The 47,301-nt window shown below is 69.8% G+C and carries 39 protein-coding genes and 1 pseudogene; 22 read left to right on the forward strand and 18 right to left on the reverse strand.

The annotated features are described in order from the left end of the window. Positions 1-99 precede the first annotated feature (99 nt). From SPR02S_RS36910 to SPR02S_RS36925, 4 genes are all read left to right on the forward strand, one after another. Positions 100-645, forward strand: coding sequence for a DUF309 domain-containing protein (locus SPR02S_RS36910; protein ID WP_019062044.1), 546 nt, complete (start codon positions 100-102; stop codon positions 643-645). A gap of 88 nt (positions 646-733) precedes the next feature. Beyond that, entirely contained in the window at positions 734-1,507 is a 774-nt protein-coding gene (cobF, locus tag SPR02S_RS36915) for a precorrin-6A synthase (deacetylating) (protein ID WP_026151195.1), read from the forward strand. A 109-nt stretch (positions 1,508-1,616) separates the two neighbouring features. Continuing rightward, the gene (locus SPR02S_RS36920) at positions 1,617-3,695 is read left to right on the forward strand and encodes an MDR family MFS transporter (protein ID WP_026151196.1); all 2,079 of its coding nucleotides are present in this window, start codon (positions 1,617-1,619) and stop codon (positions 3,693-3,695) included. 43 nt (positions 3,696-3,738) lie between these two features. Then, positions 3,739-4,242 carry a hypothetical protein gene (locus tag SPR02S_RS36925; protein WP_019062047.1) on the forward strand — a complete coding sequence of 168 codons (504 nt, stop codon included), beginning with the start codon at positions 3,739-3,741 and terminating at the stop codon, positions 4,240-4,242. Here the strand turns inward: SPR02S_RS36925 and SPR02S_RS36930 are convergent. Further along, positions 4,226-4,978, reverse strand: a complete 753-nt coding sequence (locus SPR02S_RS36930; protein WP_019062048.1) for a cobalt-precorrin-6A reductase — start codon at positions 4,976-4,978, stop codon at positions 4,226-4,228. The genes SPR02S_RS36925 and SPR02S_RS36930 overlap by 17 nt on opposite strands. A gap of 33 nt (positions 4,979-5,011) precedes the next feature. Next, positions 5,012-5,791 (reverse strand): sulfite exporter TauE/SafE family protein, encoded by a 780-nt coding sequence (locus SPR02S_RS36935; RefSeq protein ID WP_019062049.1) that lies wholly within the window; start codon positions 5,789-5,791, stop codon positions 5,012-5,014. 115 nt (positions 5,792-5,906) lie between these two features. Here SPR02S_RS36935 and SPR02S_RS36940 point away from each other — a divergent pair, with 115 nt between their 5' ends. Continuing rightward, on the forward strand, positions 5,907-6,746 hold the full coding sequence (locus tag SPR02S_RS36940) for an alpha/beta hydrolase (RefSeq protein WP_019062050.1): 840 nt from the start codon (positions 5,907-5,909) through the stop codon (positions 6,744-6,746). Positions 6,747-6,833: 87 nt separating this feature from the next. Then, positions 6,834-7,646: an SAM-dependent methyltransferase gene (locus SPR02S_RS36945; protein ID WP_019062051.1), complete on the forward strand. Its 813-nt coding sequence runs from the start codon at positions 6,834-6,836 to the stop codon at positions 7,644-7,646. Positions 7,647-7,851: 205 nt separating this feature from the next. On the opposite strand, the gene SPR02S_RS36950 is transcribed toward SPR02S_RS36945, so the two are convergent. Further along, positions 7,852-8,355, reverse strand: a complete 504-nt coding sequence (locus SPR02S_RS36950) for a MarR family winged helix-turn-helix transcriptional regulator (RefSeq protein WP_019062052.1) — start codon at positions 8,353-8,355, stop codon at positions 7,852-7,854. A 251-nt stretch (positions 8,356-8,606) separates the two neighbouring features. Between SPR02S_RS36950 and SPR02S_RS36955 the strand changes: the two genes are divergently transcribed. The 4 genes from SPR02S_RS36955 to SPR02S_RS36970 all read left to right on the forward strand — a co-directional run bounded on the left by SPR02S_RS36955 (position 8,607) and on the right by SPR02S_RS36970 (position 14,227). Beyond that, positions 8,607-9,644 carry a zinc-dependent alcohol dehydrogenase gene (locus SPR02S_RS36955; RefSeq protein ID WP_019062053.1) on the forward strand — a complete coding sequence of 346 codons (1,038 nt, stop codon included), beginning with the start codon at positions 8,607-8,609 and terminating at the stop codon, positions 9,642-9,644. A gap of 104 nt (positions 9,645-9,748) precedes the next feature. After that, positions 9,749-10,981 carry a sensor histidine kinase gene (locus SPR02S_RS57235; protein WP_019062054.1) on the forward strand — a complete coding sequence of 411 codons (1,233 nt, stop codon included), beginning with the start codon at positions 9,749-9,751 and terminating at the stop codon, positions 10,979-10,981. A gap of 85 nt (positions 10,982-11,066) precedes the next feature. Next, on the forward strand, positions 11,067-12,557 hold the full coding sequence (locus SPR02S_RS36965; RefSeq protein WP_019062055.1) for an MFS transporter: 1,491 nt from the start codon (positions 11,067-11,069) through the stop codon (positions 12,555-12,557). 116 nt (positions 12,558-12,673) lie between these two features. Next, positions 12,674-14,227 carry a carboxylesterase/lipase family protein gene (locus SPR02S_RS36970; RefSeq protein WP_019062056.1) on the forward strand — a complete coding sequence of 518 codons (1,554 nt, stop codon included), beginning with the start codon at positions 12,674-12,676 and terminating at the stop codon, positions 14,225-14,227. An 85-nt stretch (positions 14,228-14,312) separates the two neighbouring features. On the opposite strand, the gene SPR02S_RS36975 is transcribed toward SPR02S_RS36970, so the two are convergent. Then, entirely contained in the window at positions 14,313-14,789 is a 477-nt protein-coding gene (locus SPR02S_RS36975; RefSeq protein WP_019062057.1) for a potassium channel family protein, read from the reverse strand. Between the two features lie 168 nt (positions 14,790-14,957). On the opposite strand from SPR02S_RS36975, the gene SPR02S_RS36980 reads away from it, so the two are divergent. The 6 genes from SPR02S_RS36980 (at position 14,958) to SPR02S_RS37005 (ending at position 20,382) form a co-directional block, all read left to right on the forward strand. Next, positions 14,958-15,305, forward strand: a complete 348-nt coding sequence (locus tag SPR02S_RS36980; RefSeq protein ID WP_019062058.1) for a hypothetical protein — start codon at positions 14,958-14,960, stop codon at positions 15,303-15,305. Positions 15,306-15,436: 131 nt separating this feature from the next. Further along, positions 15,437-16,315 carry a hypothetical protein gene (locus SPR02S_RS36985; RefSeq protein WP_019062059.1) on the forward strand — a complete coding sequence of 293 codons (879 nt, stop codon included), beginning with the start codon at positions 15,437-15,439 and terminating at the stop codon, positions 16,313-16,315. Between the two features lie 114 nt (positions 16,316-16,429). After that, positions 16,430-17,242 carry an SAM-dependent methyltransferase gene (locus SPR02S_RS36990; RefSeq protein ID WP_019062060.1) on the forward strand — a complete coding sequence of 271 codons (813 nt, stop codon included), beginning with the start codon at positions 16,430-16,432 and terminating at the stop codon, positions 17,240-17,242. A gap of 42 nt (positions 17,243-17,284) precedes the next feature. Further along, positions 17,285-18,688 (forward strand): glutamine synthetase family protein, encoded by a 1,404-nt coding sequence (locus SPR02S_RS36995; RefSeq protein WP_019062061.1) that lies wholly within the window; start codon positions 17,285-17,287, stop codon positions 18,686-18,688. 2 nt (positions 18,689-18,690) lie between these two features. Then, entirely contained in the window at positions 18,691-19,830 is a 1,140-nt protein-coding gene (locus tag SPR02S_RS37000) for an amidohydrolase family protein (RefSeq protein ID WP_019062062.1), read from the forward strand. Positions 19,831-19,854: 24 nt separating this feature from the next. After that, positions 19,855-20,382, forward strand: a complete 528-nt coding sequence (locus tag SPR02S_RS37005; protein WP_026151198.1) for an NUDIX hydrolase family protein — start codon at positions 19,855-19,857, stop codon at positions 20,380-20,382. 86 nt (positions 20,383-20,468) lie between these two features. On the opposite strand, the pseudogene SPR02S_RS65990 reads toward SPR02S_RS37005, so the two are convergent. Beyond that, positions 20,469-21,446 (reverse strand): annotated as a pseudogene (locus SPR02S_RS65990) (carbohydrate ABC transporter permease); the annotation flags it as partial. Here SPR02S_RS65990 and SPR02S_RS63860 point away from each other — a divergent pair. Next, on the forward strand, positions 21,387-21,530 hold the full coding sequence (locus tag SPR02S_RS63860) for a hypothetical protein (protein WP_019062064.1): 144 nt from the start codon (positions 21,387-21,389) through the stop codon (positions 21,528-21,530). The pseudogene SPR02S_RS65990 and the gene SPR02S_RS63860 sit on opposite strands and share 60 nt — an antisense overlap. A gap of 217 nt (positions 21,531-21,747) precedes the next feature. Further along, complete coding sequence (locus tag SPR02S_RS63515; RefSeq protein WP_158697950.1) at positions 21,748-21,927, forward strand: hypothetical protein; 180 nt, start codon at positions 21,748-21,750, stop codon at positions 21,925-21,927. A gap of 87 nt (positions 21,928-22,014) precedes the next feature. On the opposite strand, the gene SPR02S_RS37025 is transcribed toward SPR02S_RS63515, so the two are convergent. Next, on the reverse strand, positions 22,015-22,923 hold the full coding sequence (locus tag SPR02S_RS37025) for a class I SAM-dependent methyltransferase (RefSeq protein ID WP_078623110.1): 909 nt from the start codon (positions 22,921-22,923) through the stop codon (positions 22,015-22,017). Between the two features lie 92 nt (positions 22,924-23,015). Between SPR02S_RS37025 and SPR02S_RS37030 the strand changes: the two genes are divergently transcribed. Then, on the forward strand, positions 23,016-23,615 hold the full coding sequence (locus SPR02S_RS37030) for a TetR/AcrR family transcriptional regulator (protein ID WP_019062067.1): 600 nt from the start codon (positions 23,016-23,018) through the stop codon (positions 23,613-23,615). Positions 23,616-23,678: 63 nt separating this feature from the next. Here SPR02S_RS37030 and SPR02S_RS37035 read toward each other — a convergent pair whose 3' ends face one another. The 10 genes from SPR02S_RS37035 to SPR02S_RS37080 form a co-directional block, all read right to left on the reverse strand. After that, positions 23,679-25,454: a tannase/feruloyl esterase family alpha/beta hydrolase gene (locus SPR02S_RS37035; protein ID WP_020684248.1), complete on the reverse strand. Its 1,776-nt coding sequence runs from the start codon at positions 25,452-25,454 to the stop codon at positions 23,679-23,681. Positions 25,455-25,660: 206 nt separating this feature from the next. Continuing rightward, positions 25,661-26,272 (reverse strand): sarcosine oxidase subunit gamma, encoded by a 612-nt coding sequence (locus SPR02S_RS37040; RefSeq protein ID WP_019062069.1) that lies wholly within the window; start codon positions 26,270-26,272, stop codon positions 25,661-25,663. After that, complete coding sequence (locus SPR02S_RS37045) at positions 26,265-29,636, reverse strand: sarcosine oxidase subunit delta family protein (RefSeq protein WP_019062070.1); 3,372 nt, start codon at positions 29,634-29,636, stop codon at positions 26,265-26,267. Before SPR02S_RS37045 ends, SPR02S_RS37040 begins: the two co-directional genes overlap by 8 nt. An 11-nt stretch (positions 29,637-29,647) precedes the next feature. Then, positions 29,648-30,880, reverse strand: coding sequence for a sarcosine oxidase subunit beta family protein (locus SPR02S_RS37050; RefSeq protein WP_019062071.1), 1,233 nt, complete (start codon positions 30,878-30,880; stop codon positions 29,648-29,650). Then, a complete protein-coding gene (gene glyA / locus SPR02S_RS37055; protein WP_019062072.1) occupies positions 30,877-32,160 on the reverse strand; it encodes a serine hydroxymethyltransferase in 1,284 nt (427 codons plus the stop codon). Before glyA ends, SPR02S_RS37050 begins: the two co-directional genes overlap by 4 nt. 21 nt (positions 32,161-32,181) lie before the next feature. Then, on the reverse strand, positions 32,182-34,620 hold the full coding sequence (locus SPR02S_RS37060) for a GcvT family protein (RefSeq protein WP_043258751.1): 2,439 nt from the start codon (positions 34,618-34,620) through the stop codon (positions 32,182-32,184). Between the two features lie 216 nt (positions 34,621-34,836). Further along, on the reverse strand, positions 34,837-35,808 hold the full coding sequence (locus SPR02S_RS37065; protein ID WP_019062074.1) for an ABC transporter substrate-binding protein: 972 nt from the start codon (positions 35,806-35,808) through the stop codon (positions 34,837-34,839). Between the two features lie 14 nt (positions 35,809-35,822). Next, positions 35,823-37,829: an ABC transporter permease gene (locus tag SPR02S_RS37070; protein WP_019062075.1), complete on the reverse strand. Its 2,007-nt coding sequence runs from the start codon at positions 37,827-37,829 to the stop codon at positions 35,823-35,825. Continuing rightward, positions 37,829-38,917: a quaternary amine ABC transporter ATP-binding protein gene (locus tag SPR02S_RS37075; protein ID WP_019062076.1), complete on the reverse strand. Its 1,089-nt coding sequence runs from the start codon at positions 38,915-38,917 to the stop codon at positions 37,829-37,831. The genes SPR02S_RS37070 and SPR02S_RS37075 overlap by 1 nt, the downstream gene beginning before the upstream one ends. 20 nt (positions 38,918-38,937) lie before the next feature. Next, the gene (locus SPR02S_RS37080; protein WP_019062077.1) at positions 38,938-40,407 is read right to left on the reverse strand and encodes an aldehyde dehydrogenase family protein; all 1,470 of its coding nucleotides are present in this window, start codon (positions 40,405-40,407) and stop codon (positions 38,938-38,940) included. Positions 40,408-40,640: 233 nt separating this feature from the next. Here SPR02S_RS37080 and purU point away from each other — a divergent pair, with 233 nt between their 5' ends. Further along, complete coding sequence (purU, locus tag SPR02S_RS37085; protein ID WP_019062078.1) at positions 40,641-41,513, forward strand: formyltetrahydrofolate deformylase; 873 nt, start codon at positions 40,641-40,643, stop codon at positions 41,511-41,513. Between the two features lie 1,098 nt (positions 41,514-42,611). On the opposite strand, the gene betA is transcribed toward purU, so the two are convergent. Together betA and SPR02S_RS37095 are read right to left on the reverse strand one after the other, a co-directional pair. Further along, the gene (betA, locus tag SPR02S_RS37090; protein ID WP_019062079.1) at positions 42,612-44,282 is read right to left on the reverse strand and encodes a choline dehydrogenase; all 1,671 of its coding nucleotides are present in this window, start codon (positions 44,280-44,282) and stop codon (positions 42,612-42,614) included. 145 nt (positions 44,283-44,427) lie between these two features. Further along, positions 44,428-45,513 (reverse strand): ArsR/SmtB family transcription factor, encoded by a 1,086-nt coding sequence (locus SPR02S_RS37095; RefSeq protein WP_026151199.1) that lies wholly within the window; start codon positions 45,511-45,513, stop codon positions 44,428-44,430. A gap of 149 nt (positions 45,514-45,662) precedes the next feature. Between SPR02S_RS37095 and SPR02S_RS64110 the strand changes: the two genes are divergently transcribed. Further along, positions 45,663-46,442: an amino acid ABC transporter permease gene (locus SPR02S_RS64110; protein ID WP_019062081.1), complete on the forward strand. Its 780-nt coding sequence runs from the start codon at positions 45,663-45,665 to the stop codon at positions 46,440-46,442. Between the two features lie 3 nt (positions 46,443-46,445). After that, the gene (locus tag SPR02S_RS64115; protein WP_019062082.1) at positions 46,446-47,231 is read left to right on the forward strand and encodes an amino acid ABC transporter ATP-binding protein; all 786 of its coding nucleotides are present in this window, start codon (positions 46,446-46,448) and stop codon (positions 47,229-47,231) included. The last annotated feature ends 70 nt before the right edge of the window (positions 47,232-47,301 follow it).

The following is a 47,301-nucleotide window of genomic DNA, read 5'->3' on the forward strand; positions in this document are numbered from 1 at the left end:
GATGCGGTTCCCACGGAGAACCGTGTGATCGCGCGAACAGCACTTTACCCCACGCCGGGGGTGCGCCGAAGCCGGCGCCGGGCGCGGGACAATCGTCGTATGGGCGACACAACCTCAGATGCGACCTCGGGTACCACCTCAGGCGATACGGCCGGAGCGCGCGACCGGGACGGCGAGGGGCGGGCGCGCAACGCCCGGCCTCGGGACGGGCTCGGGCGGCCGTTGCCGTACGACGCTGACGGTGTGGCGCGGCAACCCGAGGGGGTCGTGCGGGCGCCGGAGGACACCGTCGTCGAGGCGCAGGCGCTGCTCGACGAGGGGAAACCGTTCCACGCGCACGAGGTCTTCGAGGACGCCTGGAAGTCGGGGCCGGACGAGGAGCGTGCCCTGTGGCGCGGGCTCGCCCAACTCGCCGTGGGCCTCACGCACGCGGCCCGGGGGAACGTCACCGGCGGTGCCCGGCTGTTGCGGCGCGGCGCCGGGGGTGTCGAGGAGTGGGCGGCCCTGACGGGGCGGGAGCAGCCGTACGGCATGGATCTCGCGGGGGTCGCCGCCTGGGCGCGGGGGCTCGGGGACGACGTGGAGCGGGGCGGCGGGAGTGTCGACGCGGGGGCGCGGGCGCCTCGGCTGCGCGGGACGTCGTAGCCGGAATAATCCCAATCTGTACAGGTGCGTACTGATGCGTGCCGGTGCGGTGTACGGACTGTCAGTGGCGTGGGGCAGACTCGGGGGCGTGCGAAAGATTCATGTCATCGGTATCGGCGCGGGCGACCCCGAGCAGCTGACCCTCCAGGCGGTCAGGGTGCTGCGGGGCACCGACGTGTTCTTCCTCCTCGACAAGGGCGAGGTGAAGTCCGACCTCACGCAGCTCCGCCGGGACATGCTCGACGCGCACATACCGGAGGGGACGTACCGCCTGGTCGAGGCGCGGGACCCGGAGCGGGACCGGAAGGCGGGGGGTGCCGCGTACTCCCCGGCGGTCGGGGACTGGCGCAGCGCCCGTGCGGAGATCTACGAGCGGCTGATCGCCGAGGAGTTGGGCGAGGACGAGAGCGGCGCGTTCCTGGTGTGGGGCGATCCCTCGCTGTACGACAGCACGCTCGGCATCCTGGAGGAGATCCTGGAGCGGGGCGCGGTCGCGTTCGAGTACGACGTCGTGCCCGGCATCAGCAGTGTCTCGGCGCTCGTGGCCCGGCACCGCACGGGACTGAACCGGGTGGCCGGGCCGGTGCAGATCACCACGGGCCGGCGGCTGTCCGAGGGGTTCCCGGACGGGGTGGACGACGTGGTCGTGATGCTGGACGCGCACCAGGCGTTCCGGCGGTACGCCGACCAGGACATCGACATCTACTGGGGCGCCTATCTGGGCACTCCGGACGAGATCCTCGCCTCCGGTCCGATAGCCGAGGCCGCCCCGCGCATCGAGCGGCTGCGCGCGGAGGCCCGGGAGCGCAAGGGCTGGATCATGGACACGTATCTGCTGCGCAGGCACCCGAAGGGCGAGTAGCGGGCAGGGACCAGGGCTGGAGGTTGGGGCAGCGGTTGGGGCTGGGGCTGGGGCACCCGAGTGGACCGCCCCATATGCATCAGGGGGCCGACGGTGTGACAGTGACCTCGTGACAGTCGCCGAGGAAACCTCGCTGCCTTCCGCGCAGCAGCCCCCCGTGCTGGATTCCCGCCGCCGCAACGTCGTCTTCGTGACGATCATGCTGGGCATGCTGCTGGCGGCCCTCGACCAGACCATCGTCGGTACGGCGCTGCCGACGATCGTGTCGGACCTGGGAGGCGCCGAACACATGTCATGGGTGGTCACCGCCTATCTGCTGGCGGAGACTGTGGCGACCGTGCTGGTCGGCAAGTTCGGTGACCTGTTCGGCCGCAAGGTGGTCTTCCAGGTCTCGGCGATCGTGTTCATCACGGGCTCGTTCCTGTGCGGTTTCTCCACCAACATGACGCTGCTGATCGCCTGGCGGGCCGTGCAGGGCATCGGCGCGGGCGGTCTGATGGTGACGGCGATGGCGCTGATCGCCGACGTCATCCCGCTGCGGGAACGCGGCAAGTACCAGGGCGCGATCGGCGCGGTGTTCGGCGTGGCCACGGTCATCGGACCGCTGCTGGGCGGCCTGTTCACCGACCACCTCACCTGGCGCTGGGCGTTCTACGTCAACGTGCCCATCGCGATCGTCGTCGTCATCGCGGCGGCCCGCACCATCCCCGTGGTCAAGTCGGCGATGCGGCCCGTGATCGACTACCTGGGCATCGCGCTGGTCGCGGTCGGTGCGAGCTCGCTGATCCTGGCGACGAGTTGGGGCGGCAACGAGTACGCGTGGGGTTCGGCAACGATCATCGGCCTGTTCGTGGGCGGTGTGATCGCGCTGGGCCTGTTCTGCTGGGTGGAGACCCGGGCCGAGCAACCCATGCTGCCCATGCGGCTGTTCACCAACCCGGTGTTCGCGGTCTGTTCGATCCTCAGCTTCATCGTCGGTTTCGCGATGCTCGGCGCGCTGACGTATCTGCCGACCTATTTGCAGTACGTCGACGGTGACTCGGCCACGATCTCCGGTGTGCGGACTCTGCCCATGGTGATGGGGCTGCTGATCGCTTCCGTCTTCAGCGGCAACGTGGTCAGCAAGACCGGCCAGTACCGCATCTTCCCGATCATCGGCTCCGCGGTGATGGGCGTCGGCCTGTATCTGATGTCCCTCATGGGCCCGGGCACCGGCGCGTTCCTGGAGTCGGTGTACATGTTCGTGCTCGGCACCGGCATCGGGCTGTGCATGCAGGTGCTGACGATCGCCGTGCAGAACACCGTCGAGTACACCGACCTCGGCACCGCGACCTCCGGCGTCACCTTCTTCCGTACGCTGGGCAGTTCGTTCGGCACCGCCGTCTTCGGCACGATCTACGCCAACAGCCTGGCCCCGAACCTCAAGGACGGGATCGCCGAGGCCGCGAGGGCCAGCGCGTTGAACCCGGCCGTGATCACCAAGGCGGCGACCAGCCCCGAGGGCCTGCACAAGCTGCCGCACGCCGCCGCCGCGCCGATCATCAACGCGTACGCCGACACCATCCACACGGTGTTCCGGTGGACGGTCCCGGTCGCCGTGATCGGTTTCGTCGTCGCCCTGTTCCTCAAGCAGGTGCAGCTGCGCGACAGCGCGCGCAAGGGCTCCACCGACATGGGCGAGGGCTTCGCGTCACCGCGCGGCGCGGACTCGCAACGGCTCCTCGAAGCGGCCGTCGGCAAGGTCATCGGCAGCACGGACCTGGACACCGCCCGGCGGATCATCACGAACTCCGACACCCGGCTGGACGTCGCCGGTGCCTGGGCCGTGATGCAGGTCGAACTGTTCGGCAGGATGGTCGGCCATGCCAGCCTCGGCCTGATCGCCGCCCGCCGCCACATGCCCCCGGAGGTGCTCCTCCCGGTCTTCGACCGCATGGTCGAGGAGGGCTATCTGACCCGCGACGGCTACCTTCTCTCCCACACCGCGGCCGGCGAACGCGAGGCCGAGGTCATCGGCAAGGCGTGGGGCACCTGGCTGGAGGAGAGGGTGCAGCAGGACATCGGCCGCCCGTCGGGCACGGACCTGCGCGCCGCGGTCGACTCCATCGCCAAGCGCCTCCTGGTGGAGGACCTGACCTCCGGACTGCCGCAGCGCGCGGCGGAGTTGGAGTCGAGCTCGGCACCGTGAAAACCGGGTGACGCGCGGGGCGGACAGGGGCGAAACTCACGGTATGTCCTCCGCGCCCGTCCGCTTCCGTGATCCGCGCAGCACCGAGTACGACTTCCTCGACTCGATGCTGGTGCGGTGCCCGCGCTGCGAGCGGATCGCCCATGTTGTACGGCCGCCGGGCCCACGCCCGGAGCCGGGTCGGGCGTTGTTCGCGCCGAGACACCTCGTCTGCCGGAGCTGTGGCCAGTCCCGGACCTGGGCCGAGCGCAGCATCTGCTTCCCACGCGGTTCGGTGGGCCTGGCCTGGGATCCCTACTTCCGCCTCCCCCTGTGGCTGCAGACGCAGACCCGGCACGGCGGACTCTGGGCCTACGGCCTCCCCCACCTGGACCTGATCAGGCGATTCGTCGCCGCCGACCTGCGTGAACGGGCGCCCTGGTACGACACCGGGCAGAAGATGACACTGGTCGCCCGCCTCCCGGCCTGGATCAAGAGCGCCAAGAACCGGGACGAGATCCTGCGCGCGGTGGACCGTCTCCGGGCCACGGTCATCGCCCCGCACTGAACCCCAGCCCCGCCAGCACCCCGGCGACATCGGGCACCGCGCTCACCCCGTCCGGCAACGGCGGTCGTCGTACGACCACGACCGGGACGCCCGCCTCCCGCGCGGCCGTGAGTTTGGCCGCCGTCGCCGCTCCCCCGCTGTCCTTCGTCACGACCACGTCGATCCGGTGCTCGCGGAGCAGTGCCGTCTCGTCGGCCAGGGTGAAGGGCCCGCGTGCCAGCAGCACGTCGATGTCCGGTGGCGTCGGAGGCTCGGGCGGCTCCACCGACCGTACGACGAAGTGCAGTTGGGTGAGGTGGGCGAAGGCGGCGAGGCCGAGGCGGCCGGTGGTGAGGAGGATGTGGTGCCCGAGTCCGGGGAGCGCCTCGGCGGCCTCGCCCAGGGAGGCGACCGGGTGCCAGCGGTCTCCGGGAACCGGCCGCCAACCGGGCCTGCGCAGCACGACGACGGGCAGTCCGGTGTCCGTCGCGGCCCGCACCGCGTTCGCGGTGATCGACTCCGCGAAGGGGTGGGTGGCGTCGACGACGGCGTCCACGCGGTGCTCCCGCAGCCACTCGGCCAGCCCCTCGGCTCCGCCGAACCCGCCGATCCGTACGTCTCCCGACAGCGCCCCCGGCTTCGCCACCCGCCCGGCGAGGGACGTGGTGACCCGGGCCTCGGGCCGCTGTACCGCCAGTTCGGCGGCGAGTTCACGTGCCTCGGTGGTGCCGCCGAGGATCAGGATGTGCGGGGACATGCGGCGAGCGTACGAGGTCACGGGGGCGAGGGGTCAGCGGAGGAGCAGTTGCAGGCCGCCGATGATCGTCGCCGCGATCACAAGTTGCTCGAACAATCGCTGGTTGATTCGGTTCACAGCCCATTTGCCGATCAACGCACCGGGCACGACGAACGCCGCGAGCGCCGCGTCAAGGAGGAGCGAGTGGCCGTCGATCAGGCCGAGGCCCACGCTGAAGGGCACCTTGGTCACGTTGACGATCAGGAAGAAGAACGCCGACGTGCCGAGAAAGCCCAGCTTCCGGAAGCCCGCCGAGAGCAGATACATCGACATCACCGGGCCGCCGGCATTGGCGACCATCGTGGTGAAGCCGCCGAGCACACCGTACGAGCGCGCCTTCGCCCGGCCGGACCGGGTGGCGACGGCATCGGGCTCGTCCTCCGCACCCGCCTCCGCCTTGCGCCTGCGCCACACCGTGACCCCGGCCATCAGCAGCAGGATCGCCCCGATCGACGTCCGTACGACCGCGTCGTCGGCCCACACCAGGAACAGCGTCCCGATCACGACGCCCGCAGCGACCGCCGGGAACAGCCGCCACAGCGTGGGCCAGTGGGCGTGCCGCCGGTAGGTGAGGACGGCGAGGACGTCGCCGACGATCAGAATCGGGAGCAGGACGCCGGTGGAGGCGCGGGCGGGCAGGACGGCCGCGAAGATCGCGAGGCTGACCGTGTTGGCCCCGCTCACGGCGGTCTTCGAGAAGCCGACGAGCAGGGCCGCGGCGGCCAGCGCGGCGAATTCCCAGCCGGAAATGTGCCAGAGAGTCATCGTGTTCATGCGAGGACCGATGCTATGTCCTTACATCCGTCCGCGTAAGGAGTGTCTCGGCAGATGGCCCCTGCCACACCGCAGCGGACCGGGGTCGCCCGATGAGCGATGCTAGTTTTCGGGGGTGGACGACACCCGCGAGCATGTCCTCTTCGGCACCCGGAACCCGATCACCGCACACGAGTGGCCGCACGAGCACCCGCGGTACATCGCCCTCGTCGCGCACGGATACGGCGAACACATGGGCCGGTACGCCGAGTTGGCGACCGTACTCGTGGCGCACGGCGCGGCAGTCCTCGGCCCCGACCACCAGGGCCACGGCACCTCGGCCGGTGAGCGGGTGCTGATCGAGGACTTCGAGGACGTGGTCACGGACCTGCACGCCGTCGCCGACCTGGCCCGCGCCACCTACCCGGGCGTCCCCCTCGTCCTGATCGGCCACTCCATGGGCGGCCTGATCGCATCCCGCTTCGCACAGCGCCACGGCGACGAGCTGTCCGCCCTCGTCCTGTCCGGACCGGTGATCGGCACCTGGGAACTGCCGGGCCGACTGCTCTCCCTCCCCGAGATCCCCGACGTCCCGATCAGCCCGGCCTCGCTCTCCCGCGACCCCGGCGTCGGTACGGCGTACGCGGCGGATCCGCTGGTCTGGCACGGTCCGATGAAGCGGCCGACACTGGAGGCCTTCGCCCAAACCCTGGAGACCGTGGGCGAGTTGGGCGACATCGGCGGACTCCCCCTGCTCTGGCTCCACGGCAGCGACGACCGGCTCGTCCCGCTCGCCGGCAGCCGGGTCGGCGTGGAACGGTTGAACGGCGGGGAGTTGACCGAGCACGTGTATCCGGGCGCCCGGCACGAGGTGTTCAACGAGACGAACCGGGCCGAGGTCTTCGCGGACCTGATCCGTTTCCTGGACGGGGTGTTGAACAGCGCCACCCCAAACGGCGTCACCCGGTCAGCATGACCGTGCCAAACTTCTCGCACGTCCCACAGGGGTCGTCGCACACCGCCCGCGAGGGTCGTCGTGCACAGTCGAGCAGAGGAGCATCGCGTGACCGGGACGGAGCCGGCCGTCCAGCGGATCGACACGTCGAAGCCGCATCCGGCGCGGGTGTACGACTGGTTCCTCGGCGGCAAGGACAACTACCCGGTCGACGAGCAACTCGGCAGGCAGATCACGTCACTTGACCCGGGCGCCCCGCGCACCGCGCGCGCCAACCGCTGGTTCATGCAGCGGGCGACGCGGATGCTCGTCCGGGAGTCGGGCATCCGCCAGTTCCTGGACGTCGGCACCGGCATACCGACCGAGCCCAACCTCCATCAGATCGCCCAGTCCACCGCGCCGGACGCGCGGGTCGTGTACGTCGACAACGACCCGATCGTCCTCGCCCACGCGGCGGCGCTGCTGCGCGGCACGCCCGAGGGTGCGACGGAGTACCTCCAGGCCGACGCCCGCGAACCGCTCACCATCCTCCAACAGGCGGCCCGCGTCCTCGACTTCGACCGCCCGATCGCCCTGTCCCTGATCGCCCTGCTGCACTTCATCCCGGACGAGGACGGCGCCCGCGAGCTGGTGGACACCCTCATCGACGCGCTGGCGCCGGGGAGTTGTCTCGTACTGTCCGCGATGACGGCCGACCTCGAACCGGAGAAGGTGGCGCGCGGCATCGCCGCCTACGCGGCGGGCGGGGTGACGCTGGTGGCCCGTTCGCACGCCGAAGTGAGCAGCATCTTCAAGGGACTTGAGCCGATGGACCCCGGCATCGTGTCCGTGTCCGAGTGGCACCCCGAACTCGCGGAGGGCGAAACGCCGCTCGGCGAGGGGCCGGTCTCGCTGTACGGCGGAGTCGGCTTCAAGGTCTGACGACGAAGCCGGAGGGGCCACGAGCGACCCCGAGCGACCACTCCCTACGACTCCGCGCCAACCCCTCACCGGCCGCGAGGCCGAAGGCCGCACCCCTGGCGGCCCTCGGCCCAGCACCGTCGGCGACCCCGGCACCGTCAGCCACCCCGGCACGGTCGGCCGCAGCCTGGGTCCCGAGCCGTCCCCACGGACGTGCTCCGTGCCGTCAGGCCGGCGTCTCGACGTCCACCGCCGCCTCGGCATGGGTGACGAAGTCGTCGACCAGCCGGTGAAAGAGGCCCGCGAGGTGCCGTAGATCCTCGGCGGACCAATGGGTCAGGGCCATCTCGATGCCGCGGCGGCTCGCGTCCCGGATGCGGTTGACGGCGGCCAGGCCGCTGTCGGTGAGCTGGACGCGCTGGGCGCGGCCGTCGTCGGGGTCCGGGATGCGCACCACATGGCCGAGCTGCTCCAACTGCCGTAGCTGGCGCGTGACATGAGAGGCCTCCACCGACATCCGGACCGCCAGCACACCAGGGCGCAGCGGCTCGCTCTCGGAGATGTACCGGAGGATCGACACGGCGGCCCGGTCCAGCGGCAGCCCGGCCAGCGCCATCAGACGCTCGTGCTGCCGGGCCCGCCCCGCCAGATAGGCGATACGGGTGAGGACCCGCTCGATCTCGGCTACGTCCTCCGGAACGGGTGCTGTTTCGGGCGACGGTGCGGACATGCGTCCACCGTAACAGCTACTTGCCTGAGTCAAGCAAGACCGAAATCACTTGCTTGACTCAAGTAATGCTTTATGGTTGCCTAACTCAAGTAAGCCCAGAGCTGGGGCCGCCTAAGCGGAGGCGTCCCCGTCGTGCCGTACACCGTGGGGACGGAGTACGGCACAGTCACCGGCCCCGACGGCCGGAGCACTCCCCCCGTCCGCCGCCGGGGCCGGTGACACCCCTCCTGTACATGGAAAGCGAGCCCCTCATGGCCACGATGAAGTCCGTGCAGACCGGCGCCGACAACAAGATCGACGTGGTGGATGTCGAGCGTCCGGCGCCCGGGCCGAAGGACGCCCTCATGAAGATCCGCGCCTGCGGGATCTGCGGCACCGACACCTTCTTCCTGCACATCGGCGGCGGCCCCTTCGGACCGGGCGGCGCCATGGCCCCGGTCCCCCTCGGCCACGAGCCGGCCGGCGAGATCGTCGAGGTCGGCGCCGAGGTCGAGGGCCTGAAGGCCGGTGACCGGGTGGTCGTCAACCCGCAGGGCGCGCCCTCCGGGATCATCGGCTGCGGCGGCAGGCACGGCGCCATGAGCGACTACCTCCTGCTGGAGGACTGCGAGATCGGCAAGAGCGTCACCGTCTTCCCCGACACCGTGCCGTTCGACGTCGCCGCCCTCAACGAGCCGATGGCCGTGGCCCGGCACGCCGTCAACCGTTCCGAGGCCAGGCCCGGTGACAAGGTCGTCATCTTCGGCGCCGGGCCGATCGGTCTGGGCGCGGCGATCTGGCTGAAGCTGCGCGGGGTCGAGCACATCGTCGTCGCGGACGTCGTCGCCTCGCGCCTGGAGACCGCGCTCGCCGTCGGCGCGGACGCCGTGATCAACTCCGCCGAGGAGGACGTCACCGCCCGGCTGACCGAGCTGCACGGCCAGGCCGCCAACGCGCTGGGCCAGCCGCGCCCCGGTACGGACATCTACATCGACGCCGCCGGTGTCGCCGCGGTCGTCAACACCACGGTGGACTCCGCGAAGTGGGGCGCCAAGCTGGTCATGGTCGCCGTACAGAAGAAGGGCGCCGACATCGATCTCGGCGGGATGCTGCGCAGCGAGCTAACGCTGATCGCCTCGCAGGGCTACCCCACCGAGATCTTCGAGGTCACGCGGGAGATCGTCGAGCACCACGAGCGGTTCGCCAAGCTGATCAGCCACCGCGTGCCCTTCGCCGAGGTCGGGGACGCCTTCGAGCTCGCGCTGACACCGGGCGCGGCCCAGAAGATCGTCGTCACCTTCGACGAGTAGTCGCGGGCGCGCGGGTTCCCGCCGTCGGCCACGGTCGACGGCGGGAACCCGCGGACGGCCGGCCGTCTCGGACAGGAACACCTCCACCTCATGATCCCCACGCCATGATCCACAGCCTGCAGCGGCTGCTGCGCTGCCATCCCCGTACCGTCGATCTGGTCGTCGCCGCCGCGTTCTTCGTCTGCTCCTTCCCGGGCAGCGCGCTGACGCTCCCGGGCCGCGACCTCGAAGTCCCGTGGTGGCCCGGCGTGTTGGTCGCGGGCGTCGCCTCGCTCGCCGTGCTGTGGCGGCGCACCCTGCCGCGCACCACGGTGGTGGTCACCCTCGGCTGCGCCATGGCCGTGGCCGCGCTCGGCTACATCCTCACGGTCCTGGTGATCGGACCGCTGATGGTCGCGCTCTACACACTGGCCCTGCGCACCGACCGCACCACCGCGAACCTGTTCACCGTCTCCGCCATCACCCTGCTGGTGGGCACGGCCCTGGTCGTGGGACCCGGCAGCGAACCGCTGGTCATGAAGCTGCTCGGCCCGGCCTTCTGGCTGCTGCTGCCGACCTCGCTCGGCACCACGACCCGGCTCCGCGCGGCCTACCTGGACGCGGTGCAGGCCCGTGCCGAGCACGCGGAACGGACCCGGGAGCAGGAGGCACGACACCGCGTCACCGAGGAGCGCATGCGGATCGCCCGCGATCTCCACGACGTCGTCGCCCATCACCTCGTCCTGGCCAACCTCCAGGCCGGCACGGTCGTACGACTGATGCGCAGCCGCCCCGAGGAGGCCGAGCGGATCGCCGGTGAACTCGCGGGCACCACCTTGTCCGCCGTACGTGAACTCAAGGCCACCGTCGGCCTGTTGCGCCAGAGCGACGGCTCCGAGGCTCCGTCGGGGCCCAACCCCGGTCTGGCCCAACTCGCCGAGCTGGCCGCCTCGTTCGAGCCCGCCGGGCTGTCCGTCACCGTCAACACCGTAGGTGGGCCACGGCCGTTGTCCGCCGGTGCGGATCTCACGGCGTACCGGATCGTGCAGGAGGCGCTCACCAACGTGACCAAGCACGCGGGCACCGGTGCGGCGGAGGTGCGGCTCAGCTACGCACACGACCGGCTGAGCATCACCGTCACCGACCACGGCGGTACGGCGATGCCCTCCTCCGCGTCCGGCAGCGGGTACGGCGTGATCGGCATGCGCGAGCGTGCACTCTCCGCCGGTGGTCGACTTCGCGCAGGTCACCGCCCCGAGGGCGGCTTCGAGGTCGTCACCGAACTGCCACTGCTGCCCCACCCCCAGGGCCGCTCTCAGGGCCACCCCCAGACCCACGACCAGAATGCGCTTGCTTAACTCAATCAATCTCATTATGGTTGAGTAAGTCAAGCAAGTCCGTACGTCCAGCTCATCGCAGCTCGTTCCCGATGGAGGCACTGCCATGTCCGACGCCCTTGCCCGACCCGCCGAAGCGGGTTCCTCCGCTCCGCCGAGGTCGAACGCCGTCGTCGCGGTGCTGGCCCTCGCCGGAATCGTCGTCTCGCTCATGCAGACCCTGGTGATCCCGATCATCCCGGAGCTGCCGAAGTACCTGAACGCCTCCGCGTCGAACACGGCGTGGGCGGTCACCGCCACCCTGCTGGCCGCGGCCGTGGCCACCCCGGTCGTGGGACGCCTCGGTGACATGTTCGGCAAGCGCCGCGCGCTGCTGACCAGCATCATCCTGCTGGTGACGGGCTCGATCGTCTGCGCGCTGGCCGACTCGCTGGTCCCGATGGTCATCGGCCGCGCGCTGCAGGGTCTGGCCGCCGCGGTCGTCCCGCTCGGCATCAGCGTCATGCGGGACGTGCTGCCCAGCGACCGGCTGGCCGGCTCCACCGCGCTGATGAGCGCCTCGCTCGGTGTCGGCGGCGCCCTGGGCCTGCCCTCGGCCGCCTTCATCGCCGACCACTACGACTGGCACCTCCTCTTCTGGGTCTCCGCCGTCCTCGGCGCCCTCTCCTTCCTGCTGGTCCTGCTGATCGTGCCCGAGTCCAAGGTCCGCACCGGCGGCCGCTTCGACCTGGTCGGCGCCCTCGGACTCTCCGCCGGACTGGTCTCCCTGCTCCTCGCGATCTCCAAGGGCTCCGACTGGGGCTGGACCAGCGCGACCACGCTGATCCTCGGCATCGCCGCCGTGTCGATCCTGCTCTCCTGGGGCTGGTACCAGCTGCGCAGCCCGCAGCCGCTGGTCGACCTCCGTACGACCGCCAAGCCGCAGGTGCTGTTCACCAACCTGGCCTCGATCGCCCTCGGCTTCTCGATGTTCGCGATGTCCCTGGTCCTCCCCCAGCTCCTCCAACTGCCCACGCAGACCGGCTACGGCCTGGGCAAGTCGATGCTGATGGTCGGCCTGGTGCTCGCCCCGCAGGGCCTGGTCATGATGGCCATGTCCGCCGTGTCCGCCCGCGTCACCAAGGCCAAGGGCCCGAAGGTCACCCTGATGATCGGCGCGCTGATCGTGGCCTCCGGCTACGCCCTCAACATCCTGCTGATGTCCGAGGTCTGGCACCTCATCCTGGTGTCCTGCATCATCGGTGCCGGTGTCGGCTTCACCTACGGCGCCCTGCCCGCCCTGATCATGGGCGCGGTCGACCCGTCCCAGACCGGCGCGGCGAACAGCCTCAACACCCTGATGCGGTCCCTGGGCACCTCCTTCGCGAGTGCCATCGCCGGTGTGATCCTGGCCCAGATGACCACGGACTTCGGCGGCAGCGCCCTCCCCTCGGAGAACGGCTTCAAGGTGGTCATGGCGATCGGTGCCGGAGCCGCGCTGCTGGCCTTCTTCCTCGCGAGCCTGATCCCCAAGGCCCGTAAGGCAGTTGAGGCACCGGCCGACCAGGAGCCGACCCCGGCTCCCGAGGCCGCCGAGGCCGCCGAGGCCAAGGCGTAAGGCATTCTGGCCATCGAGCACACGGCGGTCGCCGTCCCGCGAGGTGCGGGACGGCGACCGTCCTCGGCTTGTCCGCGCACCCAGCAGTTCCCCCGGCACACAGCGAGGAGTCCACGATGACGACACCCAACTCCCGTGACACGACAGCCGGTTCGGCCGCCGCGCCCGTGGTGCGATGCGGCGCCGGTGCGGTGCGCGGGCGGCTGGAGGGCGGGCTGGCGGCCTTCCGCGGTATCCCGTTCGCCGAACCGCCGGTCGGGGAGGCCCGGTTCCAGGCACCACGGCCCGTGCGCGGCTGGGACGGCGTGCGGGACTCCTTCGAGTTCGGGCCGCCGCCCCCGCAGGAGTCCGGATTCCAGGGCCGCAGGGGCGTGCTGGAGGGACCGACGGGCGACGACTGGCTGACCGTCAACGTGTGGACGCCCGCACCCGGTCCAACGGCCCGCCGACCGGTCATGGTGTGGATCTACGGCGGCGCCTACAAGTTGGGACACGCGGGCAGCCCCGGTTACGACGCCCAACACATCGCCCGCGACGGCGACTTGGTGGTCGTGACCTTCAACTACCGTGTCGGCATCGAGGGGTTCGCCCGGATCGACGGCGCCCCGGCCAACCGCGGGCTGCTCGACCAGGTCGCCGCGCTGGAGTGGGTGCGGGAGAACATCACCGCGTTCGGCGGCGACCCCGAACAGGTCACCGTCTTCGGCGAGTCGGCCGGTGCCGGGTCGGTGGCCTCGCTGCTGGTCATGCCGAGCGCCGCCGGACTGTTCCGCCGGGCCATCGCGCAGAGCGTGCCGGGCCCCTTCTTCTCCGACCCGCTGGCCAAGGACATCGCGACCGCGATCGCCGCCGAGGCGGGACTGCGCCCCACCGCCGCCGACCTCGCGACCGTCGACCCGCGTCAACTGCCCGCCCTGGGCGAGACGTTGACCGCCAAGATGCATCAGCACGAGGACCGGTGGGGCACCGTCGCCCACACGCTGAGCCCCTTCGCGCCCGTCGTCGACGGCGAGGTACTGCCCACCACACCCTGGGAGGGTCTCGCGGCGGGCGCGGCCCGGGACGTGGAGCTGATCCTCGGTCACAACCGGGACGAGTTCCGCCTGTTCACCGTGCTCGACGGGCAGTTCGGGAAAATCACCGAGGAGGACGCGGCGACCGCACTGCGCCGGTTCGGGCCCGGCCCCGATGCCGCAAAGGCCTACCGCACCGCCTTCCCGGACGCCTCACCGGGCGAGCTGTACGAGCTCGTCAACTCCGACCGGGTGTTCCGCATGCCCTGCGTCCACCTCGCGGATGCGCAGGTCGCCGCGGGCGGACGCGTGCACGTCTACGAACTCACCTGGCCCGCACCGGGGTTGGGCGGAGTACTGGGCGCCTGCCACGGCCTCGACATCCCGCTGCTCTTCGGCACGTTCACCGCCGACCTGGGCAATCTGCTGTTCGCCGACGTCGAGCCCTCCCCCGAGGCCCTGGCACTCTCGTCCCGCTTCCGTGCGTCCTGGACGGCGTTCGCGAGGACGGGCGACCCGGGCTGGCCCGCGTACGACACCGAGCGCCGGTCGGTGCAGGTGCTCGACGCGGAGCCGACGGTCACGGCGTACCCGGAGGAGGCCTCGCGGCGGCTGTGGGAGGGGCACGCCTTCACTGCGCTGACGTTGGCCGAGTAGGCGGACGGGAGCCGGGAACGGTCGGCTCCCTCACCGCACACACTCCCTCTCACGCCTCGTCCGCCACCCCTACCGTCGTCCACCCCTACCGTCGTCCTGGCTCCTCGCCCTTCCCCGCCACCATCCGCTCCAGCCGGTCGAACCGCTCGTGCAGCGCCCGCACCGCCTCCTCGCCCAACTCCTCGGCCCCGTGCGCGAGATGATGCCGGCAGCGCTGTTCCCGGCCGACGAACCAGGTCGCCAGGGCCGCGGTGACCAGGCCGTAGGTGGTGATGCCGACGACCATCACCACCGAGCCGACGACGCGGCCCCACAGTGTCACCGGGTAGAAGTCGCCGTACCCGACGGTGGTCGCCGTCTCGATCGACCACCACAGGGCCTTCGGGTACGTCGTCAGATTGGCGCCGCGCGCTCCGTGCTCGGCGACGACCACCGCCCAGGAGCCGACCAGCATCACCACGCCGAGGACCGCCGTCGCCCCGCCCGCCGCCTTCAGGTGGAGCGAGCGGCCCTCCTTGCCGAGGAGCAACTCGACCGCCCTGGTGAGGAATCCGGGCAGCATGGTCACTCCTTCACGTCACGGTGGCGGGGCCTGGGGCCAGTGTCGGGGCGGGCGGGGGTGCGGGCATGCCGGGCGGGGCGTTCGAGTTGCCGTACGACCTGGGGCGTTGTGCGCTGGGGGAAATGTCGGCCACCCGGCCTGCCGCCCTACTCGACGGAGGACCCTGCCATGACCGCGGAACCCCGAGCCGTGCCGGAGACCTTCGCGTTCACCTGTGGTGACTGCGGCCACTGCTGGGAGGCCACCTTCCAGCTGATGTTCTTCACCGATCCGACCGACACCACCGGCCTGACCACGCAGGAGTACGTCGACGAGGACGGCAAGGCCCTCAGGTCACCGCTCGCGGACGCGATCTGCCCCAAGTGCGGCGGGCGCACGGTGCATGTGCTGGAGGCCGGGCTCGCGGCGCGGGCACGCCGCGCGGAACATGAACCCCGCCCGCCGCACGAGCACCACGAGCACCGTCTGCATCTGCCGCACCGGCATTCCGGGCCGCCGGAGGACGACACGCGCTGACGTACCGGTCGCCCGAGCGGACGCGCGCCCCTGACCGTCCGTGACTCACCCGTACGGCCCCCTGCGCTGGAGGGTCGGACGGCCCGGTGGTGCGCTGAGGACACACCTGCCACTCCCCCGGAGGCCCCGCCATGCACCGTCGCCCGCCCTCCCGACCGTCCCGTCCCGCCCGTTTCCTCGCCTCGGCCCTGGCGGTGGGCGCCCTGCTGACGTGCGCGGCCTGCTCCGGCGAGGGCCACGGAGGAGGTGGCGGCCGCGATGTGGACCGTTCCAACGCCTCGGACGTCGCCGCCTCCCCGCTCGCCGCCGAGTCCAAGATCGCCTCGCCCCGTACGGAGAGATCCGCCTCGGCGGCCCCCGTCCTCACCCCGGCCGGAGCAAAGACCGCGCTGATCACCGAGGCCGATCTGGAGGACAACTGGACGCAGGTCAAGGACGCCGCCGGCTGGGGCGACAAGCTGGTCGTCGACAAGGTCGACGTCGCCGATTTCCTCACCGCGAAGACGAACGCCGCCGACTGCCAGAAACTGCTCGACGCGCTCTACGACGACACCCTCCTCGGCAAGCCGTCCGGCGCGTCCGCGCTGACCGGGTTCGAGCAGAGCGACTCCCGGCTGCTCTACCAGGTCGCCGCCTACGACCGGGCCAAGCTCGGCGCCTTCCTGAACTGGCTGAAAACGCTGCCGGTGAAGTGCGACCAGTTCACCGCGACCGACTCCAAGGGCGGCCATCGGACGGTCCAGGTCATCGAGGACTCAGTGCCCTCGGCGGGCGACGCCCGGCAGGGTCTCCAGGTCACCGTCACCGGCACGAGCGGCAGCGAACCCACCACGCTCACCGCGCAGTTGGCGGTCGTCCGGGTCGGCACCGACGCGATCACGGTCACGTCCGGCGGTCTCGACGGCACGGAGTCCGACACGACGAAGGCCGCCGTCCAGAACGGCACCACGCGGCTGAAGGACGTCCAGGCCGGACGCACGCCGCCCGCCCAACCCGGCAACCTGGACTGACAGTTCACCGCCCCCGAAGAACGTGCGACCCGATCGTCGCGACCCCTTGGGCCGAGTGATCACCTGGCGGCACAATGGAGTTGACAGGTCAGACGGGCGACAAGGAGCAAAGACGTGAGTGACAGCGACACCCCGGCAGAGGGACCGACCCGGCTCAACACCGGTGTGGCGCACAACGCGCGCGTATGGAACTACTGGATCGGCGGCAAGGACAACTACGAGATCGACCAGCGGGTCGGCGAACACGTCGCCGGAATGTTCCCGGTGATCCGTGAAGTGGCGCGCGCGGACCGGGACTTCCTCGGCCGGGCGGTCCGCTTCCTCGCCACCGAGCGTGGGGTACGGCAGTTCCTCGACATCGGTACCGGACTGCCCACGGTCGACAACACGCACGAGATCGCGCAGCGCGTCGCACCGGACGCGCGCATCGTGTACGTCGACAACGACCCCCTGGTCCTGATCCACGCCCGCACCCTGCTGACGAGCACCCCCGAGGGCGTCACCGACTACATCGACGCGGACGTGCACGATCCGGCGGCGATCGTCCAACGGGCCGCCGACACACTGGACTTCGACCGGCCCGTCGCGGTGATGATGCTGGGCATCCTGAACTTCATCCTCGACACCGAGGAGGCCCGCCAGGCCGTGCGCCGGGTCATGGCCTCGGTCCCCTCGGGCAGTTTCCTGGTCCTCACGCACCCCACCTTCGACGCCGACCTCGGCGGCGAGGGCAACGTCCCGGCCATGGAGTTCTGGAACGAGAACGCCACTCCCCCGATCACCGCCCGCAGCCGCGAGGACGTCGCCGCCTTCTTCGAAGGCCTCGACCTCCTCGACCCGGGCCTCGTCCCGTGCTCGCGATGGCGCCCGGACTCCGATTCCCCGGCCGTGGTACCGCAGTTCGGCGCGGTGGCCGTGAAACCCTGACACGGAGACGCCGACCGCCCAGGACGCGACCGTGGAGGACGTATGACCACCCTTGCCGACCCCCTGCCCGGCGGCCGTCCCGGCGAGGTCGAGCGCGCCACCGCGCTGGCCGCGGAGCTGACCGGGCGGGGTGTGCACGGGATCGTCCTGGCCTACGTCGACACCGCGGGCGTGGGCCGGGTGAAGACGGTCCCGACCGCGAAGCTCGCCTCGGCAGCGGCCTGGGGCGTCGGCATGTCCCCGGTCTTCGACACGTTCCTCGCGAACGACTCCATCGTCACCACCGACGTCCTCGGCTCCCCGGACGGCGATCTGCGCCTCTACCCCGACCTCGACCACCTGGCCATCCTGTCCGGCCAGCCCGGCTGGGCCTGGGCCCCGGTCGACCGCATCACCCAGGAGGGCGAGCGCCACCCCGGCTGCAGCCGAACCTTCCTGCGCCGTACGGTCGTTGACGCGCAGCGACTGCACGGGCTCACCTTCCGGGCGGGCATCGAGATCGAGTGGGCACTCGGTCTGGCCACGGCACCCGACGACGCGTTCGTCCCCGCCACCTCGGGTCCGGCCTACAGCGCGACCCGCCAGATCGAACTGGGCGACTACGGCGCCGAGTTGCTCTCCGCCCTGGCGGCCCAGGGCGTGGATGTGGACCAGTTCCATCCCGAGTACGCGGCCGGGCAGTTCGAGCTGTCGATCGGCGCCCTCGACCCGGTCGCGGCGGCCGACCGCAGTGTCCTGGTACGGCAGACCATCCGCGCGGTGGCCCAACGGCACGGTCTGCGCGCCTCGTTCGCACCGGCCGTCTTCGCCCAGGGCGTCGGCAACGGCGGCCACATCCACCTCTCCGGCTGGCGCGAGAGCGCGAACCTGCATGCCGGGGGCGACCGCCGCTACGGCATGACGGCCGACGCCGAGTCGTTCGCGGCCGGCATCCTCGCCCACCTCCCGGCCCTCACCGCCGTCACAGCACCCAGCCCGGCCAGCTACTTCCGCCTCCAACCCTCCCAGTGGGCAGGGGTGTTCACCGCCTGGGGCCGCGAGACCCGCGAGGCGGCGGTACGCGTCGTCACCGGCACGGCGGGCCAACGCGCCCAGGCAGCGAACCTGGAGGTCAAGCCGGTCGACCTGGCCGCCAACCCGTACCTCGCCCTCGGCAGCCTGATCGCCGCGGGCCTCGACGGCCTGACGTCATCCGCCGCCCTGCCCGAGGAGACCACCGGAGACCCCGCGCATCTGGGCGCCGCGGAGGCCGAGACCCGGGGTGTACGACGACTGCCGACCTCCCTCGCCGAGTCCGTCGCGGAGTTCCGCAAGGACGCGCAGCTGCGGGCCGCGCTTGGACCGGTCCTCGCCGACGCGGTGATCGCCGTACGAGAGGGCGAGATCGCGGCCGTGGCGGAGCTGGACGACGAGCAAGTGGCTGCCGTGTACCGCTGGAAGTACTGACGATGGCCACTGGACCGGTCCACGAGGCGCTCGCCGCGCTGGAGCTGGTGGACCACCACTGCCACGGAGTCGTCACAGAGGATCTCGACCGGGCGGCCTTCGAGTCGCTGCTCACCGAGGGGGACGTCTGGCCCGGCAGCGGGATCTCGCCGTTCGACAGCCCGGTCGGAATCGCTGTACGCCGTTACTGCGCACCCCTGTTGGACCTGGAGCGGCACGCGCCCGCCGACGAATACCTCGCCCGGCGGGCGGAGTTGGGGCCGCACGAGGTGAACCGGCGTTTCCTGGCCGCCGCGGGCACCGGCGTTCTCTGTCTCGACACGGGGTTCGCGCCGCACGAGATCACCTCGCCCGCCGAACTCGCCGAGGCTGCGGGCGCCGTAGCCCATGAGGTCGTACGACTCGAAGCCGTAGCGGAGTCCGTGGCCGGGCGGGGTGTCGAGCCGGACGGGTATGCCGACGCTTTTCGGGCCGCCGCCCTTGACGCGGTGCGGCGGCCGGGGGTGGTGGGGGTGAAGTCGGTGGCCTCGTATCGGACCGGGTTCGATCTCGATCCGGTGAGGCCGTCGGCGGCGGAGGTGACCCGGGCTGCGCGCGCCTGGCTGGTGCGTGGTGGGCGGCTCGAAGACCCGGTGCTGGTACGGGAGTTGCTGTGGACCGCGATCGACCTGGGGCTGCCGCTCCAGCTCCACACGGGGTTCGGCGACAACGACATCCGGCTGCACCGCACGGACCCCGCCCTGCTGACGGACTGGCTGCACCTGACCGCCGGGACGATCCCGGTGCTGCTTCTGCACTGCTGGCCGTATCAGCGTCAGGCCGGATACCTGGCGGCCGTCTTCGAACAGGTGTACCTGGACGTGGGGCTCACCCTGCACCATGTTGGACCGGCCCGGGCGCGGGCGGTACTGGCGGAGGCGATGGAGATCACACCGTTCCGCAAACTGCTGTACAGCTCCGACGCCTATGGTCTTTCGGAGTTCTATGGGCTCGGAGCACTGGCGTTCCGCCGGGGACTGGGGGATCTGCTCCAGGAGCGGGTGGACGCCGACGAACTGGGCCTGCCCGACGCGCTGCGGCTGGCACGCTGGGCGGGGGCCGACAATGCCCGCCGGGTCTACCGGCTATCCGACGGACACTGAAAGTATGATCAAGCAATGTCTGACATGACCGATACCACGCCCGGTTGGCTGTCCGCCGACGACCTCGAACAGGCACGCGCCCGCATGCCGATCCTCTACGTCGAAGCGGTGCCCGTCCGCGTCGACGACAACGGGGAGGTGACCAGCATCGGACTGCTGCTGCGCATCGGCCCCGACGGTACCGTCAACCGCACCCTCGTCTCCGGCCGCGTACTGCACCACGAGCGGGTCCGCGACGCCCTCCTGCGCAACCTGGAGAAGGACCTCGGCCCGGTCGCGCTGCCCCGGATCCCGACCTCGCTGCAGCCGTTCACCGTCGCCGAGTACTTCCCGACGCACGGCGTCACCCCGTACCACGACCCCCGCCAGCACGCCGTGTCCCTCGCCTACGTCGTACCGGTCACCGGCGACTGCCGGCCCCGGCAGGACGCTCTCGACCTCGTCTGGTTCAGCCCCGAGGAGGCCGCCTCGGAGGCGCTGCGCAGCGAAATGCCGGGCGGGCACGGGGTGTTGCTCAAGCAGGCGCTGGCGCACGTGGGTTGTGTGTCCTGACCGGGGCACTCAGCCCGTGACACCTCCTTCCGTGAGGCCCGCGAGGACGCGGCGCTGCAGGAGAGGTGGACGAGGACGAGCGGCAGGCTGGTCAGCACCACATGGGCGAACACCAGGTTCCAGCTGACACCGTGCGTGGACGAGGAGGCGAAGGAGTACAACGTCAGCGGCAGCGTGGCCGCTTGGGAGCCGCGCAGCAGGAACAGGGCGAAGTAGAAGTCGTTCCAGACCGAGATGATCAGCATGACCGCGCCGGTGAAGAGCACCGGGGTGAGCACGGGCAGCACGATCCGCCAGTAGATCTGCCACCTGTTCGCCCCGTCCAACTCCGCGGCCTCCTCGAAGTCGTGCGGAAGAGTGCGGACGAACCCGGTGGCGAGGAAGATCACCACACCGAGCCGGGTACCGGCGATCACCAGCAGGTAGCCGAGACGCGATCCGTTGAGGCCGAGCTGGGTGAGGACGTAGATCGTCGGGATGATCGCCGGGGGCAGCACGATCGACAGCGCGGACGTGTAGTACGCGAACCGCAGCGTCCGCGAGTCGGAACGGGCGTACGCCCAGGCCGCCATGGAGCCGAGCAGCAGCACCGCGAGGATCGTCAGTGCGGCCAGCAGCGCGCTGTTGCGCAGACCGGTGAGGTACGAGCCCTTGTCGATCACCGTGTGGTAATTCACCCCGGCGCTCCAGTGCTTGGGCCAGCTCATCGACAGGAAGCTCGCATCGCCCTCCGTCTTGAGGGAGTTGACGATCAGCAGCCAGAACGGGACGAGGATCCAGGGGATCGCGAAGAGGGTGAGCCCGACGCACCGGGCAACTCCCCGTGTTCGTACGGCGATCGCGCTCACATCGGCACCGCCCGCCGGCGCAGCCAGCTCATCAGCGGGACCGCCGTGACGATCACGTCGTCGCGTCGCCCGGGCCGCCCGCGGTCGTGGAGAACACCACGTCGAGCGCGCTGAACGCGCCGACGAGGGAAGGAGATCCTGCACCAGGTCTGCGCGGTGGACCCCGCACACGCGCTGGTCGTGGCGAGCCACACCTTCTCCGCGCCGCACATCCATCCGCCCGAGCAGGCACCGGAGGGCGAGGAGGTACGGATCGACGGCACGGACGGCGTCAACGCTCCCCGATCGCTGTGCTGGTGAACCACGCCGTCCAATCCTCGGTGATGAACGGCTCGTTCACCCGCTCCGGCGACCGCGAGATCACCGGCGACCTGGCGGGCGTAGCCGCGACCCGCGTCGAACAGCACTACGGCGACGGCACGGTGGCCCTGTTCCTGGTCGGGGCGGCCTGCACGCCCTCCGCCCCACCACCCGCTACGACTTCACGCCCGACGGCACCACCGAGGCGCCGGTCGTCGTGGCCAGGATCGGCGATCTCGTACTCGCCTGCCTCCAGGCCGAGTTGAACGCCCGCACCGGCCTCGACCTCAGGGCCGCGTCACCGTTCCCCGCCACCTGCATGGTCACCATGGTGAACGGTGCCGCCAAGTACATGGCGGACGCCGGGAGTTACGCCGCATCACCTACGAGGCGATGAACTCCCGGTATGTGCAAGGCGCGGCCGAGACCGTCGCAGCGCGTCTCGCCGGGATACTGCGGGAACTCCGCCACGAGCCGGTCTCCGTCACGAGGGACCGGCACCGTTCCTCGTCGCCGTGACCGCCACCGTGGAATAGCGCATGGTGAAGCTGCCGCCCAACTTGTCGACGGCCGCCCCGACGCCCACCAGGATTTCCGCGAGCCTGTCCTGTGGCAGTCGGGTCAGGAGGCCGATGGTGGGCAGTTGGTCCAGCCAGGTGTTCCGGGTGTAGGTCCGCTCCCAGTCGAAGCGCCACTCCTCGGAGTCACCGAACCCGCCGGCCGTACGGAACCCGTCGGCGGCCTTGGTGAGCATCGGCGCGTAGGCGGCCTCGGGCGGCCCGGACAGCCACCGCACGTTGACCGGAGCCTCGGGTACGAGCCGCTCGTAGACCTCGGCGAAGGCTTCCGCGAGGTCGGGCGGGAGCTGGAAGACGTGCCAGAACGCGGCCAGCCGACCGCCGGGGCGCAGCACCCGCGCGGCCTTGGCGGCGCCCGCAATTGGATCGATCCAATGCCAGGCCTGAGCCGCGACGACCGCGTCGAACTTCCGCCCCGCCGGGTCCCAGGCCTCCAGTGTCGACACCTCGACCTCGACGCCGAGTCGCCGCGCCACCTCGGCCATCCGCGCGTCGGGCTCCACCCCGAGCACCCGGCACCCCGCCGCCTGGAACTGCCGAGCCGCGATGCCGGTCCCGCACCCGGCGTCGAGAACGTCGGGTCCGGGGCTGTCGGTGACGATCCGGTCGATCAGGGCGCCGGGGTAGGAGGGCCGGGCGCGCTCGTAACGCTCGGCGTCGGTGCCGAAGGACTCGGCGATCTGCCGGGCCCGATGCGAGTCCCGCACGGAGAGCCGTGACTCTTTGGACCGCTCCAACCGTTCGGGATGCTCCGACCGTCCAGATCGTTCAGCTTGTTCAGGCTGTTCAGGCTGTTCAGGAGGGAGAGTGGGCATGCGCCCACCATAGTGGGCACCCGCCCACTCGTCTACGGTTGGGCACGCGCCCACTTGTCCATGGCCTGGGCGCGGAAGGAAGGACGCACGGTATGCCGACAGGGGTGGCCCTGCGCGATGCGCGTGAGCAGTTGTTCGACGCCGCCGAGCGGGTTCTGCTCCGGGAGGGGCCGAACGCGCTGACCAGTCGGGCGGTGACCACGGAGGCGGGCTGTGCCAAGGGCGTCCTGCACCGGCACTTCACCGACTTCGACGCCTTCCTCGTCGAGCTCGTCCTGGACCGTATCGGCAGGCTCGGCGCCCAGTCCGCCGCGCTGCGCGACGCCGCCGGGACGGGCACCGTCGCCGGCAACCTCACCGGTGCGCTGGCGGACCTGTTCGGTCCGGTCGCGGTGGCGATCGTCGGCCTGGTCATCTCCCGGGACGCCTTGCGCGTCCGGCTGCGCCCCACCACGCCTGCCGGGATCCCCCTGCTGACGGAGGCAACGGCCATGTTCGTCTCGTACCTCACGGCGGAACGCGAGCTCGGCCGCATCACCCCGGACGCCGACATCGACACGCTCGCCCGCACCCTGATCGGCGCCGGACACCTGCTGGCCGCCGGGCAGCCGGGCACCGTACCCGAGCCCGAGGCCTATCACCGCGTGGCGAACACCGTCATCACCGGCGTCCTGAACCACGGGGCGGCGTAGACGACGTCGCGGCCCCCGGCGTGATCCGGGAGCCGCGACACCTCAACTACCGTCCGTTTACGGTCAGTTCTTGCCCTTGGTGACGACCCACTTGCCGCCCACCCAGTTGCCGACCGTCTCGTAGCCGGAGCGGAAGGAACCGAGCCAGTCGAGCTTGAGGCCGGCTTCGGCGGTGGACTTGACGGGGGTGTAGCTGCTCGCGTCGGTGGCCGGTCCGCCCGTGGTGTTCTTGGCGTAGTACGGGAAGGGGTAGACCGGACGGGAGGCGGTGGTGTTGCCGCCGCTGTCGACCGACTTGGTCGTCAGGCTCGCCGGGGCGTCGCCCTTGGTGACCCAGTCGGTGATCGCGGTCAGCGCGTCGAAGGTGTCCGGTCCCTGGCCGCCGCCGCAGTGCGCGACGCCGGGAAGCAGGAAGAGGCGGGCGAAGGTCTTGGTGGCCGCCTCGCCGCCCACGACCTTCTCAACTGCCTTGTAGTAGGCCATCGTTCCTACGGCCGGGATGTGCTGGTCGCCCAGGCCGTGCCAGAGGATCAGCTTGCCGCCGGCCTTCTTGAACGCGGTGAGGTCGGGGTCGGTGGCGTCGTACATGCCCTCGCCCAGCCGCATGACCTTCTTGTAGTAGGCGGCCGTGAACTTGATGTCCTTGTACGTCAGGGTCGGTTGGGGGCTGTCGAAGATCTGGTAGCGCAGGGTCTCGCGGACGAAGCTGATGTCGCCGCTGGCGCCGGTGGCGGTGGCCGGGGTGATGATGCCGGCCCAGTTCAGCTCGGAGCCACGCAACTGGTAGCCGGGGTAGAGGAGTTGGCCGTGTTCGTCGGTGGGTCCGGCGTAGACGCGGCGCAGGGTGGTGACCTGGTCGGCGGTCAGGCAGTACGCGTCGGACGTCGAGGTCTGGCCGGTCTCGCACTGGATGGTGCCGGGGTCCCAGGTGCAGCTGAGCGGGTCCGCGATGATGCCGTCGGCGGGGGCGCCGCAGCCCTTGAGCACGGCCTTGTGGAGGTCCGCGAGGTCCGCGTTGGTGAGGGTCGCCGGGCCGCCGTTCAGGTACACGGACTGGGCGGTCCAGGCGTGCGAGAAGGTGTTCAGCGCGGTGAAGTTGTTGGCCGGGGCGCCCGCGATGATGCCGTCGAAGTCGGTCGGGTAGCGCTGGGCCTCGGTGAGCGCCTGGTGGCCGCCCTGGGAGCAGCCGTCGAAGTACGAGTGGGTGGCCGGCCGGCCGTAGTACTGCTTGATGACGGCCTTGGCCGCCTGGACCAGTTCATGGTCGGACTTGTAGCCGAAGTCTGCGCGCAGGGTCGGGTCGGTGGAGAAGAGGCCGCCGCCCTGGTAGTGGCCCTCGTCGCTGGAGGCGACGGCGAACGCGCCGGTGGTCAGCGGGACGCAGCCGGTCGAGGCGGGGGCGCTGGTCACGTTGACGTTGCCGCAGAGGCCGCCGCAGCCGACCTGGAGGTAGTTGGCCTGCCAGCCGGCCTCGGGGAGCTTGATCTCGAAGTGGAGTTGAGGGGCGATCACACCCTTCACGTCACAAGCGGCCCAGTTTCCAAGAGTGTTGGCGCTCGCGGCGAGTTCGGTGGCCGAGGTGATCTCGAAGGGTACGCCGGGAACGGCGCTCGCCAGGTCCAGTTGCGCGACGGCGGAACATGAGATGGCCGGTGCGATGCCCGAGGTCGTGGTGCTCGACGAAACGGCGTTCGCCAAGGCCGAGTTGGCGGCCTGCGCGCTGCCGGTCGTGCTGTTGGCCAGTGCCACCCCCGCACCGGTGACCAGCGCGACGGCTGCGGCGAGGGTGGCCATGAAGGTGGCCGAATTCCACCGACACCATCTGAACAGCTTGGGCATGCTGGGTACTCCGTTCGATCGCCGGACCGGGGTCGTGCAGGCACGGCGAGGAACGTAGCTGTCCGTTAATCCGTAGGCAATAGCGTCGACTCTATTGTTGACACTTTCGTCGAAGACTCGGCTTGATATCGCTGACCAGGCCCGCAGCCGACGCGGGCCGCAACGTTAGCTTTCGCCCGCTGCCGCCCGAGCCGCTTCGGGTCTACTCAGGACTCCTGCACGTATTCCGCCGCCGCGTCGAGCAGCCAGTCCGTCAGATACCCGGCGAAGGACGAACGGACCAACACCCAGAATCCGGCGCCGGGTTCGTCCCGGGCGACCAGCACCACCTGGGCGCGGGCCAGGGTGGTCTGGGCGCAGCGTCCGGGGCCGAAGGCGCGCGGGTGCAGGTCCAACGGGCAGCCGTGGGCCAGCAGTTCGGGGGCGCGGGCGCCGGAGACGAGGAGGGTGGTGCGCTGGGCCGAGACATCGGTGACGGCGATGTGTTCGTCACCGGCCGCCGCGCGGATCCGATGCTCCACGTCCCGCTGGGTGTCCGGCGGCCCCACCACGAGCCACTCGTCCGGACCGAGCCACAGCACGGTCAACTCCCCTGCCCGTACGACCGTGTTGGGCTCCAGGGGCAGGGACAGGCCGAGCGCGAGTCCTACGGCGTCCGCCGCCGCGCCCTTCGCGTCGAGCCGGAGGTTCACCTGGGCCAGGAAGGGGAGTTCGGCCAGCCGGACCGTGCCGCCGGAGGTACGGGTCACGGCGGCCAGTCGGTCGGCGGCGCCCGCGAGGGGGCTGCGGCGTGGGACGGAAAGGGCGGTGTCAGCCATCGCGGCGGGCTCCCTCGGGGTCGTAGAGGACGGGGCTTGCGACCGTCACCGGGATCAACCGGTCGCCCACGGGGGCGTAGAGGCGCTCGCCGATGCGGTCGCGGCCGCCCTTGATCAGGGCGAGAGCGAAGGTGCGGCCGAGGGCGGCGCTGCGGTAGCTGGAGGTGACGTGGCCGAGCATCGGAACGGGCGGGGCCGGGAGCACGCTGTCCGCGATGAGCTGGGTGCCCTCGGGGAGGAAGGCTGCGGGATCCTCGGGGAGCAGGCCGACGAGGTGTTTGCGGTCGGGGCGGACGGCGTCGGCGCGGGCGTAGGAGCGCTTGCCGATGAAGTCGGGCTTCTTCTTCGAGACCGCCCAACTCATGCCGAGATCCTGCGGAGTTACGGTGCCATCGGTGTCCTGGCCGATGATCGGGTAGCCCTTCTCGGCGCGCAGGACGTGCATGGTCTCGGTGCCGTACGGGGTGATGCCGAAGGGGGCACCGGCCTCGTACAGCGCCTCCCACAGGGCGAGGGCCTCCCACGGTGAAACGTTGATCTCGTAGGCGAGTTCACCGGAGAAGCTGATCCGGCACACCCTCGCCTCGATACCGGCGACGGTCGTGTCCCGCCAGGCCATGAACGGGAAGTCGTCGTTGCCGACGGCGAGTTGGGGCGCGAGTGAGCCGAGCACCTCGCGGGAGCGGGGGCCGACCAGGGCGACGGTGGCCCACTGTTCGGTCACCGAGGCGCAGTGGACGCGGAGTTCGGGCCACTCGGTCTGGTGCCACTCCTCCATCCAGTCCAGTACGGCGGCGGCGTTGCCCGTGGTCGTGGTGACCAGGTAGCGGTCCGGGGCGAGGCGGATGGCCGTACCGTCGTCGAAGACCATGCCGTCCGGACGGCACATGACGCCGTAACGGATCATGCCGACCTTCAAGTTGCCCATCATGTTGGTGTAGAGCCGGTCGAGGAAGACGGGTGCGTCCGGGCCCTGTACGTCGATCTTGCCGAGGGTGGAACCGTCCATGAAGGCGACACTCTCGCGGGCCGCCGCGCACTCGCGCAGCACGGCGGTCTCCATGTCCTCGCCGTCCTGCGGGTAGTACCAAGGCCGCTTCCACTGGCCGACGTTCTCGAACAACGCGCCCTGCATGACGTGCCAGTCGTGCAGCGCGGTCGTACGGATCGGGTCGTGCAGCGCGCCCCGGTCGCGGCCGGCGAGGGCGGCGAAGGAGACGGGCGTGTAGGGCGGGCGGAATGTTGTCGTACCGAGGGCCGATACGTCCACGCCGAGGAGTTCGGCGACCACGCCACTGGCCAGGATGCCCGAGGTCTTGCCCTGGTCGTTGGCCGTACCGGCCGTCGTGTAGCGCTTGGTGTGTTCGACCGAGTTGAGGCCGGCGGCGGTGGCTCGGGTCAAGTCGGCGACGGTGACGTCTCGTTGGAGGTCCACGAAGCGGGGGGCGTCGGCGGCGCCGGGGACGTCGAAGACGTGCATGGCGGGAGTGTGGGGTTCGCTGGTCACTTCGGGCAGGGAAGGCGTTTCGGCGATGTAGCCCCCGGCCTCTATCGCTCGGGCCCCTGCGGCTGCGCCCTGCAACAGGGCTCCGGCCAGGTTGAATTCACCGTTCGCGCTGCCCGCGACCTCCACCAGCTGACGGCAGGTGTCGGGGGCGAAAGAGCCGAGGTTGTCGTCGTAGCGGAGTTTTCCGCCTGCCTGGCTGAAGAGGTGGGCGACGGGGTTCCAGCCGCCGGAGACCAGAAGGAGGTCGGCGGTGAACTGCCTTAGCCTGTTTGTGGTTTCGCCGTATGGGGCGACCGCTACGGCGGTCAGGCGTGGGGTGCCCTCGGTGCCTACGACCGCGTGTCCGGGCAGTACCTCGATGCCTGCCTCTCGGGCTCGGCTCGCCCACTCGTCCGGCTCCGACGGGCGGGTGTCCACGATCGCCTCGACCTTCACGCCTGCCGCCGCCAGGTCCAACGCGGCTGCGTACGCACTGTCGTTGGTGGTGAAGACGACGGCTCGGCGGCCGGGGAGGACGCCGTGGCGGTTGACGTACGCGCGGGCCGAGGCGGCGAGCATCACGCCCGGGCGGTCGTTGTCCGCGAAGGCAAGTGAGCGTTCGTGGGCGCCTGTTGCCAGGACTACTCGGCGGGCTCGGATGCGCCAGACGCGTTCTCGGGAGACGTGGGTGGGGGCTGCTGCGCCGAGGTGGTTGGTGCGGCGCTCCACGGCCAGGAGGTGGTTGTCGTCGTAGTGGCCGAAGACGGTGGTGCGGGTCAGTATGCGTATGTCTGGTGCGGTGCTGAGCTCTTCCTTCAACTCAGCTACCCAGTCGAGGAGTTGGGCCGTGTCCAGGAGGGTGCCACCCAGTTCGGGGCGGTCGTCGGCGAGGATGACTCGGGCTCCGGTGCGGGCTGCGGTTGCGGCGGCTGCGAGGCCGGCTGGGCCTGCGCCGACCACGAGCAGGTCGCAGTGGGCGTGGACCGCGTCGTAGCGGGCGGGGTCCGGTTCGGTGGCCAGGCGGCCCTGGCCGGGGAGGCTGGTCGCCACGAGGCCGTCGTACAGCTCGATGGTCGTTGCCGGCAGCATTGGCTCAGGGAAAGGGGCCTCGATCTGGATGACCGCGTTCGGTTCTTCGACGCCTGCCGTGAAGATGCCTCGGGGGCGGCCTAGTTTGATGCTGGTGCCGGTTTGGATGATGCCGTTGGCGAGGAGGGCGGAGGCGAGGGTGTCGCCTTTGTAGCCCTGGTATTCGGTGCCGTCGAAGGTGAAGGTGAGGGGGGTGTCTCGGTGGATTCGGCCGTGGGTGGGGTGGCGGAACGGATGGGTTTCTTCGCCCCCGCCGCCCCTACCCGTCCCATCCTCCAGAGGCGCTGCCCCTTCGACCCCGTTCCCAGGGGGCTCCGCCCCCTGGACCCCCGTCGGCCCCGAAAGGGCCTCGTCCTCAAACGCCGGACGGGCTGAAAATGCGGGCCCGGGCTGAAGAGTGGACGTCGAACGGGCTGATGGTGACTGGCCCGGCTGATCAGCGGCGGCCGGAAGGACAGGTGCGGCCGGACTCGGCTGAGAAAGCTCCGTCGAGTCGGCAACCGCCCCCCGCCCACTCACCGTTGGCCGTTCCTCCCCCGCCCGGTACACCCCCAGAATCTCGTTCGTCGCCGTGTCTCGCACCGCGTTGAACCAGCGGCGGCACCCCGCCCCGTGGTTCCACCGTTCCGCGAACGGGCCCTTGGGGTTGTCGCGGAAGAACAGGTAGCGGGCCCACTCCTCGTCGGTCAGGTCGGCCGGGGTCTCCGGGTAGGCGACGTGGGCCTGGCCGCCGTAGTGGAACTCGGCTTCGTCGCGGGGCCCGCACCAGGGGCAGGGGATCAGCAGCATGGTTGGGCTCCCTAGTGGGCCACCGCGGCGGCGCCGTGCTCGTCGACGAGCGCGCCGGTGGTGAAACGGTCGAGCGAGAAGGGGGCGTTGAGGTGGTGAGGGGTGTCGTGGGCGATCGTGTGGGCGTAGACCCAGCCGACACCCGGGGTGGCCTTGAAACCGCCGGTTCCCCAGCCGCAGTTGAGGTACAGGTTGTCCACCGGGGTCAGGCCCACGATCGGTGACGCGTCCGGGGTCACATCCACGATGCCGCCCCACGTGCGCAGCACATGCGCTCGGGCGAAGACCGGGAAGAGTTCCAGGGCCGCGGACATCTGTTCCTCGATGATGTGGAACGCTCCACGCTGGGTGTACGAGTTGTACGAGTCGATGCCCGCACCCATCACCAACTCGCCCTTGTGCGCCTGGCTCACGTACACATGGACCGCGTTGGACATGACCACCGTGGGGTGGACGGGTTCGAGGAGTTCCGACACCAGTGCTTGCAACGGGTGGCTCTGGAGGGGGAGTTGGATGCCCGCCATGGCCGCCAGGACTGATGTGTGGCCTGCTGAGCAGAGTGCCACCTTGCCCGCCGATATCGGGCCCTGCGTGGTCTGTACGCCCACCACCCTGCCGTCGACCATGTCGAGGCCCGTCACCTCGCAGTTCTGGATGAGGTCGATGCCTGCCGCGTCGGCGGAGCGGGCCAGGCCCCACGCCACGTGGTCGTGTTTGGCGATGCCGGCGCGTGGCTGGTAGGTGCCGCCCATCACCGGATAGCGCACGTCCGGCGAGACGTTGACGATCGGGCAGACCTCCTTGACCTGCCGCTCGTCCAGCCATTCCGCGTCCACGCCGTTGAGGCGGTTCGCCTCGACCCGGCGCACGCTGTCGCGGACGTCCTGGAGGCTGTGGGCGAGGTTGAGGACTCCGCGCTGGGAGAAGAGGATCGGGTAGTCCAGCTCCTCCTCCAGGCCCTCCCAGAGTTTGAGGGCGTGTTCGTAGATGCCCGCGCTCTCGTCCCAGAGGTAGTTGGAACGGATGATCGTGGTGTTGCGGGCCATGTTGCCGCCCGCCAGCCAACCCTTCTCCAGCACCGCGACGTTGGTGATGCCGTGGTTCTTCGCCAAGTAGTGGGCGGTGGCCAGGCCGTGGCCGCCGCCGCCCACGATTACTACGTCGTACGAGCGTTTCGGCTCGGGTGTGCGCCAGAGCCAGTCGGGGTGTTCGGGGAGGTCTGCGCCCGGGGTGCGGGGGGTCATCGGGGGGCGTCCTCCTCGGACAGGTGCGGGTAGAGCGGGTGTTTCGCCGCCAGTGCCTCCGTGCGGGCGCGCAACGCGGCGATGTCCGGGGCCGGTTGGAGGGCCAGCGCGATCACGTCCGAGACCTCCGCGAAGTCCTCCTCCGTGAAGCCTCGCGTGGCGAGCGCCGGGGTGCCGATGCGCAGCCCGGACGTGACCATGGGCGGGCGCGGGTCGAAGGGCACGGCGTTGCGGTTGACGGTGATGCCGATCTCGTGGAGGAGGTCTTCCGCCTGCCTGCCGTCCAGCTCCGAGTCGCGCAGGTCCACCAGGACCAGGTGGACGTCCGTGCCGCCGGTGAGGACCTTCGCGCCGGTCGCGGCTACGTCGGGTCGGGTCAGGCGCTCCGCGAGGATGCGCGAGCCGGCCAGCGTGCGGGACTGGCGTTCCGCGAACTCCGGTGACGCCGCGACCTTGAAGGACACCGCCTTCGCGGCGATGACGTGCTCCAGCGGGCCGCCCTGCATGCCGGGGAACACCGCCGAGTTGATCTTCTTGGCGAGGTCGGCCTCGTTGGTGAGGATGACTCCGCCGCGCGGGCCGCCGAGGGTTTTGTGTGTCGTCGTCGTGGTCACATGTGCGTGCGGGACCGGGTTCGGGTGCAGGCCTGCGGCCACCAGACCCGCGAAGTGCGCCATGTCGACCATCAGCAGGGCGCCCACCTCGTCGGCGATCCGCCGGAACGCCGCGAAGTCCAACTGCCGTGAATACGCCGACCAGCCCGCGATGATCATCTTGGGGCCGTGTTCCTTCGCGAGGCGCTCCACCTCATCCATGTCGACCAGGTTGTCGGTCTCGGAGACGTGGTACGGCACCACGTTCAGCATCTTGCCGCTGTAGTTGAGGCGCATGCCGTGCGTGAGGTGTCCGCCGTGCGCGAGGTCGAGGCCGAGGATCGTGTCGCCGGGCTTCAACAGGGCGAAGAACACTGCCGTGTTGGCCTGCGCGCCCGAGTGCGGCTGGACATTCGCGTAGCCGGCGCCGAAGAGCGACTTGACGCGCTCGATCGCCAACCGCTCGGTGACGTCGACGTGTTCGCAGCCGCCGTAGTAGCGGCGTCCGGGGTAGCCCTCCGCGTACTTGTTGGTGAGGACCGAGCCCTGCGCCTCCAGTACGGCGGACGGCGCGAAGTTCTCGGAGGCGATCATCTCCAACGTGGACTGCTGACGGTGCAGTTCGGCGCGGAGCGCGGCGTGGACCTCGGGATCCAGTTCCGCCAAGGGGGTGTTCAGCGCGTTCATGGGGAGTTCGCGTCCTTCCGGCTAGCCGCGGAGGCGGGACATCGTCGGGTCGAACAGCGGCTCCTCGGCGACGACGGCCTCGACACGCTCGTCGAAATAGCCGATGTGCAACGTGGTGCCGGGGGTGGCGAGTTCGGCCGGGAGCCAGGCGTAGGCGATGCCCTTGCCGATCGTGTAGCCGTAGGCGGCGCTGGTGACGTAGCCGACGGCGCGCTCGCCGTCGTAGACCGGTTCCTTGCCCATGACGACCCAGTGCGGGTCGTCGATGGTCAGGCAGGTCAACTGCCTTTGTACGTCGGTCTTTCGGCGTTCCAGTGCCGCCTTGCCGATGAAGTCGCCCTTGTCGAGCTTGACGGCGAAGCCGACGCCGGCCTCGTAGGGGTCGTGCTCGTAGGTCATGTCGGTGCCGAAGGAGCGGTAACCCTTCTCCAGGCGGAGGCTGTTGAAGGCGCCGCGTCCGGCGATGACACCGCCGAGCGGTTGCGCGGCCTGCCACAGGGTGTCCCAGAGTTTCTGGCCCTGATCCGCTGTGGTGTAGAGCTCCCAGCCGAGTTCGCCGACGTAGGAGAGGCGCATGGCGGTCACCGGGACCGTTCCAATGTAGGCCTTTTTGGCGCGGAAGTATTTGAGGCCTTCGTTGGTGAAGTCCTCGTCCGTGAGGGGCTGGAGGACCTTGCGGGCCAGTGGACCCCACAGGCCTATGCAGCACGTGCCGGGTGTGATGTCTCGGACTTGGACCGTTCCATCGGCCGGGAGGTGGCGGGTGAACCAGTCGAGGTCGAGGTTGCCGTTGGCGCCGACCTGGAAGCGGTCGCGGGCCAGGCGGGCGACGGTGATGTCGCTGCGGATGCCGCCGTCGTGGTCGAGGAGGAGGGTGTACGTCACCGAGCCGACCGACTTGGCGACCTTGCCGGTGACCAGGCCCTCCAGGAAGTCGGCGGCGCCGGGGCCGGTCACCTCCAGGCGTTTGAGGGCCGTCATGTCGTACATCGCGACCGTTTCCCGGGTGGCCTGTGCCTCGGCGCCGACGATGGGCGACCAGTACTGTGCCGCCCAGTCGTTCGGGGTGGTGATCGAACGGCCTTCCAGCAGGCCGGAGTTGGCCTCGTACCACTGCGGGCGCTCCCAGCCGTTCGCCTCCAGGAAGACCGCGCCGTGTTCCTGCTGGCGGGCGTGGAAGGGGCTGGTGCGGATCGGGCGCGGCTTACCGGATGGCTGGAGGGGGTGGAGGATGTCGTAGACCTCGACGAAGTTCTGGCAGTCGCGGGCCAGGACGTATTCGGGGGCGAGTTGGTGCTGTTCGAAGCGGTTGACGTCGCACTCGTGGAGGTCGAAGGACGAGCAGTAGCCGTCGACCAGCCACTCGGCCATCGCGCGGCCGACGCCCGCCGAGTGCGTGACCCAGACCGCCTCGGCGACCCAGAAGCCCTTGACCTCCGCGGATTCGCCGAGGAGCGGGAAGTTGTCGGAGGTGAAGGAGAACAGGCCGTTGATGCCCTCCTCGACCTTCGTGTCCCGTGTCGCGGGGAGCAGGGACTGCGTTTCCGTCCACGCGGGCGCGAAGTCGTCCTCCGTGAACTTGAGGACGGAGGGCATGTCGTCGGCCTCGCCGACCGAGAGGATGTCGTCGGCCGAGATGGGCATCGGGCGATGGCCGTAGTAGCCGATGCCGATGACGTCGAAGCGGTCGCGGTAGTAGAGGTCGGCGTCCTGGTGGCGCAGGATCGGGCGGACGGCCTCCTCGGTCTGGCCGGCGAGGGCGGGTACTGGACCGGTCCAGGCGAGTTGGTGGCCGAGCGGGGTCAGCGGGAGGTTCATGCCGACCATGCGGGCGATCTTCGGGCCCCAGATGCCGGCGCAGCACACGACGATGTCGGCGGGGATCTCGCCCTGGTCGGTGAGGACGCCGGTGACACGGCCGTCGGTCTGCTGGACGTCCAGGACCTCGTGGCGGGCGAGGAAGGTCACGCCACGCTCGGTGGCCCGGCGGATCTGGGCCTCGACGGCGAGGACGGCTTTCGCGAGGCCGTCGGTGGGGACCAGGAGGCCGCCGAGGACCCGGTCCGGGTTCACCAGCGGGTGGTGCTCGACGCACTCCTCGGGGGTGAGCAGGCGGGCCTCGATGCCCCAGGAGGTGATCCAGCCGTGGCGGCGGTGGAGTTCGGCGACGCGCTCGGGGGTGGTGGCGACTTCGAGGCCGCCGACCTGGAGGAAGCAGGGCTTGCCGTCGACGTCGAGGGAGCAGAACTTCTCGACCGTGTAGCGGGCCAACTCGGTCATGGTCTTCGAGGAGTTGGTCTGGAAGACCAGCCCCGGGGCGTGCGAGGACGAGCCCCCGGTGGCGGGCAGCGGGCCCTGGTCGACCACGGTCACTTCGGTCCAGCCTCGCGCGGAGATCTCGTCCGCGAGCGCCGCTCCCACGACACCCGCTCCGATGATGACCACTCGGGGTCCCGCCATCGCCGCACCTCCGGCTAGAAAGCAATCCGGTTGCTGTCTGCGCAACATGCTTCAGGTTGCGCAACTCAATGTGCCCGGCGGGGGGAGCGGGTGTCAAGGGGTCCCGTGACGTCGGACGACGCCCCTGCCACCGGCCGGAACACGGCAATGCCCGACGGGCGGTACGCATCTGCGCGTACCGCCCACCGGGCATGGTCAACCGCGTTCGTCCGCCGCCTACTTGAGCCAGGCGTCGACCTTGGCCTGGTTGGCGTCGACCCACTTCTTCGCCGCGGCGTCGTCGGACAGCTTGTCCTGCGCTATGTACTTGGCCACGGTGTTCTGGTCCTCGTTCGTCCAGTTGAAGTTCTTCACCAGGTTGTAGGCGGGACTGCCCGACTTGGCGAACTTCGCACTGACGATCTTGTCCAGGTCGTAGACGGGGTAGTCGCAGGCGATCTTCGACGCTACGGCGTCACAGCCCGTCGTGTACGCGGGCAGCGCCACCTTCTTGAGCGCGACCTCGGACAGGAACCACTGCGGCTCGTAGAAGTAGCCGATGACCCACTGCTTGTTCTTCTCGGCGGTGCGGAAGGCCTGGATGAGCGCGGTCTCGCTGCCCGCGTACACCACCTTGAAGTCCAGTTTCAGGTTCTTCACCAGCGCGGCGTCGTTGGTGACGTACGACGGGTCCCCGTCGAGGAGTTGACCCTTGCCGCCCGACTCGGAGGTCTTGAACTCGGACGCGTACTTGTTCAGGTTCTTGTAGTTGAGGATGTCGGGGTGGGCTTTCGCCAGCCACGGCGGTACGTACCAGCCGATGATGCCTTTGTTGCCGGTCTGGCCGGCCTCGACGGCGGTCTTCTGGCCGGTGATGTACTTCTTCTTGAGGTCGTCGTGGCCCCAGTTCTCCAGGACGGCGTCGACCTCACCGGTCCCGAAGCCCTGCCAGGCGATCTCCTCTTTCAGGTCCTTCTTGTTGACCGTACAGCCGAGTTGGTGCTGCGCGACGTACGCGACGACCGCCGCGTCCGCCTCGTAGCCCACCCACGGGTTGACCGCGAGGTTGAAGGTCCCGCACTTGGCCGAGCTGCCCGAGCTGCTGCCCGAGCCCGAGGAGGTGTCGCCGACCTTCGCCCCGCCGCACGCGGTGAGGGTGAGGCCGAGGACGGCCAGGCCGGCCGCGCCGGTTCGCCAGTGTCTTGCCATGGTGTCGTGCTCCTTTAAGCGCTGGTTCGGCGCGCGGCCGCCTGAGTGATCCGGTCGAACATGACTCCGAGCAGGACGATGGCCAGCCCCGCCGCCAACCCCTTGCCGTACAGCTCGCTCTGTGAGAATCCGGCCACGACGTCGTAGCCGAGGGCGCCGGCTCCCACCAGGCCGCCCACAACAACCATCGACAGCACGTAGATCAGGCCCTGGTTGGTCGCGAGGGTCAAGGCGCTGCGTGCCATCGGGAGTTGAACCTTGGTGATGATCTGCCAGGTGTTGCAGCCGGCCGCGGTGGCCGCCTCGACGGTGGTCTCGGGCACGGCCCGCACCCCGTCGGCGGTGATCTTGATGGCGACCGGTACGGCGTACACGACGGCGGCGACGATCGCGGTGAAGCGTGTCGGGCCGAACAGTGCGAGGAACGGCACAAGGTAGACGAACGGCGGCATGACCTGCGCCGCGTCCAGCGTGGGCCGCAGCAGCCGGTCCACCACCGTACTGCGCCCCATCCACACGCCGAGGGCGATGCCGAACACCATCACCAGCACCGTCGCCACGAGCGTCGAGGCCAAGGTCGTCATGGCGTCCGACCACAGGCCGGTGCCCACCAGCAGGCCCACGCACACGGCCGTGGTGACCCCGGTCCCCCAGCCGCCGAGCACCACGGCCATCCCGATCAGAGCCGCGCCGACGAGCCACCACGGCGAGTCGGTGAACAGCGACTGGAACGGATTGAGCAGGCCGTTGGTGAGCGTGTTGCGGAAGGCGTTGGTGATGCCCGACAGGTTGTCCTGCACCCACGCCGTCACACTGTTCGCCGCGTTCGTGATGTGCGTACCGGTGCCGCCGTCGCCGGGGAACTGCGCCGCCCACAGGTAGGTGTGCGAGAGGTAGATCAGCACCACGACACCCACGGCGCCCGAACCGAGCAGCGGGCGGCGCCACTTGAGGAAGCGACCCGTCGAGTTCCGGGCCTGCTCCGCACGCGTGCTGGACGCCGTCGTGACCCGGTCCAGCACGATCGCCATGACGACGATGGCCAGGCCCGCGTTGAAGGCCGTACCGACGTCGAGCGTCTGCAGTGCCTGCATGACGGTCTTGCCGAGGCCGGGTGCGTCGATCAGGGCCGCGATGGTGACCATCGCGAGGGCGGCCATGATGGTCTGGTTGACGCCCATCACCACGGTCCGCTTGGCCATCGGCAGCAGCACCTTGAGCAGCGACTGCCAGCGCGTCGCCCCCATGGAATCGGCCGCTTCCACGGTCGTCTCCGGCACGGAGCGGATGCCGTGCGCGGTGATCCGGATCGCGGGCGGGGCCGCGTAGATCACGGTGGCGATCACGGCGGAGGCCGGGCCGATGAGGAAGAACAGGGTCAGCGGGGCCAGGTAGACGAAGGTCGGCATCGTCTGCATGAAGTCCAGGAAGGGCGTGATGATCCGGTTGAACCGGTCGGACAGCCCTGCCCACACCCCCAGCGGGATCGCGAACACCAGCGCCACGAGGACCGCGGAGAGGGTGAGCGCCAGGGTGTCCATGCTCTCCTGCCACAGGCCCTGGAGCCCGAAGAAGGCGAAGCCGGCCATGGCGAGCAGTGCGACCCGCCAGTTGCCGACGGCCCAGGACACGAAACCGGTGATGCCGACGACACCGAGCCAGCCGATCTGCGGCAGCGGGCGGTCGCCGCTCGGCTGCGAGATCAGGTCCTGGACGAAGGTCACCAGGTTGTCGATGACCAGGCGGATCTCGTTGAAGAAGTAGAGGAAGAGCGGGTTGGAGTTGCGGTCCGCGCCGATCGAGTCGTTGAGGTCGTTGAACCAGCGGTGCAGCCCGGTGAGATCGGCCGCCGCGAGGGTCAGCGTCTGCTTACCGCGCAGCACGGCGAACAGCACGAGCCATACGACGAGGATCGCGCCCACCATCATGGGCCGGGTGACCTTGCGTCGCGGGTTCTTCAACTCCGGTGCGGTGTCCGCGACTTGCTGTGCGGGCTCCGGTTTCTCCACGGCGACGGTCATCACGCGCCGCCTTCCCGCCCGGCGACGACCGCGAGGATCTCCTCGTCGCCGACGATGCCGAGCAGCTTGCCGTTCTCTACGACCTTGACCGGCTTGTCGGCCGCGAGCACTGCGCGGGTGGCTTCCCGCACCACGACGTCCGGGCCCAACTCGGGCCCGTCCAGGGCGTCTTCGTCCACGGCGGGACGCATGATCCAGCGCAGGGTGAGGACGTCACCGCGCGGCACGTCCTTCACGAACTCGCGTACGTAGTCGTCGGCCGGAGCGCCGACCAGCTCGTCCCCGGTCCCGCACTGCACCATCTTGCCGTCGCGCATGATGAGAATACGGTCGCCCAACTTGAGGGCCTCGGACAGGTCGTGGGTGATGAACACCATGGTCTTGCCGACCTCGCGGTGCAGCCGGATGACCTCGTTCTGCATGTCACGGCGGATCAGCGGGTCGAGCGCGGAGAACGGTTCGTCGAAGAGGAGCACGTCCGGGTCACCGGCCAACGCCCTTGCCAGACCGACGCGTTGCTGCATACCGCCGGAGAGCTGGTCGGGATAGGAGTTCTCGTACCCGGAGAGCCCCACCAACTCGACGACTTCCAGGGCCCGTTTGGTGCGCTCGGCCTTGCTCATGCCGCGTATCTCCAGGCCGAACGACACGTTGTCGACGACCCGGCGGTGCGGCAGCAGTCCGAAGTGCTGGAAGACCATGGAGAATTTACGGCGCCGCAGCTCGCGCAGCCGTTTGGCGTCCGCGTCCCGGATGTCCTCGCCCTCGAAGACGATCTCGCCGGAGGTCGGTTCGATCAGCCGGGTCAGACATCGCACCAGGGTGGACTTCCCGGAGCCGGACAGCCCCATGACGACGAAGACCTCGCCGGGCGAGACCTCGAAGTTCACATCGCGTACGGCGGCGGTGCAGCCGGTGCGGTCCATCAGCTCACGCCGGGTGAGCCCGCACAGTTCCTCGGATTCGGGTACCTGCTCTGCCTTCGGCCCGAACACCTTCCACAGCTTGCGCACGGATATGACCGGGGTGGGGGCCGAGTCCTGGGGAGTGCCGCGCCGCTGCGGCACCTCGGTCTGTGCTGGGGTCACGATCGACCTCTTTTCGGCGTTCAGCCGCGGAACCAGTGCTGCGGCCGGGGTTGGATGTTCTGCCAGATGTGCTTGGGCTCTCGGTACTCGTCCAGGCCGGTCGGTCCCAACTCCCGGCCCACGCCCGAGTGTCCGAAGCCACCCCATTCCGCTTGCGGCACATAGGGGTGGTAGTCGTTGATCCACACCGTGCCGTGCCGCAGCCGCCGGGCGACCCGCTGGGCCTTCCCCGCGTCCTGGGTCCAGACGGCGCCGGCGAGTCCGTACTCGGTGTCGTTGGCGATGCGTACGGCGTCGTCCTCGTCGGTGAACCGCTCCACGGTCAGGACCGGTCCAAAGGACTCCTCGTGCACCACCCGCATGTCCTGCGTGCAGCCGTCGAGCACGGTCGGCGGATAGAAGTGCCCGTCGGCGAGGGCGGGTTCGTCCGGCCGCTCACCACCACACCTCAACACGGCCCCCTCGGCGATACCCGCCGCGACGTACGCCTCGACCTTCTCCCGGTGCTGCGCGGAGATCAGCGCCCCGGTCTCGGCCTCGGGATCGAAGGGCCCGCCGAGCCTGATCTGCCGCGCACGCCGCACGACTTCGTCGACGAACCGGTCGTGCAGCGAGTCCTCGACGATCAACCGGGCGCCGGCGGAGCAGACTTGGCCGGAGTGCAGGAAGACGGCCGTGAGCGCGAAGTCCACGGCCGTCTCGAAGTCGGCGTCGGCGAAGATGACGTTGGGGTTCTTGCCGCCCAGCTCCAGCGCGACCTTCTTCACGGTCGCGGCGGCGGTGGCCATGATGCGTTTGCCAGTCTCCAGTCCCCCGGTGAAGGAGACCATGTCGACGGCGGGGTCCTCGGAGAGCGGCGCCCCCACCTCGGGCCCGCTCCCGAGCACGAGATTGGCGGCACCGGCGGGCAGTCCGGCCTCCTCCAACGCCTTCATCAGCAGGATGGAGGTGGAGGGAGTCAGCTCGCTCGGCTTGAGAACGACCGTGTTGCCGGCGAGGAGCGCCGGAGCGACCTTCCAACTGGCCTGCAGCAGCGGGTAGTTCCAGGGTGTGATGAGCCCGCACACCCCAACGGGCTCGTAGACGACCCGACTTACGGCGTCGTCACGCCCCGTGTCGATGACCCGCCCGGCATCGGTACCGCCGATCCCACCGTAGTAACGAAAGCAGGAAACAACATCGGCGATGTCGTACTCGCTCTCCACCAGCCGCTTGCCGGTGTCCAGCGACTCGGCGCGGGCGAACTCCTTGGCGTCGCGCTCAAGGATGTCGGCGGTGCGCAGCAGCAGCGCGGCGCGCTCCCGCTCGGGGGTCTGCGGCCAGGGTCCCTCGTCGAAGGCGCGGCGGGCGGCGGCGATCGCGGCCTCGGTGTCGGGACGCGTTCCCTCGGACACGGTCGCGCTGAGCGTGCCGTCGGCGGGACAGCGAATGTCACGGTGACCGCCGGCCACCGCGTCGCGCCATTCTCCGTCCACATACAGGTCTGCCACGTGTGGAGCCCTTCGAGCGAATTTCGTTGCGCATTGTGCACCGTATTGCTTGTGGTGGAACACCTTGGCGAATGTGCAGACATACGTCAAGGGGTTGGCGGATGACGATTTCGCCATGCCGCCCCTCGCGCGGCCGCCCCTTGACCGCGAGCGGCGCTCGGCCTCATCTTGTTGCGTATCGCTCACCATGTTGTGCAATACGCATCGATGTGACGCACCGACGGAGGCCGCCCATGTCCCCTCGACCGCACCCTGGCCGCGAATTCGTCCTCACCCTCTCGTGTCCGGACAGCGCCGGACTGGTCCATGCCGTGAGCGGCTTTCTCGTCCGGAACTCCGGCAACATCCTGGAGAGCCAGCAATTCGATGATCGGCTGGGGGCCCGCTTCTTCATGAGGGTCCACTTCGACGTTTCCGATCCAAACGCCGACCTGAAAACTCTGCGTTACCGATTCGGCCCGGTCGCCGAGGCGTACCGCATCTCCTGGACCCTCCGCGACGCCTCCACCCCCACCCGCACCCTGATCATGGTGTCCAAGTTCGGCCACTGCCTGAACGACCTGCTGTTCCGCCAACGCACCGGCGCCCTCAACATCGAGATCCCGGCGATCGTCTCCAACCACCGCGACTTCGAGGGACTGGCGGACACCTACGGCATCCCCTTCCACCACGTCCCGGTAACCAGGGACACGAAGGCCGAAGCGGAGGCCCAACTCCTCGACCTGGTAAGGGATTTGAACATCGACCTGGTGGTTCTGGCCCGCTATATGCAGATCCTCTCCGACGACCTCTGCAAGCAACTGGAGGGCCACGCCATCAACATCCACCACTCCTTCCTCCCCAGCTTCAAGGGTGCCCGCCCCTACCAGCAGGCGTACGACCGCGGGGTCAAGCTCGTGGGCGCCACGGCGCACTACGTGACACCGGAACTGGACGAGGGCCAGATCATCGACCAGGACGTGGTCCGGGTGGACCACTCACTCGACCCGGATGAGCTGGTGACGGTGGGGCGGGACGTGGAGGCGCAGGTGCTGGCGCACGCGGTGAAGTGGCACAGCGAGAACAGGGTGATGGTGTATGGGAATCGGACGGTGGTGTTTCGGTGAAGGTGGGGGTGTGGGTGGGGTGTGTCCGGGTGCCGGGGGAGCGGGTGAGTCCGGGCGCGGGTGACTCCGGGTGTGGGTGACTCCGGGTGCGGGTGACTCCGGGTGCGGGTGACTCCGGGTGCGGGTGACTCCGGGTGCGGGTGACTCCGGGTGCGGGTGCGGGTGAGCCCGGGCGCGGATGCGGCGGGTGCGGATGCGGCGGGTGCGGGTGCGGCGGGTGCGGGCTGTATACGGCTTCCGGCGGCGGCACTTGGGGCGCGGGCACGCTGAGGCAGTCTGTCGGCGGCGACTTGGAACGCGGGCACACGCCAATCAGCCTGCCCACCGGCGGCTTGGCATGCTGGCGCACACACATCAGTCAGTCCGCGGCGGCTGGGAGTTCGGGCACCCACCAGCCTGTCTGCGGCGGCTTGACACGCTGGCGCACACACCAGCCTGTCTCCCGACGACCTGGAACGCTGGCGCACGCATCAGTCAGTCTGCGGCGACTTGAAACGCGGGCACACGCACCAGCCTGTCGGCGGCAACTTGCAACACAGACACGCGCCAATCAGCGTGTTCCCCCGGCAACTTGGAGCACGGGCACACACCAGCCTGCCCGCGGCGGCTTGGAACACGGGCGCGCGCACCAATTAGCCCGTCCAAGGCGACTTGGAACGCGGGCACGCACACATCAGCCCGTCCCGGCGCCCTGCAACGCGGGCACGCATACGCCAGCCCGACCCCGGCGCCCTCCAACGCGGGCACACACATCAGCCCGCCCTCAGCGCATTAGAGCGCAGCCCGGCAATTCAGCCGTCTCCGGCCTCTCGACACCCAGGCCTGCTATAGCCAGCCGTCGCCGCCGGCTCGAAGTCCAGGCCGACACCATCCAGCCCGTCCACGGCAGCCTGAAACGCAGGCCAACAACACCCAGCCATCACCGGCACTTCGAATCGCAGGCCGCCACATCCAGCCCGTCCGGCGTTTGAGGACGAGGCCGTTCAGGCCGAAGCGGGGGCCTGGGGGCGGCAGCCCCCAGAACCCCCGGCACCCTCAGCACCCCCGGCACCCTCAGCCCTCAGCCCTCAGCCCTCAGCCTCTCAACGCCCCCCGCGCTCACCCCGCCTGCTTCTGCTGCGCACCCCCGTGCCGGTAATACACCGCGTCGGACGGAGCGAGCGGCCCCTTGCCCAGGATCAGATCCGCCGCCTTCTCCGCGATCATCATCACCGGCGCGTAGATGTTGCCGTTGGTCACATACGGCATCACCGACGCGTCCACGACCCGCAGCCCCTCCACCCCGTGCACTCGCATACTCCCGGGGTCGACAACGGCCATCTCGTCCGTGCCCATCTTGCAGGTGCAGGACGGATGCAGAGCGGTCTCGCCCTCCTTGGCCACCCACGCGAGGATCTCCTCGTCGCTCTCCACGGACGGCCCGGGCGAGATCTCCCCGTCGTTGTACGGGGCCAGCGCCGGCTGGTTGAGGAGCTTGCGGGCGACCCGGATCGACTCGACCCACTCACGCCGATCCTGCTCCGTGGACAGGTAGTTGAAGCGCAGCGCCGGATGCTCCAGCGGATCCTTGCTCTTGATCTTCACCGAGCCGATCGCGTCGGAGTACATGGGCCCGACGTGCACCTGGTAACCATGGCCACCCGCCGGCGACGAGCCGTCGTAGCGGACCGCGATCGGCAGGAAGTGGAACATCAGGTTGGGATAGCCGACGTCCTCGTTGCTGCGGGCGAAGCCACCCGCCTCGAAGTGGTTCGTCGCGGCGGGACCCTTGCGGAAGAGCCACTGCAGGCCGATGAAGGGGGCGCGCCACTTCGCCATGTACGGCTGCATGGAGACGGGTTGCTTGCAGGCGTACTGGATGTACACCTCCAAGTGGTCCTGCATGTTCTCGCCGACGCCCGGCAGATCGTGGACGACGTCGATGCCGAGCGCGGTCAGCTCCTCCGCGTTGCCGACGCCCGAAAGCTGAAGCAGCTGGGGGGAGTTGATCGCGCCGCCGCACAGGATGACCTCGCGGGCGCGCACCTGACGGACCTTGCCGCGGTGCCGGTACTCGACGCCGACGGCCTTCTTGCCCTCGAAGAGGACACGGGTGACCATCGCGCGGGTGGTGACGGTGAGGTTGGGCCGCTTCCGCACAGGCTTCAGATACGCCTTCGAAGCCGACAGCCGTCGACCCCGGCTGACGTTGCGGTCGAAGGGCGCGAACCCCTCCTGCTGATAGCCGTTGACGTCGTCGGTACGCGGATACCCCGCTTCCTGCACGGCGTTGAGGAACGCACCGAACAACGGGTTGGAGGCAGGCCCGCGTTCGAGGACGAGCGGACCGTCGTGGCCGCGGAACTCGTCGTCGGGATCGGCCGCGAGGCAGTTCTCCATCCGCTTGAAGTACGGCAGGCAGTGCGCGTAGTCCCAGCTCTCCATGCCCGCGTCGGCGGCCCAGCGCTCGTAGTCCATGGGGTTGCCGCGCTGGAAGATCATGCCGTTGATGCTGCTGGAGCCGCCCAGCACCTTGCCGCGCGCGTGGTAGACGCGCCGGTCGCCCATGTGCGGCTCGGGTTCCGACTCGTACTTCCAGTCGTAGAACCGGCTGCCGATCGGATAGGTCAGCGCGGCCGGCATGTGGATGAAGACGTCCCAGGGGTAGTCGGGCCGGCCGGCCTCCAGGACCAGCACCTGGTTGGCCGGGTCCGCGGAGAGCCGGTTCGCCAGTGCGCTGCCGGCGGATCCACCGCCGACGATGACGAAGTCGTATTGCAGGGGAGCCATGATCTCTCGTCTCGCTCGCGCCGTAGATACGCGAGGCATGCTAATACGAGTACCGCTATACGCACTAGGTTGCGCGCCACGCAACTTGGAGCCCCAGGTTTCCGCGCTGTTTCCCCGCCCGCCTCCCCCGTGAACGCACGTACCGTCAGCGGATGATCGAGGTCAGGACGTCCACGCCCAGCCGCATGAGGCAGTCGGTGTCCAGCCGGTGGTGGATCTGTCGGCCGTCCCTGCGGGAGGTCAGCAGGCCCGCCTCGCGCAGTCGGCCGAGGTGGCGGGAGACCTGCGGGAGGGTCATGCCCGTCCGTGCGGCCAGGTCGGACGTGGTGATCGGCTCGTTCACCAGGTGCCGGCACAGCGACAGCCGCGCGGGATCCGACAGGATCGACAGCCTGAGCCGCACCTGTGCCAGCGTGGCCTGTTCCGACTGCCGGCCCGTGTTCTCGACGGGGAAGTGCACGACGAGCGGATACGGCGGATCGTCCCGGACGATCAGATGGGGCCGGGTGTGCGCGGACGGTACGAGCAGACAGCGGCGCCCGCGCAGATCGGCCCGGAGCGACTGGAGTTTGTCGTAGGCGACCGATGGCGGGTTGTGCCCGACGGTGGCGTTCGGGCTGAGCGAGGCGAGCGCCTCGGGCAACGGCAGGGCCTGGACCCGGGCCCGCACCCGGGTGCACTCGCTCTCCAACCGGTGCCGCACCCGCGCCCATTCGGCGTCGAAGAACTCGGCCGCGCAGCGCCGCAGCAGCTCCAGCAGCCCGGACCGGGTCCGCTCCGGGGTCTGGAACAGGCTGCGGGTCAACTCGCCCCGACTGAAGGAGCGCCGTTCGCTGGACAGGATGTAGGCCTCGCGCACCGCCCGGTCGGTGAGCAGGCCGTGGGTGTCGAAGACGCCGCCGTGCACGGACGGCGCGGCGCCCATGACGAAGTCGTCCAGCGACAGCGCCTCCAGCCGGGCCAGTTCCTGCTCCAGGGTCAGGCCCAGCGGCGGTTCCAGCGGCATCAGCAGACGGCAGCGCATCCGGGTCCACAGGGGCGAGTAGACCGCGATCAGACTCTGCGACTCCGTCGACAGCTCGGCGCGTACCCGTTCCAGCCACTGCCGTACGGCGAGGTGGTGCTCGGGCTCGGCGATCGAGTGCAGGCACGCCATCAGCTCCGCCAGCGGTGACAGGCCCACGGCCACGTCCGCCGGAACGGCGCCCTGCAAGCTGATGACGACAGGCATGCGGCGCAGCGTACAGCCGATGCTTACCGCACCCGCGGTAAGCATCGGCGCCACCGCCCGCCGGCCGACCTAGGCTGCGTCCAATTCCGCCGCTTTGAGCAGTCGTAGCGCCCGCTCAGAGCAGTCCGCGCAGCGAGAGGCTCCGGCCGATGCACCTGTTTCTGCACACGTTCTTCAACCCCGACGAACTCCTCAAGGCCTTTCCCGTCCTGCTGACCGAGGGCCTGCGCAACACCCTGCTGATCGCCGGCCTCGCGATCGTCTTCGGTGTCGTGCTCGGCGTGCTGCTCGCGCTGCTCCTGCTGTCGCACCGCCGATGGGTGCGGCTGCCCGCGCGGATCTACGTCGACGTCTTCCGCGGTCTGCCCGCGATCGTGACCGTGAGTCTCGTCGGCCTGGGCCTGCCGTCGGCCGGGATCAGGCCGTTCGGCAGGGACCCGCTCGGGTACGCCGTCCTCGCCATCGGCCTCATCTCGGCGGCCTATCTGGCGGAGATCTTCCGCTCGGGCATCCAGGCGGTACCGGCTGGGCAGTTGAGCGCGGCGCGCAGTCTCGGCATGTCGTATCCGACGGCGATGCGGGTGATCGTCGTACCGCAGGGCGTACGGAACGTACTGCCCGCGCTGGCGGGCCAGTTCATCATCGACATCAAGGAGAGCGCGCTGGTGTATCTGCTCGGGCTGGGTCTCGGGCAGCGCGAGCTCTACTTCATCGCGCAGGAACGGCAGGCGGCCACGTACAACTCCTCCGCGCTGGTGGCCGCCGGCGCCTGCTACCTGCTGCTCACCGTCCCGCTCACCTTCCTGGTCAACCGGCTCGACCTGCGGCTGCGAGACGGCGGACGCGGACAGAACAGAGCGACGGCCGTGCCGACCCCCGTCCCGTCCGCCTCGTCCACCCCGTCCGCACCGACCGCGCTGGAGGTCTGAGCCATGACCGGAACGCTGTCCGAGAAGAACCCGCGCGCCGACGAGTCAGGGACGGCCACGGCTGCCGCGGTCGGTGTGCGCGGCCTGCACAAGCGCTACGGCGCGGTGGACGTCCTGCGGGGCGTGGATCTGGAGGTCGCGGCGGGCGAGACGGTCTGTGTGATCGGCCGGTCGGGTTCGGGCAAGTCCACGCTCCTGAAGTGCGTGAACCTGCTGGAGGCGCCGACCTCGGGCGAGATCCGCCTCGGCGGTGACCTGATCACCGGCCCCGGCGTGGACGTCGACGCGGTCCGCACCCGGGTGGGCATGGTCTTCCAGCACTTCAACCTGTTCCCGCACCTCAGTGTCCTGCACAACGTGACCGTCGCCCTGCGCAAGGTCCGCCGCACGGGCAGGGAGGCCGCGGAGACCGCCGCCATGGCCCAACTGGAACGCCTCGGACTCGCGGCGCTGGCCCACGCGCGGCCGAGCCAGTTGTCGGGCGGTCAGCAGCAACGGGTCGCCATCGCCCGCGCGTTGGCCATGGAGCCCGAGGTCGTGCTCTTCGACGAGGCGACCTCCGCGCTGGACCCCGAACTCGTCAAGGATGTCCTCGACGTCATGCGGCTGCTCGCCGACTCGGGCATGACGATGATCGCCGTGACGCACGAGATCGGCTTCGCCCGTGAGGTCGCGGACCGCGTGATCTTCATGGACGAGGGCGTCATCGCCGAGTCGGGCCCGGCCCGCCGGACGCTGGAACACCCCGAGACGGCGTGCCTGAGCGAGTTCCTCGCCCGCGTCCTCTGAAGTCCCCCTCCCCGCGCTCCCCTGCTCCCCTGCTCCCCTGCTCCCCTGCTCCCCTGCTCCCCTGCTCCCC

It is taken from the genome of Streptomyces prunicolor NBRC 13075, assembly GCF_000367365.1.
Classification (GTDB): domain Bacteria; phylum Actinomycetota; class Actinomycetes; order Streptomycetales; family Streptomycetaceae; genus Streptomyces; species Streptomyces prunicolor.

Coding starts and splice junctions, on each gene's coding strand:
- SPR02S_RS36910 (WP_019062044.1), top strand. CDS start 100: ATGGGCGACACAACCTCAGATGCGACCTCGGGTACCACCTCAGGCGAT.
- SPR02S_RS36925 (WP_019062047.1), top strand. CDS start 3,739: ATGTCCTCCGCGCCCGTCCGCTTCCGTGATCCGCGCAGCACCGAGTAC.
- SPR02S_RS36930 (WP_019062048.1), bottom strand. CDS start 4,978: ATGTCCCCGCACATCCTGATCCTCGGCGGCACCACCGAGGCACGTGAA.
- SPR02S_RS36935 (WP_019062049.1), bottom strand. CDS start 5,791: ATGAACACGATGACTCTCTGGCACATTTCCGGCTGGGAATTCGCCGCG.
- SPR02S_RS36950 (WP_019062052.1), bottom strand. CDS start 8,355: ATGTCCGCACCGTCGCCCGAAACAGCACCCGTTCCGGAGGACGTAGCC.
- SPR02S_RS36955 (WP_019062053.1), top strand. CDS start 8,607: ATGGCCACGATGAAGTCCGTGCAGACCGGCGCCGACAACAAGATCGAC.
- SPR02S_RS57235 (WP_019062054.1), top strand. CDS start 9,749: ATGATCCACAGCCTGCAGCGGCTGCTGCGCTGCCATCCCCGTACCGTC.
- SPR02S_RS36965 (WP_019062055.1), top strand. CDS start 11,067: ATGTCCGACGCCCTTGCCCGACCCGCCGAAGCGGGTTCCTCCGCTCCG.
- SPR02S_RS36970 (WP_019062056.1), top strand. CDS start 12,674: ATGACGACACCCAACTCCCGTGACACGACAGCCGGTTCGGCCGCCGCG.
- SPR02S_RS36975 (WP_019062057.1), bottom strand. CDS start 14,789: ATGCTGCCCGGATTCCTCACCAGGGCGGTCGAGTTGCTCCTCGGCAAG.
- SPR02S_RS36980 (WP_019062058.1), top strand. CDS start 14,958: ATGACCGCGGAACCCCGAGCCGTGCCGGAGACCTTCGCGTTCACCTGT.
- SPR02S_RS36985 (WP_019062059.1), top strand. CDS start 15,437: ATGCACCGTCGCCCGCCCTCCCGACCGTCCCGTCCCGCCCGTTTCCTC.
- SPR02S_RS36995 (WP_019062061.1), top strand. CDS start 17,285: ATGACCACCCTTGCCGACCCCCTGCCCGGCGGCCGTCCCGGCGAGGTC.
- SPR02S_RS37000 (WP_019062062.1), top strand. CDS start 18,691: ATGGCCACTGGACCGGTCCACGAGGCGCTCGCCGCGCTGGAGCTGGTG.
- SPR02S_RS37005 (WP_026151198.1), top strand. CDS start 19,855: ATGACCGATACCACGCCCGGTTGGCTGTCCGCCGACGACCTCGAACAG.
- SPR02S_RS37025 (WP_078623110.1), bottom strand. CDS start 22,923: ATGCCCACTCTCCCTCCTGAACAGCCTGAACAGCCTGAACAAGCTGAA.
- SPR02S_RS37030 (WP_019062067.1), top strand. CDS start 23,016: ATGCCGACAGGGGTGGCCCTGCGCGATGCGCGTGAGCAGTTGTTCGAC.
- SPR02S_RS37035 (WP_020684248.1), bottom strand. CDS start 25,454: ATGCCCAAGCTGTTCAGATGGTGTCGGTGGAATTCGGCCACCTTCATG.
- SPR02S_RS37040 (WP_019062069.1), bottom strand. CDS start 26,272: ATGGCTGACACCGCCCTTTCCGTCCCACGCCGCAGCCCCCTCGCGGGC.
- SPR02S_RS37045 (WP_019062070.1), bottom strand. CDS start 29,636: ATGCTGCTGATCCCCTGCCCCTGGTGCGGGCCCCGCGACGAAGCCGAG.
- SPR02S_RS37050 (WP_019062071.1), bottom strand. CDS start 30,880: ATGACCCCCCGCACCCCGGGCGCAGACCTCCCCGAACACCCCGACTGG.
- glyA (WP_019062072.1), bottom strand. CDS start 32,160: ATGAACGCGCTGAACACCCCCTTGGCGGAACTGGATCCCGAGGTCCAC.
- SPR02S_RS37060 (WP_043258751.1), bottom strand. CDS start 34,620: ATGGCGGGACCCCGAGTGGTCATCATCGGAGCGGGTGTCGTGGGAGCG.
- SPR02S_RS37065 (WP_019062074.1), bottom strand. CDS start 35,808: ATGGCAAGACACTGGCGAACCGGCGCGGCCGGCCTGGCCGTCCTCGGC.
- SPR02S_RS37070 (WP_019062075.1), bottom strand. CDS start 37,829: ATGACCGTCGCCGTGGAGAAACCGGAGCCCGCACAGCAAGTCGCGGAC.
- purU (WP_019062078.1), top strand. CDS start 40,641: ATGTCCCCTCGACCGCACCCTGGCCGCGAATTCGTCCTCACCCTCTCG.
- betA (WP_019062079.1), bottom strand. CDS start 44,282: ATGGCTCCCCTGCAATACGACTTCGTCATCGTCGGCGGTGGATCCGCC.
- SPR02S_RS37095 (WP_026151199.1), bottom strand. CDS start 45,513: ATGCCTGTCGTCATCAGCTTGCAGGGCGCCGTTCCGGCGGACGTGGCC.
- SPR02S_RS64110 (WP_019062081.1), top strand. CDS start 45,663: ATGCACCTGTTTCTGCACACGTTCTTCAACCCCGACGAACTCCTCAAG.
- SPR02S_RS64115 (WP_019062082.1), top strand. CDS start 46,446: ATGACCGGAACGCTGTCCGAGAAGAACCCGCGCGCCGACGAGTCAGGG.